Genomic DNA, 57,045 nt, shown 5'->3' on the forward strand with positions numbered 1-57,045 from the left:
ACCCGAAGCGAAGTGATCTACCCATGGCCAGGTTGAAGCGCAGGTAAGACTGCGTGGAGGACCGAACCCACTTCAGTTGAAAATGGAGGGGATGAGCTGTGGGTAGGGGTGAAAGGCCAATCAAACTTCGTGATAGCTGGTTCTCCCCGAAATGCATATAGGTGCAGCGTCGCGTGTTTCTTACCGGAGGTAGAGCTACTGGATGGTCTAGGGGGCCTACAAGCTTACCGAAATCAGCCAAACTCCGAATGCCGGTAAGTGAGAGCGCGGCAGTGAGACTGTGGGCGATAAGGTTCATGGTCGAGAGGGAAACAACCCAGAACACCAGCTAAGGCCCCTAAGCGTGTGCTAAGTGGGAAAGGATGTGGAGTCGCATAGACAACCAGGAGGTTGGCTTAGAAGCAGCCACCCTTTAAAGAGTGCGTAATAGCTCACTGGTCAAGTGATTCTGCGCCGACAATGTAGCGGGGCTCAAGCACACCGCCGAAGCTGTGTCATTCATGCAATAGCCTGTCGGTTACCTACGGGTGGCCGGCCAGGTGTGTGGATGGGTAGGGGAGCGTCGTGTGCCGGAGGAAGCGGCGGGGGAACCCAGCCGTGGACGGCACACGAGTGAGAATGCAGGCATGAGTAGCGAAAGAAGAGTGAGAAACTCTTCCGCCGAATGACCAAGGGTTCCTGGGCCAGGCTAATCCGCCCAGGGTAAGTCGGGACCTAAGGCGAGGCCGACAGGCGTAGTCGATGGACAACGGGTTGATATTCCCGTACCCGCAAAAGAGCGCCAATACCGAGTCCGGTAATGCTAAGCGCCTGATGCTGTGATGACCTTCGGGTCGGATCGGTTGAACGCGTGACCCGAACCGGTAGTAGGTAAGCGATGGGATGACGCAGGAAGGTAGTCGTACCGGTCAGTGGTAATACCGGGGCAAGGACGTAGGGCGTGACATAGGTAAATCCGTGTCACATGTGCCTGAGATCTGACGCATAGCCGATTGGGGCGAATTCGATGATCCTATGCTGCCAAGAAAACTCTCTAGCGAGCTCTTCGCGGCCCGTACCCCAAACCGACACAGGTGGTCAGGTAGAGAATACTAAGGCGATCGAGTGAACCATGGTTAAGGAACTCGGCAAAATACCCCCGTAACTTCGGGAGAAGGGGGGCCAAAGCACGTGACGGCACACGCTGCCGAAAGCGTGAGTTGGCCGCAGAGACTAGCGAGAAGCGACTGTTTACTAAAAACACAGGTCCGTGCGAAGTCGCAAGACGATGTATACGGACTGACGCCTGCCCGGTGCTGGAAGGTTAAGAGGACGGGTCAGCCCCTTTTGGGGGCGAAGCTCAGAATTTAAGCCCCAGTAAACGGCGGTGGTAACTATAACCATCCTAAGGTAGCGAAATTCCTTGTCGGGTAAGTTCCGACCTGCACGAATGGCGTAACGACTTCTCGACTGTCTCAACCATGGACTCGGCGAAATTGCACTACGAGTAAAGATGCTCGTTACGCGCGGCAGGACGGAAAGACCCCGGGACCTTTACTATAGTTTGATATTGGTGTTCGGTTCGGATTGTGTAGGATAGGTGGGAGACTGTGAAGCTCACACGCCAGTGTGGGTGGAGTCAACGTTGAAATACCACTCTGTTCGAATTGGATGTCTAACCTCGGTCCGTAATCCGGATCAGGGACAGTGTCTGATGGGTAGTTTGACTGGGGCGGTCGCCTCCCAAAAAGTAACGGAGGCGCCCAAAGGTTCCCTCAGCCTGGTTGGCAATCAGGTGTTGAGTGCAAGTGCACAAGGGAGCTTGACTGTGAGACAGACATGTCGAGCAGGAGCGAAAGCTGGGACTAGTGATCCGGCACCGGCTAGTGGAAGCGGTGTCGCTCAACGGATAAAAGGTACCCCGGGGATAACAGGCTGATCTTCCCCAAGAGTCCATATCGACGGGATGGTTTGGCACCTCGATGTCGGCTCGTCGCATCCTGGGGCTGGAGTCGGTCCCAAGGGTTGGGCTGTTCGCCCATTAAAGCGGCACGCGAGCTGGGTTTAGAACGTCGTGAGACAGTTCGGTCCCTATCCGCCGCGCGCGCAGGAGATTTGAGAAGGGCTGTCCTTAGTACGAGAGGACCGGGACGGACGAACCTCTGGTGTGCCAGTTGTTCCACCAGGAGCACTGCTGGTTAGCTACGTTCGGAAGGGATAACCGCTGAAAGCATCTAAGCGGGAAGCCTGCTTCAAGATTAGATCTCCCATCCTTAATGGAGTAAGGCCCCCGGCTAGACCACCGGGTTGATAGGCCAGAAGTGGAAGCACGGCAACGTGTGCAGCTGACTGGTACTAATAGGCCGAGGACTTCACCACAACACACACTTCAACCCCATCACACCCGGCAACGGGACGTGACAGGGAACAAGCGCTACGCGTCCACTGTTCGGTTCCCGAGATACGGACCACCCCCGCAACCACCCCCCAACACAGGGGTGCGTCAGCGGCGGGTGAAACCCACATATCTCCATAACGTTACGGCGACCATAGCGAGAGGGAAACGCCCGGACCCATCCCGAACCCGGAAGCTAAGCCTCTCAGCGCCGATGGTACTGCACGGGCCACTGTGTGGGAGAGTAGGACGTCGCCGGACACAACTCACAGACGAGGACCAGACCCCGGCCCACCAGCCGCAGGGACTGGTCCTCGTCTCACATACACCAACAAAATGCCCGATAATTCGAAGGCTTAAACGCTTCGAATTGTCGGGCATTTTCTGTTCGGGGGAATCTGAAACGCAGGGGGATTGACAGCTCCCGGGCAGCATCTGCCACAAGGGTGAATTGCCGGTCATTTGTATTCGTCGATAAAGCGACGGATCAATAGGCCGGATGCTGGTTTGGGCGTAAAGAGCGTCGATTTTCTCGGCATGCGCAGACCGCTGGCCGCGACTTGAGTCACCGCAGATACCGGGGTCGGCCTAAGTAGTACCGCGGTCCCGCCAACGGCCTGTGCCGCCCGGATCGCGTCCTCGACGCTGTGTTCGTAACCGACCGTCTCGACATTGTCTTCCAGCTTCCAGATTCCTTCGACCAGGCCGCGGTGCAGCACGACCACATCTAATGCGGTCAGCTCAGCCGGCTCGTCAATCGCGTTCACAACATCCGGGGCGAGATCAGTCACCAACGCGTAGGTCTGGCCATCGGTGAGCACGATGGCGAAGGCCGCCTCTCGTTCGGCGCCCTCAAGTGCCGTCTGGGCGCTGTCGAACTCGGTGACGCGAGCCTGGGTGCCGATGTCGGCCACAGCTTCGGCGAACCCACGGGTTCGAAGTACACGATGTATCGCGTGCACCTGGGGGCCATATTCGGACGCGTCCACCAGCAGGGTGAGGCCACGGTCCCACGGTCCGGAACCCGATTCGGAGGTACGAAGCTGCTGCATTCGGCGGTAGGTCGCGTAACGGTGGTGCCCGTCCGCTATGAGGGCTCGCCGGGGCCGCAGGTCGTCGGCGATGGCGGAAAGCTCGGCCGAGGCCGTGATGCCCCAGAGCCGATGGGTGATCCCGTCGCTGGTGGTCGCGGTGGCCAGCACTGAGTCGTCGTCGACTCCGGCCACAGCTCGTGATGCCGCCCCGCCGCCGTCGTAGACGAGGTAGATCGGCTCGAGATTCGCGTTGGTCGCCTCCATCAGGGCGAGACGATCGGCCACCGGACCGGCCATGGTGTTCTCGTGGGGCAGGACCACGCCCAGTTCGGGGTCGCGCAGTTCGAGTGCACCGACGAGGCCGCGAGTGGTCTCACCGGTCTGCGATCGCATCTCGTAGACGTAGAGCGTGGGTGTCACATCCACGGCACTGAGCCCGTCGTTGACCAGGTGGTTGAGCAGCTGTGCCGCCCGCTGATATGGATCGTCGCCTTCAGCCGCCTCCGGAAGGATCAGGCTCACCGCGTTCTCGGAGTCGCCCTCGACCAACCGGGCGCGCTCGCTGGCCGAGATCACGTCATAGGGCGGGCAGAGACGGGAGGCCAGGGCGGGGCCATCGGCGATCGGGCGGGTGGCCCGGAACGGATGCAGTACCAGGGTCGAGGGCTCAGAGGTCACATCAGCTGATGCTAGTCACGATTGACGCCGGCGCCGGGCACTAGCGTAGTAGCGGTCTATCCAGCCCGGGCTCCCAGCCGCCAACCCTGGTTCTGCGCCCCTGATCGATCGAGGTACAGATGCCCGACCAGTCCCGTCCGCGTTCGTCAGGCAAGCCACTCGCCCAGCAGTATGACGTGGCGCTCCTCGACCTGGACGGGGTCGTCTACGTGGGTCCGCACGCCGTCGCCGGAGCCGTCGCGGCATTGGCCCAGGCCCGGGACGTTGGGATGCGACTGGCATTCGTCACCAACAACGCGGCCCGGACGGCCTCCACGGTGGCCGACCATCTCAGCGACCTCGGGGTGCCGGCGGTCGCCTCCGACGTCACGACCTCGTCCCAGGCCGCGGCACACTACCTCGCCGAACGGCTCCCGACCGGTGCGAAGGTGCTGGCCGTGGGCGCTGAGGGACTCACGGCGGCGCTGCTGGAGCGTGGGCTGAGGCCTGTGCAGAGTGCTGACGAGAATCCCGAGGCCGTGGTTCAGGGGTACTCGCCGGATACGAACTGGGAAATGCTGGCCGAGGCGACAGTCGCGGTCCTCGGCGGCGCACTCTGGGTGGCCACCAACCTTGACGCGACACTCCCCTCGCCGCGCGGTCCGCTGCCCGGCAACGGTTCGCTCGTCGCCGCCGTGGCGACGGCGACCGGTCAGCGACCGGTCGCCACTGGCAAGCCTGATCCGACGATGCATCGCGAGACGTTGGAGCGCTCCGGCGCCAACCATCCACTCGTGGTCGGTGACCGCCTCGACACCGATATCGCCGGTGCGGTCGCCGTGGGCTGCGCCAGCCTGCTCGTCCTCAGCGGAGTGACCACTCCGAAATCGCTTTTGAAAGCATCACCCGACGAACGCCCGGACTATCTGGGCCTCGACGTGTCGGCGCTCCTCGCCGCGCACCCGCCGGTGGTCCGGGACGGTACCGAATACAGCTGCGGTTCGTGGCGGGCCGGCGGCAGCTGGACGGGTTTCACGCTACGTAGAGTTGATGACGATGCGCCCGCGACGACCGAGTTCATCGACGACGGACTGGACCCGCTGCGTGCCCTGTGCGCCTGCGTCTGGTCGGTGAATCTCCCGACTGACTCGCCCCTCGAGATCACGGCCGTCGCACCAGAGGCAGACCGGGTATTGCGTGACTTCGGGTTACTCAGAACAGCGACCGAAGTTTGAGCAGGTCGAAGACACTGGCGTCCACCTTCAGGCGCCCGGTCGCCCACGCGGCGGCAAAGTTCAAGTCGCCTGCGGTGAGTTTCAACAGGTCGTCGCTGTTCAGGGCCAGCTTGATCTGGGCCGAGTCGTGTTGACGCGGTCCGAGCGTTACCTGATGAACGTCATGCAGACCGCCGTCGCGCAACGCACCGGCGAAAGTGACATCGAGGTCCTTGATCCGCGCGCTCACCGTCCGGTCAAGGACGACCTTCTTCCGATGGCTCTCGTCCATGCCACCGAGAAGCTGTGCCAATTCGGCGAAAGCTGCTTCACACTCTTCAATGCTGGCCATGAATCTTGAACGTTCCTTTCGTTTACCAATCGACACACTAGCGCCCGATGCGATCCCTCCGGGGCGGCGACGGTACCGTCAGAGCGAGAATCATCTCGTGAGGAGCAGAGTGTGAGCGCACCGCAATTCCCGTCGGCGCCGACGCCCGGCCCGGTCGCTCCAGTACCCGGCCCGGTCGGTCCGAGACCGGGGCCAACGGTGCAAGGTGGTACACCGAGCGCGGGCTCGCCATCCGGAGCCGTCGAAGCGGCCGGAGGGACCCCGAGCCCGACCCCGAGCGTGGCGGCCGCCGTTGAGTTGCTGCAGGGCATCGAAGCGCGCCCGGTGACCGAGCACGTCGAGATCTTCGCCGACGTGCATGCGAGGCTGCAGCGGGCCTTGACCGAGATCGACAACCCGGATCGGTAGGTAGCCGGTGGCGGCACGACGACTGCTGCGCCTGGACGCCGAACTGGTCCGGCGGGGCCTCGCCCGCAGCCGTGACCAGGCGTGCGAACTGATCACGGCCGGGCGGGTCGAGGTACGTGGGGTCGTGGCCACCAAAGCCGCGACCGCGATCGACAACGACACGCCGCTGCGAGTCCTCGCCGACGAGGCCGACCCATCCTTCGCCTCCCGGGGGGCCTACAAACTCGTCGGTGCGTTACGTGACTTCGGTATCGAGGCGCGCGGTCGGCGTTGTCTGGATGCCGGAGCGTCCACTGGCGGGTTCACCGACGTCCTATTGCGTGACGGGGCCGCGAGCGTAGCCGCGGTCGACGTCGGCTACGGGCAGTTGGCCTGGGCGCTGCGAACGGACGAGCGGGTAACCGTCTACGACCGGACGAATGTCCGCGCGCTCACTCCAGAGGAGATCGGCGGACCAGCCTCGCTGACTGTCGCCGACCTCTCCTTCATCTCCCTGCGACTGGTTCTTCCGGCGCTCATCAACTGCACCGAACCCGATGGCGACCTGGTGCCCATGGTGAAGCCGCAGTTCGAGGTCGGCCGTGAGCGGCTGGGGCGCGGGGGTGTGGTTCGCGACCCGGTTTTGCACACCGACGCGGTATTCGGTGTCGCGCAGGCGGCAGCCGATCTAGGCTGGGGCGTCGCCGGTGTGACCCGAAGTTCATTGCCGGGGCCGTCAGGCAATATTGAGTTCTTTCTATGGTTACGTCGGTCTGCGAACATCGCGGGGGTACCTGTCGATCGTGCCTCGATCGAGGCGGCGGTGACACAGTTGCAAGCGCAGCCGGAGAAGAGTGTGGGCACCGAGCCGGTGTCGGGGGGAGCAGTGGGGGATTCGTGACTCGGTCGGCAGTGGTCGTGGCGCACACCGGACGCAAGGAGATCCGGAGCATGGCGACGTCTGTCGTCTCCAAGCTCACCGACGCAGGCTTCGAAGTCCGCATGCTGGCCGCCGAGGCGGCCGACTGCGAAGTCACCGACGAGGTCACCATCGTGGATGGTCCGCACGCCGCAGCGGGCGCGGAGATCCTGTTGACCTTCGGAGGGGACGGCACTTTCCTGCGCGCGTCGGAGCTGGCCCGGCCGGCCGCCGTTCCGATGATCGGTGTGAACTTCGGGCATGTCGGCTTCCTGGCCGAGGCCGAGCCGGATGAGTTCGACGAGACGGTCGCCTCCATCGTGGCCCGTCGCTACAGCGTCGAGGAGCGAACGACGGTAGACGTCGAGGTGAGTTCCGGCGGGATGCTCATCGCGGAGCAGTGGGCCTTGAACGAGGCGTCGGTGGAGAAGGCCAGCCGGGAACGCATCCTGGAGGCCGCGGTCTCCGTCGACGAACGGCCGCTGCTGCGATTCGGCTGCGACGGCGTTCTCTGTGCGACACCGACCGGTTCCACGGCCTACGCCTTCTCAGCCGGCGGCCCGATCGTCTGGCCCAACGTCGATGCCTTTCTGGTCGTCCCGAACGCGGCACACGCGGTCTTCTCCCGGCCGATCATCGTCGCACCGCACAGCGTCGTCGACGTGGAGCTGATCTCGCCGGAGCTACCGGCCGTACTGAGCTGCGACGGTCGGCGTTCGGTGGCGCTGCCGCCTCAGGCGCGGATCCGGTTCCGGCGCGGAAAGCAGTCAGTACTGATCGCACGGGCGCACGAGTGGAACTTCGGCGAACGGCTGGTCACCAAGTTCCAGTTGCCGGTCCGCGGCTTCCGGGGCATGTGAGCCAGGGTGCTGGAAGAGATCCGAATCAGCTCGCTCGGCGTCATCCAGGACGCGGTTCTTCCGCTCACTCCCGGACTGACCGTGGTCACGGGCGAGACCGGTGCCGGGAAGACGATGGTGGTCACGGGGCTCTCACTGCTCTTCGGCGGACGGGCTGACCCCGCTCGAGTGCGCACTGGGGCCACCGAGGCCAGCGTCGACGGGCGGGTGCTGCTGGAGCGGTCGCGTCCGCGAATGGCGGAGGTCGCGGCGCGGGTGGCCGACGCCGGTGGCGCGGTCGAGATTGAAGAGCCTCCCGGCGACGGGGCCGATGTTTTACTGCTGCGCCGGATCGTGAACGGAAACGGGCGCTCCCGGGCCTATGTCGGCGGTGCGCCGGCCCCGGCGTCGGTGCTGGCCGAACTGGGCGAATCGCTGCTGGTGATGCACGGCCAGTCCGACCAGCTCCGGCTCACCCGCCCGGCCGAGCAGCGCGCCGTCCTCGATCGCTTCGCCGGCGTGGAACTGGAGGAGTACGCAGTCGCCTTCACCGAATGGCGCGACGCCGATCGTGTTCTGCAGGAGCGCACCTCTCGGGCCCGTGAGATGCAGCGGGAGGCTGAGTTGCTCGCCCACGGAGTAGCCGAAATTGATGCCGCCGAGCTGATTCCCGGCGAAGATGTGGAACTGAACGAGGCGGCGAAGCGGCTCTCGCATGCTGACGCGCTGCGGCTGGCCGCCCTCGGTGCTCACACCGCCCTGCGTGGCGGCGACGAGTCGACCGGTGACGCGCCGACCGATGTCGCCTCGCTGCTGGACTCGGTTGTTCGTCAGCTCGGCGCGGTGGTGGGCGCCGATCGAGAGCTCGACGAGCTGGCCAGCCGGGCTCGTGACCTCTCCGCGGTGGCCGACGATCTCGCTCACGAACTCTCCGCCTACGTCGATCGAATCGACGCCGATCCAGAGCAGCTCGCCCAGATCGAGACCCGCCGAGCAGTCATCGCCGCGCTGATCCGCCGCTACGGCGATGACCTCGATGCGGTGCTCTCCTGGGCCGAGGATGCTCGGAAGCAGCTCACCGATCTCGACGTCTCCGACGAGGCGATGGCGGCGCTCGCGGAGAAGCGGGATCGCTCTGCCCAGAGGGCGGCGAAGCTGGCCGGCACCATTTCCACGACCCGTCGCGTGGCCGCCGAACGTCTGGCCGCAGCCGTCACCGACGAACTGCACGGCCTCGCGATGGCCTCCGCTCAGTTGGAGATCACCGTCCAATCGAGGCCGGCCGCCAGCTCCGACCTGGTGCTGGTGGTCGACGGGGTCGGCTGCGCGGCGTCGATCGACGGTGTGGACGACGTCCAGATCCTGCTTCGCCCGCACCCGGACGCGCCGTCGGTCCCCCTTCAACGAGGTGCCTCGGGGGGCGAGCTCTCCCGCGTGATGCTGGCTCTCGAGGTGTGCCTGGCCGGGGCTGATCCAGTTGCCACGATGGTCTTCGATGAGGTCGACTCCGGCGTGGGTGGCCGGGCCGCGGTCGAGGTCGGGCGTCGCCTGGCCCGCCTGGCCCGTACCCACCAGGTGATCGTCGTCACTCACCTGCCTCAGGTGGCGGCCTTCGGGCAGAACCATGTCGTCGTCGACAAGGCGGCCACCGAGTCCGTCACGGCGAGCGACCTACGGGTGGTTCGGGGAGAGGATCGAGTCGTCGAACTCGCGCGGATGCTGGGCGGACGAGACACCGACGCGGCGCGAATTCACGCAACGGAGATGATCGCCGAGGCCGATGCCGAATCGTCTCCGCCGCCCCGTCGGCGTAAGGCCGCGGGCCAGCGCCGAACCTGAGAAGACGCCGAGAGCAGCCAAGAATCGCGGCCCTCCCGCGTGGCGAATCAGGCTCCGCACAGCAGCCGGTGGCACCATGGGGAATCATGAAGCTGGCCAACGTGCGGAGACCAAAGTCCGACAACTTGCCCGGCGTCAGTGGAGTGGGGCGACTCGACCGGCGTACAAATCGTCTGGCCGGGCGCCTGCACCCCGGTGACATCGCGATCATCGACCACGTTGACCTCGATCGCGTCGCCGCTGAGTCGTTGGTGACGGCGAAGGTGGCCGGCGTGGTGAATGCCCAACCCAGCATCTCTGGCCGCTACCCGAACCTGGGCCCGCAGTTGCTCGTGCAGAACGGCATCGCGCTGCTCGACAACGTCGGCAGCGAGGTGTTCGGAGCTGTCAACGAAGGCTCCCGGGTGCGGATCGAGGGCGACGAACTCTACGTCGGGGACCGACTTGTCGCGCGTGGCTCGGCGCAGACCGTCGAGACGATCGACGAGCAGATGGCGGAGGCGAAGCTCGGCCTCTCCACGCAGCTAGAGGCCTTCGCCGCCAACACCGGCGAGTACATGAAACTGGAGGGCGACCTGCTGCTGGAGGGCGTCGGCGTACCCCCCGTTGCCACCAAGTTCGAGGGTCGGCACGTGATCCTCGTGGTCCGTGGCTATGAGTACAAGGCAGATCTTGCTTCGCTGAAGAATTACATCCGCGAGTACCGCCCGTTGCTCGTCGGCGTCGACGGCGGAGCGGACGTGCTCGTTGACGCCGGCTATCGGGTCGACCTCATCATCGGCGACATGGACGCGGTGTCGGAGAACGCGTTGCGTACCGCCAAAGAGGTCGTCGTCCATGCCTACCCGGACGGGCGCGCTCCGGGGCTCGCCCGAGTGCAGGACATGGGCGTAGACGTCGTCACTTTTCCGGCCGCCGGTACAAGCGAGGATATTGCCTTGCTGCTGGCCGATGTGAACAAGGCGGCCGTCATCGTCACCGTCGGTACCCACGTCACCCTGGCCGAGTTCCTGGACCGAGGCCGCGTCGGTATGGCATCGAGCTTCCTGACCCGTCTTCGGGTTGGCGGGAAACTGGTTGACGCGCGGTCGGTGAGCCAGCTCTACCGCAGCCGTATCTCCGCGGCCGCGCTTCTCGTACTAGTGCTGGCGGCGCTGGTTGCAATCGGCGTGGCGCTGGCCGTCTCGGACAGCAGTCACACCTATCTGGACCCGCTGAGCCGTGAGTGGCACAGATTCATCAACCGAATTCAGGACTTCTTCTAGTGATCAACTTTCGTTTCCATCTCATCTCGCTCGTCGCGATCTTCCTGGCTCTCGCCCTGGGGATCGTGGTCGGCACGACGGCTCTGAACGGGCCGATCACCACCGACCTACGGACCCAGGTGAACTCGGTGAAGGCCGATCGCGCCTCGCTGGCCGAGCAGGTGAAGACGCTGCAGGGTCAGGTCAGCGATACCGACAAGTTCGCCAGCCTCTTCGCCGCCCAGGTGGTGGCCAAGACCCTGACCGATCAGAAGGTGCTGATTCTCGGCCTGCCGGGTGCGCGGACGGACATCAAGGATGCGGTGGCCAAGGGAGTCACAGCGGCCGGCGGCACCGTCACCGGACAGCTTCAACTCACCCCGGACTACAGCGACCCTAAGCGGGCGAACGACCTTCAGGCCCTGGTCACGAGTGGCATCCAACCGACCGGGGCCACGCTGCCGCCGTCGGCCGACCCGGGTGTGGTGAGCGGCGCGATGCTCTCCTACGTACTGCTTGGAAAAGGGCAACCGACCGATCTACAGCAGGTGCTCACCGGCTACGCATCGCTGCACATGCTGCGCGACGAGAGCAGTTCAGCGGTTGCCCCGGCCCCGCTCATCGCGGTGGTGGCATCGGGAAACCTGGCCGGGCAGAACGACGTCGCCCAGACGCAGCTGGATCTGATCGATCAGCTCCGCCAGGCTGGTGCCCACGAGGTGGTCGTCGGTGACTCGCCGACGGCCAAGCCGGGCGGGATCATCGCCCGTATCCGGGCTGACGACACCATCAAGAGTGGCGTCTCGACGGTCGACAACGGCGACACGTCACTCGGTGAGGTGTCGGCGACGCTTGCCCTGTCCGGAGCCGCCAAATCACAGGTCGGTCACTACGGAACAGGTCCGGGCGTCGACGGTCTCTTCCCCCAGGGGTGAGCGCGTAGTCCGAGCGGCCTGGCAGAAATGTGGCGCGCCTTTGCGAGCTGCACACATCGAGACCTCTGGCGTGTTAACGTGGACTCCCGTGGATCGGCGCTAACTTTTCTAGTCCAGTGGTTAGCTGCGCTGGCGAGTTAACACCGAATCGCATGTCGTATCGGACGCGAACACGGGAGTGATCTTGGCGCACACGCCGCAACCCACGAAGCATCTCTTCGTCACCGGAGGCGTCGCATCGTCGCTGGGTAAGGGACTCACGGCCAGTAGCCTGGGCAGCCTTCTGAAGTCGCGCGGCCTGCGGGTCACCATGCAGAAGCTGGACCCCTATCTGAACGTGGACCCGGGAACGATGAACCCGTTCCAGCACGGCGAGGTCTTCGTCACTGAGGACGGCGCCGAGACCGACCTCGACATCGGACACTACGAGCGCTTTCTAGACACCGATCTGGTTGGCTCGGCCAACGTCACTACCGGTCAGGTCTACTCGACGGTCATCGCGCGTGAACGGCGCGGGGAGTACCTCGGCGACACGGTTCAGGTCATTCCGCACATCACGAACGAGATCAAGGCGAGGATCCGGGCGATGTCGGTTCCCGACGCCGAGGGCCTCACCCCGCATGTGGTCATCACCGAGATCGGTGGCACCGTGGGTGATATCGAGTCGCTGCCCTTCCTCGAGGCCGCCCGCCAGGTCAGACACGACGTCGGACGGGAGAATTGCTTCTTCCTCCATGTCTCGCTGATCCCGTATCTCGCGCCGTCGGGGGAGTTGAAGACGAAGCCGACCCAGCATTCGGTGGCCGCCCTGCGCAGCATCGGCATCACCCCGGACGCCGTGGTCTGCCGCAGTGATCGCGAACTTCCCGACGGGATGAAGAACAAGATCTCGCTGATGTGCGACGTCGACGCCGAGGCGGTCATCTCCTGCCCGGATGCCCCGAGCATCTACGAGATCCCACGAGTGCTGCACACCGAGGGACTGGACGCCTACGTCGTGCGCCGGCTCGGATTGCCCTTCCGCGACGTCAACTGGGCGGTCTGGGGCGATCTGCTCGACCGGGTCTACAACCCGCGGCACGAGGTGACAGTGGCCCTGGTCGGTAAGTACATCGACCTCCCGGATGCCTACCTCTCGGTCACCGAGGCGCTGCGAGCCGGCGGATTCACTCGCAAAACAAAGGTGAAAATCAAATGGGTGGCCTCTGACTCCTGCGAGACACCGGCTGGCGCCGCGGCCGAACTGGGTGGCGCCGACGCCGTGGTGATACCCGGTGGCTTCGGTATCCGCGGTATCGAGGGAAAGCTCGGAGCCATCAAATTCGCCCGTGAACGGGGAATCCCGACACTCGGGCTCTGTCTGGGTCTGCAGTGCATGGTCATCGAGACTGCGCGCAACCTAGCCGGTATAGCCGGCGCCAACTCGGCGGAGTTCGACCCGGCGACGACCGACGCCGTCATAGCGACCATGGCGGATCAGGTCGACATCGTCGCCGGAAATGCCGATCTCGGTGGCACGATGCGACTGGGCAGCTACCCGGCGACCCTGCAGTCCGGTTCAGTGGTGGCCGAGACCTACGGCACGACCCAGGTCACCGAGCGGCACCGGCACCGCTACGAGGTGAGCAACGAGTACCGCGACCGACTCACGGCGGCCGGTCTGGTCATCTCTGGAACCTCGCCCGACGGGCGCCTGGTGGAGTTCGTCGAGCTACCCCGAGACGTTCACCCGTATTTCGTCGCGACTCAGGCCCACCCCGAGTTGAAGTCGCGCCCCACTCGGGCTCACCCACTCTTCCGCGGGCTCATCGATGCGGCGCTGGAGTACAACGCCGCCGACCAGCTGCCGGTCGAGCTGCCCGAGGACTCCGATCTTCCGACGATCACCCTGGACGTTCACGAGTCGGCGCCGGAGGCCGAGGAGGGCGCCGCTGCCTCGTTCGCTCCCGGCTCAGCCGTGCGGGCATGACCGAAGAGCCGACTACCCCGTCGGAGTACGAGGTACTGAACTCGACGCCGATCTTCACCGGACGCGTCATCTCCCTGCGGACCGACGAGGTCCGGATGAGCGATGGAACGGTCGCGACCCGGGAGGTCGTCGGACATCCGGGTGCGGTGGCGATTCTGGCCCTGGATGAACAGGAGCGGGTGGTGTTGGTGAATCAGTACCGGCACCCCGTCCGAAGTTACCTCGACGAGTTGCCGGCCGGCCTGCTCGACGTCGACGGCGAGCCGCCCCTGGTCGGTGCGCAGCGCGAACTCTTCGAGGAGGCAGCCCTTCGGGCCGGAGATTGGGACGTCCTCGTCGACCTGTATGCCTCGCCCGGGATGACGGATGAATGGGTGCGCGTCTACCTGGCCCGCGACCTGGTCGAGGTTGGCGAAGACGAACGGTTTGTCGCCGAGCATGAAGAGATCACCATGACCGTGCGCCGGGTTCCGCTCGACCAGGCGATCTCGATGGTGCTCGCCGGCGAGGTGACGAACGCGTCGGCCGTCGCCGGAATCCTCGCGGCTGGTGCGGCCCGCGCTTCTGGTTGGTCACAGCTGCGGCCGGCCGACAGTGCGACTCCGGTCGGCACAATGCCTGACAGTGCGACTTCGGCCAACTCGCTGCGGACCTGACGTTGGCCGACGTCGCACCCGCCGTTGTGGTCCGCAGCTTCACCGACCACCTAGCTGTCGAGCGGGGGTCGGCCGCGAACACACTCTCCTCCTACCGCCGGGATCTCGCCCGATACCTCGCGTACCTCGACCTGACCGGCATCTCATCCTTTGCCGCGATTGATTCGGCCACCGTTAGCGGCTTCCTCACCTACCTGCGAACTGGGGACGAAGAGCATCAGGCGCTCTCGCCCGCATCGGCGGCCCGGGCGATCGTGGCGGTGCGCGGCCTGCACCGCTTCGCAGTCCGCGACGGGATAGTCGTCCATGATGTGGCGCACGAGGTTCGACCACCGGTATCGCCTCGACGGCTGCCGAAGGCGATCAGCATCGATGACGTCGCCCGTCTGCTTGAGGCGGCCGGCATCGACGACACACCCCTGGCGCTTCGCGACCGCGCACTGTTGGAGTTGCTGTACTCGACCGGCGCTCGCATCTCGGAGGCGGTCGGGCTCGTGGTGGATGAGCTGGATCTGGCCGATCGCACCGTCCTGCTCAGTGGGAAGGGCGGCAAGCAGCGCCGGGTGCCGCTCGGCTCGTACGCGGCCGATGCCGTGCAGGCCTACCTCGTTCGGGCCCGGCCGACGCTCGCCGCTAAGGGGCGCGGAACCCACGTCGTATTTCTGAACGCCCGAGGTGGAGCGCTCTCCCGGCAATCGGCGTGGACGGTGCTGCGCAGTGCAGCGGATAAGGCGGGCCTGACTGCCGAGATCTCGCCCCACACGATGCGTCACTCGTTCGCCACCCATCTCATGGAGGGGGGAGCCGATGTGCGAGTTGTCCAGGAATTATTGGGACATTCTTCGGTGACAACCACCCAGATCTACACCCTGGTCACGGTCGACCGGCTCCGCGAGGTCTACGCCTCAGCCCACCCGCGAGCATTGGGCTGAACTCGTCAATGAGGTAGCCTCGCTGACGTAAGTAGAGATCAGCAGCTAGGGAGTTTTAGTAACCAATGGCTAAGTCGACAAACAGCGACTCCGAGTCTGCTACCGAACTCTTCAGTGTCGACAAGTCCAGTCCCGCGGTGAGCGCCGTCAAGTCGGTGGATCCTGCGGCGGCCCGGGTGAAGCGGCCTCTCATCGAGCCGAAGCCGTTGGATCGACATGGCCCGGCGCGCGTCATCGCCCTCTGCAATCAGAAGGGTGGCGTCGGCAAGACCACGTCGACGATCAACCTCGGTGCTGCCCTGGCCGAGTTCGGTCGCCGGGTGCTGCTCGTTGATTTCGATCCGCAGGGTGCCCTGTCGGTCGGACTCGGCGTCCAGCCGCATCAGCTGGAGCGAACTGCCTACAACCTGCTCATGGAGCGGGATGTCAGCATCGACGATGTCGTGCTAAAGACGAGTGTCTCCGGTCTTGACATGCTCCCGAGCAACATCGACCTCTCCGCCGCCGAGGTTCAGCTGGTGGGGGAGGTGGCCCGTGAACAGGCGCTGGCCCGAGCTTTGAACCCGGTGCTCGACGACTACGACTTCGTCCTCATCGATTGCCAGCCGTCGCTCGGTCTGCTGACCGTCAACGCGCTCACACTTGCCGAAGGCGTCATCATTCCCCTCGAATGCGAATTCTTCAGTCTCCGCGGGGTCGCGCTTCTCATCGACACGATCGAGAAGGTGCGTGAACGCCTGAACCCGAAGCTGAAGCTGGAAGGCATCCTGGCCACCATGTACGACGGCCGGACCCTGCACAGTCGCGAGGTGTACGCGCGCGTCCTCGAAGCCTTCGGTGACAAGGTCTTCGATACGGTCATCGCCCGGACGGTCCGCTTCCCGGAGACCACCGTGGCCGGCGAGCCGATCACGACGTGGGCCAGTTCGTCGGCTGGAGCGCTGGCCTACCGCAATCTTGCTCGCGAGGTTCTCGCACGATGAACAACGACACCACCGAATCGAAAGGCCGCGACATGAGTCTTCAGCGCAGCAATGTCCGGACGAGGGCGGAGTCTCGACCGGAGCTTCCCTCACCGACCGCCTCCCGGTTCATTCACGGCGCTACTCGATGAGCCGCCGTACCAGCCTCCCCGGTGCCGCCGAGCTCTTCCGGACCACGGCGGCGCCGCTCACCGCCGAACCGGCGGAGCCAGCTGCGAGTGAGCCGGCCCAGGTCGACACCGCGCACCCGACGGCGGCGCAGCCCGGCGCCGTGCTGGCCGAACCTCGCCAGCTGAACTCTGTCTCGGCCATCGACATTGAGGCCGAGACGCTGGCCGAGCCGGCGCCGGTCGTCCGCGATGTCGAGCCCGCCGCGTTCGCCGCTGCCCCCCGGCGCCCGGCTGCTGCTCCTGCTGCGCGCGCCACCGCGGTGCGAAACACCCGCCGAATTCGCGCCGTCGCGGATCGAGCTCCCTCGGGGAGGGAGCGGCACGAAGAGAAGATCACCGTGTATTGCTCGCCGGAGGAGCTGCTCGACCTTGAGTCGGCGCGGCTGCATTTGCGGGCCGAACACGGACTTGCGGTTGACCGTGGCCGAATCGTGCGAGAGGCACTGGCCGTCGTCCTGGCCGACCTCGAGGCAAAGGGTGAGTCGTCGATCCTGGTACGACGACTGCGCGAGGCGTGAGTTCGACGGAGCCAACAACGCAGTTGCCGCAGCCGCCCGAAGGGACGGCGCATTCCGAAACCAGTGACTCGGCTCCGGATTCGGCACCCCGCGGCGATTCGAATGCTGACCAGTCGAACGCCGATCAGCCGACCGGGCGCTCGCCGCTTCCCGACGGCGCCCAGCTCGCCCCGCCGGCATTGTTGCTGGCCCGCCCCGACGCATTCTCGGTCAGCCTGGACAATTTTGAAGGCCCGTTCGACCTCCTCCTGAGCCTTATCGCCAAGCGGCAGATGGATGTAACCGAAGTTGCCCTGTCGCAGGTGACCGACGACTTCATCGCGTATCTGAGCGCGTCGGAGGAGTGGGACCTGGGTCAAGCTACCCAGTTCCTCGTGGTCGCCGCGACCCTGCTCGACTTGAAGACCGCCCGTCTGCTGCCGTCGGCCGAGGTCGAGGACGAGGAAGATCTGGCGCTGCTCGAGGCACGGGATCTGCTGTTCGCCCGGTTGTTGCAGTACCGGGCCTACAAGCTGGCGGCCGCATACTTCGCCGAGCTCGACCGAGCGCAGGCGCTGCGGCACCCGCGTTCGGTCGAGCTCGACACCGAGTTCTCACAACTTCTGCCAGAGGTGGAGATCGGCGTCTCGGCCGATCGCTTCGCGATTCTGGCCGCCCGGGCCATGGCGCCGCGGCCGGTTCCAGTGGTCGGGATCGATCACATCCATTCGGTGCGGGTGAGCGTCCACGAACACATGCAGATCATTCGTGAGCGGATACGGCAGGCCGGTTCGGCTACCTTTCGGGCGCTCGTGGCTGACTGCGGCTCGACGCTTGAGGTGGTGGCCCGATTCCTCGGCCTGCTGGAGCTCTACCGTGAAGGGAGCGTCGCGTTCGATCAGGCCGCAGCGTTGGCTGAGCTTCGGGTTCGATGGGTGAACTCGGCCGCCGCGCAGAGTGACCGTGAGGCCGCAGCTGCCGAGGAGCCGGCGGCTGCTCCGCCAGTCGCGGCAGATAGTGGATTTGTCGATTCAACGATGTCAACAGATGACGAGACTGAGCGTTCGGTCGATGAGGAGTACGGATGAGCCACCCCGACGCAGCACCCCATGAGCTGGCTGACTTGGGGGATCCTCATGCGGCACCGGAGGGTGGAGACATGAGCGCGCCGGTGGATGCTGCGCCGATCGCTCCAGAGGCAGACGCACCGGTGGCATCCGCCGGCGAGCCGTTCGAACCCGCATCGGCCGACGCATTCCAGCAGGGCGATCTGGGGGAGGGCGATCTGGCGGTGGCGGGTTCGTCCGAGCGGGAGGACAGGACGGAGATCGATGGACTTCCGCGTCCTGACCTGGACGATCCACAGGTTCTCGTCGCCGCGATCGAGGCGATTCTCTTCGTGGTGGAGGCGCCGGTGACCGGCGCGCAGCTGGCTGTGGCCCTGCAACGTCCGACCTCCGAGGTGGACGACGCGCTGGCCCGGCTCGCCGGTCAGCTGGATGAGCGGGGGAGCGGGCTCGAGCTTCGAAGTGTCGCCGGTGGTCACCGCCTCTTTACCCGTCCGATACTGAGCTCGGTGGTTGAGGCGTTTCTGCTCGAGGGGCAGCGAAGCAAACTCAGCCAGGCAGCGCTGGAGACGCTGGCCGTCGTGGCCTACCGCCAGCCGGTCACGCGAGCACGTATCTCGGCGATCCGCGGGGTGAACGTTGACGGAGTGGTTCGGACTCTGGTCACCCGCGGGCTGATCGTCGAAGCGGGGAGCGACCCGGATACCGGCGGGGGTGTCTACCGGACCACCGAAGTCTTCCTCGAGCGGCTCGGCCTCGACTCAATATCCGAGCTTCCGTCTCTTGCTCCACTGCTACCTGAGTTAGATATGCTCGAAACCGATGAACTGTAAACTTGAGATTGAGACGTAATGTCACCAGCTGAACTGCCGGACGGGATTCGCCTCCAGAAGGTGCTATCGGCCGCCGGTCTTGGCTCCCGACGCAAGTGCGAGGAACTCATCGCCGACGGCCGGGTCAGTGTCGACGGCGTAGTCGTCGAGGAGATGGGGCGACGGGTCGATCCGCTCGTGGCCGTGATTCACGTCGACGGAGCCCGGGTGAATGTCCGCCAGGATCTGGTGTACCTCGCGCTGAACAAGCCTCTCGGCGTGCTGAGTGCCATGTCCGACGATCGTGGCCGCCCGACGGTGGGCGACCTGTTGACTGGTCAGCCGGAGTCGGTGTTTCATGTCGGTCGATTGGATGCGGACACGGAGGGGCTGTTACTGCTGACGAACGACGGCGAACTGGGGCATCGCCTCATGCACCCCTCCTTCGGTGTCGTGAAGACGTACGTAGCCGAAGTTGATGGAGCGGTTCGCAAGGATCTCGGGCGGCGGTTACGGGCCGGTGTTGAACTCGAGGATGGCCCAGTGAAGGTTGACGGATTCCGGCTCATCCAGACGTCAGGTGAGCTCTCGCTCGTGGAGGTCTCTCTGCATGAAGGTCGCAATCGGATCGTGCGCAGAATGCTCGATGAGGTCGGCCACCCGGTTCGCAGTTTGGTGCGCACTGCGATCGGGCCGGTGCGCCTAGGCGGCCAACGAAGCGGCTCAATCCGAACCCTTAGCCGCACCGAACTCGCGGAGCTTCACGCTCTTGTCGACAAACAGATAGACCTGTAAAGAGCTAAAACGGTAGGTCGCGTGAACGGCATATTGTTTTATCGGCTGTTACGCACGCGAGTGAGTTGCTGATGGATCTCTCTCTATGTCGATATAGCTACGTGTGGATGCTGGCCGGCCACTTGGCGTCCTGAAACCCCGAGTCACTATGTCGACTTGTGCGTTCGACCCCTCGGATTGAGGCATCCGCTCGAGGTGCCCTGCTCCGGGTGATTACGCCCGCGTTTAAACGCTAAGTCGATAAAACGTTGGGGCTACCAGCGGCTGGAGAAGCGGAGGCGGCGCGCGCTGGCTGGGATGGGCTGTCGGGAGAATCGCGTCGACCGTACGCCGCCTGCGCTAATTGTCGACTTATCACCGTCGCTGCCACGTTGCGGGGTCGTGCCGCGCGGCAGTCCCCGGCAGCATGCCTATAACGTGAGTCGACATAGAGGTAAAGCGGGTTAGCCGCAGAGCGGTACAACCTGATACAGCTATATCGTTGAGTGGTGGAGCATCTTGATCGGTTAAGCCATAAAAGGGTGAATCGGTGATACGTCAAGGGGATTAGTCGTTGCAGCGACATAGACTGAAAGCGATAGGCCTCGAAATCGTTGTGTCGGTACATCTGTGTATCGATCTCGAGTGATAGAAGTAGATCGAGGATTTGGTGTCGCTCCCGCAGGCCGCGACGTGCCCCAAGCTGGCAATAGGCCGGCAAATCGTCGGCGGTCGTCCCGGCTCGCAGGTCTGGCCGAAGGGTCGTGCACAGGGTGAAGCGGTGGACCAGTTGGATTTCAACCGGAGGTAGAACGCAGGATGGTTTCGGGTGTACAGGGCGAGGGCGTATTCGTCGTCGAGACGGGGCGTAAGCCCGACGATGAGCCCGATCAAGCCGGCGGCGAATCGGACGGGCAGGCGGAACAGGCCGGGCAGGCCGGTTCTGTGGCGCCCCCAAGCGTGCGCGCGGTGCGTGGAGCGAATCAGATCGACTCTGACGATCGCGACGCGATTCTGGCCGGCACCGCTGACCTGGTTACCGAGGTTATGCAGCGAAATGCGCTCAGCGCTGACGACATCATCAGCATCATCTTCACGGCTACGCCGGACCTGACGGCCGAGTTTCCGGCCTACGCGGCTCGCCAGCTCGGGTTGACCGACGTTCCGTTGCTCTGCTCCACCGAGATCTCAGTCCCGGGCGCCATGCCGCGGGTTCTGCGTCTGCTGGCGCATGTTGAGACACGGCGTACGAGAGCTGAGATCAGGCATGTCTACCTCGGGGGAGCCGCCGCGTTACGGACCGACCTTCCGCAGTAGGGGTGGCTTGGCCGGCGTTTGGACGCAGTCTCCTGGTCCCAGATCGGTTATTTCTCAACTGCTGAGTTAGCCATCGGTAGGCTCAGAGCTTCACGTTTAACCTGATAGTTAGTCTGAACCACTGTATTCGTAGTTGACTGTCGGGCGTATCGGCCTCAGGCCCGTCGGCCGTATCCTCGGTAGTTGGACCGCCGGTCCCCGCTGGATCACAACCGATTGAAGGATTTGAGAACGTGAGTTCGACCGAGGCCCCGGTGAGCATGGGCATTCCGAAATCGGCGGCCCGCTCGCCACAGACGGCCGGGGATCACCAACTACTTGAACGCGGGGCGGCCGCTGGCTCGCAGAGCGCGGACGACCGTGAAGGCGTCAATTCCTCCTACCTTCCGGTGATCGCCCTGGACGGACCCTCCGGGACGGGCAAGTCGACCGTGGCGCAGGCTCTGGCCCGCCGACTCGGCCTCCGTTACCTGGACACCGGCGCGATGTACCGTGCCGCCACTGTCGCGGTGCTCGACGCCGGCGTCGAACTCGATGATGCGGTGGCGGTAGCCACGGCGGTCGCTGGAAGCGACATCCAGGTCAGCACCGACCTTGCTGACCGCAACACCTACCTGGGGTCCCGCGCCGTCTCGCAAGAGATTCGCGGCGAAGCGGTGACGTTAGCCGTCAGCAAGGTGTCGGCTGTGCCGGCCGTGCGCGCGCAGCTGGTAGCGGCACAGCGCGACCTCATCGGTTCCGGTGGAATCGTGGTCGAGGGACGGGATATCGGTTCGGTCGTGTGGCCGCAGGCGGCCCCCAAGATTTATCTCACCGCCGATGAAGAGGTGAGGGCTCAGCGCCGCTCTCGCCAGTTGGCCAAGGGAGATCCGATCGAGGCTGTTCGACGCGACCTTGAGCGGCGAGACGCCTTCGACAGCTCGCGCCGAACGAGCCCGCTGACCCGCACCGATGACGCCGTCGAAGTTGACACGACGTATCTATCCATCGATGAGGTAGTTAATGTCCTTGTCGACTTATGTGTAAATGATCGACCGATTCTCTCCGGACCCGGCCGGCGCGGCTAGCCGCTGCTACGGCACAGTCGCGCGGGATTGATCGGCACGGTGGGCGTGATTGACCGGCCAGCGGCCGAATCGTGGGACAGTAGTACAGCCGCTGCGTACTCCCGCGCCCGAGCCGGCGACCAGCAGGATTCGGTCTGAGTCCACAGAATCAACGATGGAGCAGTACAAGTGAGCGAGTTTGGCAGCGAGTCCGGCAGCGACTCCGGCAGCAAGTCCGGAAGCGAGACCGAGGAGACCGCGGCGGTTCCGGTGGTTGCCGTAGTCGGTCGACCAAACGTCGGCAAGTCGACATTGGTCAACCGGATCCTGGGCCGTCGGGAGGCGGTTGTGCAGGACATCGCCGGTGTAACTCGTGATCGCATCCCGTATGACGCGATGTGGGGTGGTCGTCGCTTCACTCTGGTCGACACCGGCGGGTGGGAGCCCGACGCCCGTGGATTACAGGCCCAGGTTTCAGCCCAGGCCGAACGAGCCGTAGTTACCGCCGACCTCGTCCTCTTCGTGGTCGACGCCCGCACTGGAGCCACCGAGACCGACATGGTGGTGGCCCGGACGCTGCGCCGGTCTCAGCGCCCGGTCATCCTCGTCGCCACGAAGGTCGACGACGAGCGGGCCGAGCCCGACACCGCTGAGTTGTGGTCGCTCGGCCTCGGTGAACCGCACCCGGTCAGTGGATTGCACGGGCGGGGCAGTGGAGATCTGCTCGACGAGATCCTGAGCAAGCTTCCAGATGCCCCGATGGAGACCGAAGAGGAGGGTGGCCCGCGCCGGGTCGCGCTCGTCGGTCGTCCCAACGTTGGCAAATCCAGTCTGCTCAACAAGATCACCGGCGAAGAGCGTTCCGTCGTCGACTCTGTGGCGGGGACGACAATTGATCCGGTCGACAGCCTAGTTGAACTCGATTCAGAGATATGGAAATTTGTCGACACGGCTGGTCTTCGCAAGCGGGTGAAGCAGGCGACCGGAATGGAGTTCTACGCGAGCCTGCGCACGGCGAGCGCGATCGAGGCGGCCGAGGTCGCAGTCGTACTCCTCGACGCCTCCGAGACCATCAGCGAACAGGATCAACGCGTCATCACCAGCGTTCTCGAAGCTGGCCGCGCGCTGGTGATCGCATTCAACAAGTGGGACCTGGTCGACGAGGATCGACGCGAGACGCTGGAACGCGAGATCTCGCGCGACTTGTCGAGGCTGCAGTGGGCGCCCAGGGTGAATGTGTCGGCGAAGACGGGACGCGCCGTCGAGAAGCTGGCGATCGCGCTGCGCACCAGTCTGGATTCGTGGGACCGTCGAATCTCGACCGGCCGGTTGAACGCTTGGCTGACTGAGGTCGTCCAGCAGACGCCTCCGCCGGCCCGCGGCGGGAAGGCCCCCCGCGTCCTCTTCGCCACCCAGGCTGACGTTCGGCCGCCGCGTTTCGTGCTCTTCAGCACCGGATTCCTAGAGGCCGGCTACCGCCGATTCATCGAACGTCGGCTACGTGAGGACTTCGACTTCACCGGCACGCCCATCGAGATTTCGGTGCGCGTCCGGGAGAAGCGCGGACCCAAGCGCTGACGTTCCGCGGCTCGCGCGCATCCGGCGAGTCTAGATTCACCGCGTTCGACGCTCGCGTGTTCCGGCTAAACGCGGCGACGGACTCCGCCCAGCCGGGCCGGGAGACGGAAGTTGGCAATCACCACCGCGTAACTACGATAAAGTTGCTCGCGGTTGTGCTGGGTACGGCGTCGTAGCGATGATCCGTTCAGTCACACCGGGACGTGGCGCAGCTTGGTAGCGCACCTGACTGGGGGTCAGGGGGTCGTGGGTTCGAATCCCGCCGTCCCGACATATGTATCGCTGGAGTTGATCGCGGTAAGCGCGGCACCGTCCGGTGATGCCCGTGGATCTGATTGGAGGGCGCGTGACGACACCCGGGTCGGCGCAGGCCGACCGGATCGCAACCGTCCCGAATGCGCTGAGCGTGCTGCGACTGCTCGGCGTCCCGCTCTTCCTCTGGTTACTGCTAGGTCCGCAGGCTGACCTCCTGGCGATCGTCGTGCTGATGGTCAGCGGCTTCACCGACTGGGCGGACGGCTGGCTGGCGCGCCGCCTCAATCAGCAGAGCAGCCTCGGCACGCTGCTGGACCCGGCCGCCGATCGTCTCTACATCCTGGCCACGCTCTTCGGATTCTCGGTCCGAGACATCATTCCGTGGTGGCTGGCGGCGGTGATCGTCGGCCGCGACCTCATCCTGGCCGCTGTCCTAGCCCTTCTGCGCCGCTACGGCTATGCGCCGCTGCCGGTGCATTACCTCGGCAAGGCCGCGACCTTCAACCTGCTCTACGCGTTCCCGCTGCTGCTGATCGGAGACGGCGACGGCACGCTCAGCGCCGTGGTCCGCCCGATCGCCTGGGCCTTCACCATCTGGGGCACGGTGCTATATCTATGGTCGGGTGGGCTCTACGTGCTGCAGGCGCTGCGACTCATCATGGCGGCTCGTGGCACCGCGCGGCTGGTGCAGAACCCATGACTACGCCTACGACCGGCCGAGGGTACCGAGACAGCTCCGGCACTCCCAGCCTGCTGCTGGATCTCATCAACAACACGGCCGACCCTGGTTATGCCGCCGCCGCAGCCCGGCGTGGCGAATCGAACCACAGCTGGTACGAGCAACCGCTGGCCGCGCTCGGTGCGGCGCTCGTCGGGCTCATCCTCGTCATCGCCTACCTGCACGCGCATCGCGCGGCACCGCAGACGGCCAAACTGCACGCCGAACTGGTCAAGCGCGTGCGGGCCGCGCAGCTCATGAACGACTCCCTCCAGCACGATCTGCTCGGCGATCAAGCGAAGCTGAACGCGCTGCGCGACAAGTCGCTGCCGGCTGCCGGGCAGCTGCGTTCAACCCTGCAGAGTGATCAACTGGCCGCCGGCGCACTGACGACCTTTGGAACCGGAATGCAGGTTCAGCTGGCGGTCACGGCTGCACCCACGGCAACTCAGGCCGCCCGGGTCGGGGTCACCACGGTCACCGACACCTCGCCGCTGTCGGACAAGGACATCCGCAGCGTCGTGAACGAACTCTGGCATGACGGTGCGGAGGCGATCTCGGTCAACGACATCCGCCTCACTCCGACGTCGGCGATTCGCTTCGCCGGCCAGGCCGTGCTGGTCGACTTCCAGCCCATAACCTCCCCGTACGTGATCCGGGCGATAGGAGATTCAGACGTGCTTGTGACGAACTTCGCCGACAGCGAGGTGGCCAGTCGCTACCACACACTGGCGGCGCTCGGCGGCATCACGTTCGATTGGTCGCAGCAGAACCACCTTGAACTCCCGGCCGGCTCGGCGGCCAAACCCAACTACGCCGCGCCGGTTACGCCAGGCGCGGCGGCCAACGGGTCGCCGAAACCCACGCCGTCGCCGCAACCCACGGTCTCGCCGAAACCCACACCCGCGCCGACATCCAGTTCGCCGACCGGGGGGCCACGATGATTCCGGCGATCGCGCTCGTCATCGGCATCATCGCCGGACTCGTCCTGCAGCCGACTGTTCCGCACGCGCTCGAGCCCTACCTGCCAATCGCAGTGGTGGCCGCCCTCGATGCGGTCTTCGGAGGCCTACGGGCCCGGTTGGATCACATCTTCGACGCGAAGGTCTTCATCGTCTCGTTCATTTCGAACGTTCTGGTTGCGGCGGTGATTGTGTTCATCGGCGACAAGCTCGGAGTCGGCGGAGCGCTCTCCACCGCAGTGGTCGTCGTGCTGGGCATCCGGATCTTCGGCAACGCAGCAGCGATTCGGCGGCATCTCTTCCATGCCTGACCGATCCGGCTCGGACGGGCCAGCTGAAGCGCCGGATCCAGCCGGCGATGCCGCGCCGGCGGGGGAGCCGATCGAGGCGCCGGCGGAGGGAAAGCGACGCACCTCGCACCGACGGGCTGGAGCGCTGATCGGGGTGCTCGCCGCACTACTCGGCTTTGCGATCGTGGTGCAGGTCCGCTCCAACTCCTCGCAGGACAGCCTCTCCAACGCCCGTGACGACGATCTCGTCGGCATCATCGCCAATCAGAACGAGCTGGCGGAGCGGCGTCGGGACCAGATCTCGGACCTGCAGCGGGTACAGCAGCAGCTACAGGCCAGCGGCAACGTCGACGGCGTCGCCCAGCAACAGGCCGAACAGGAGACGCAGGCGCTCGGCGTGCTCCTCGGAACGGTCCCGGCCACGGGTCCCGGCATCACCGCGACGATCACCGATCCGCAGGGAAACCTGAAGGCCGAGGATCTGCTCGATGTGATCGAGGAGCTGCGCGGCGCGGGGGCGGAGGCGATTCAGTTCGGGCCGGTTCGAGTGGGAACGTCGACGAACTTCGTCGATACCGAAGCCGGAGTCAGCATCGACGGAACGACCATCAAGCCGCCCTACGTAGTGCGGGCCATCGGCGACCCCAAGACCATGGACACCGCGCTGAACATCCCGGGCGGGGTCGCCGCCACTGTCCGGGTTGCCGGTGGCGACCTCACGGTGATCGAGCAGCCCAGTCTCACCATCACCGCGGTACGGGCGCTGCCGTCGCCCAAGTACGCAGCGCCCACTCCCCATTAACTGCCGCGGCGGCCACCTCCTAGGATCGAACCCGTCGGTCGCCGCGTGGACAGACGGGTCTAGACCCTCTGCCTGCACGTCCGATCCGAGCACGTCCCCGTGAGCCAGCCTCCCTGAGTTAAGGACCTCCAGCGATGAGTGAAGTACCTGACGACCTGCGCTACACCGCCGAGCACGAATGGGTCCGCATCGACGGCTCGATCGCGCGCGTCGGTATCACCGACTTCGCGCAGGAGGCGCTGGGCGACGTCGTCTATGTGACCCTCCCAGAGGTCGGCACTGCTGTGGAGCGCGGTGCGGCCTTCGGTGAGATCGAATCGACCAAGAGCGTGTCGGACCTCTTCGCACCCGTCGATGGTTCGGTCGTCACCCGTAACGATCTACTTGACGGTCGTCCGGAGCTCATCAACTCCGATCCCTACGGCGACGGCTGGATCGTCGAGATCGAGATCGCCGATCCCGCGCAGGCGAATGCACTGCTCGACCCGGCCGCCTACGGCGAACTCAGCCAGTAGCTGAAGATAGTGCAGATTGTGTAGAAATATTCGACACAATCCTAAAACCTCCAGCTGACATTGACCCTCGGGTCGATGCGGAACTAGGCTCGACAGCATTCGGTGAGTTGGCGAGCTGGACCACGTTCAGCTCGCCTCTTCATACGGGTTGCCATACGACTCTCCGGATCAGCCGGGACGGAGTAGTCGTGGCGGCGGCGTGTGGCAGCAGGACCTGAGCAGCACAGCTTTTCCCCCGTTCAACAACGTCCATCAGAAGGGCACCAAGAGTGTTCTGCACCGTATGTGGTTCGGAGAATCCGCCTGGAAGTCGCTTCTGCGCCAACTGTGGTGCCCCGATCGGAGACGAACGCCTGCCCGCTGCACCGGACTCGACCGGCATCATCACCACGGTAACCACGGCCACCGACGGCGACGCTGATTTCTCACCCGATGCGCACCAGGGTGCAATCGACGCGCTCAGTCCAGGTTCGGCCTTACTCGTGGTGAAGCGCGGTCCGAATGCGGGCAGCCGATTCCTGCTCGACCAGGACGTCACATCGGCTGGACGTCACCCTGACAGTGACATTTTCCTCGACGACGTGACCGTCTCCCGTCGCCATGCGGAGTTTCGACGTGAGGGGAGTGGGTTCAGCGTGCACGACGTCGGTTCACTCAACGGCACCTACGTCAATCGGGAGCGCATCGATGTCACCCCGCTCGCCGGGGGTGACGAGGTTCAGATCGGCAAGTTCCGGCTCGTGTACCTCACCGCGTCGCGATCCGTCGCCGCCGGAGCGGGCGAGTGACCGCCCCTGAGGTCGCGGCCCGCGGCTCGCTCACGATCGGTGAGGTTCTCACCGCCCTCCGTCCCGACTTCCCGGACATCACGATCAGCAAGATCCGGTTCCTGGAGACCGAGGGTCTGGTGGCGCCGCATCGCACACCGTCCGGGTACCGCAAGTTCTCCTCCACCGACATCGCCCGGCTGAAGTACGTGCTCAGCCAGCAGCGCGACCACTACCTGCCGCTGCGGGTCATCAAGGACCAGTTGGACGCGATCGATCGGGGCTTGGTCCCGCCTGGTGCCGGCGGGCTACCCCGGGTGCCGCACCTGGCGATCGCCGACAATGCGCCGACGGCCGACCACTTCCGACCGGTGCTTCCGACACTTCGTCTGTCGCGCGAGGAGCTGATCAACGCCGCCGGTCTCACCTCCGAGCAGTTGCGCGAGCTGGAGCAGTTCAACCTGGTGACACCCAAGAGCGGCGGGTTCTACGACGAGGACGCGCTGGCTATCGGTCAGGTCGTCTCGCAGCTGGCGCGGTACGGGCTGGAGGGGCGCCACCTGCGCGCCTTCCGGACGGCGGCCGAGCGGGAGGTCGGGCTCTTCTCCCAGGTCGTGGGGCCGATGAGCCGCCAGCGCAGCGCCGAGGCCAAAGCCCGAGCTGAGGAGACGGTGCGTGAACTTGCCGCGCTCTCCGTGCGGCTGCACGCGACGCTCGTCCAGATCGGTCTGCGTGAAGTCACCGGTACCGCGACCTGAGTCGAGGTGGCGGCCATTGATCTCTGCCGGTGCGCCGAACTTCCCGCGAGCCGAGATGGACGTCGGCGTGTAGCGTCGAGTTGTAGCAGAAGTGGTACATAGAGGCAGTAGAAGACAGGCAACCGAGAGGGCCGACGTGCATCCGTTGCGGGTAGTGGGAGTGCGAGTTGAACTCCCCACGAACCAGCCTGTCGTGCTGCTGCGTGAAGAGGACGGCGTGCGTTATCTGCCGATCTGGATCGGGGCCGTGGAGGCGTCGGCCATCGCGTTCCAGCAGCAGGGTGTGCAGACGGTACGGCCGCTGACCCACGACCTGCTGCGTGATGTCATCACCGCGCTCGGTGTGCGACTCGAGTCGGTCCACATCACCGAGATGCGCGATGACATCTTCTATGCGGAGTTGAGCTTCAGTGATGGGATCAAGGTCAGTGCGCGTCCGTCGGATGCGATAGCGCTGGCCCTGCGTTGTGAAGTCGCGATTCTCGGTACCGACTCGGTGCTGGACGCGGCGGGGATCGAGATCCCCGATGAACAGGACGATGAAGTCGAACGTTTCCGGGAGTTCCTGGACAGCGTCTCGCCCGAGGATTTCGCAGCGGACGGGTGACGTTCAGTTCCGATTGGAACTCTCAACCTCAACATGAACGTTACTAATTTTCGAGATTGCCAGCGCGTCGCGTTGACCAGGCTAGCCACCAGTCATACGGTCAACGAAGAAGTTGACACAGACGCAGTCTTCGAGCATTCCGCGCAGGCACACCGTGCTGCGAAGCGCTAACGGGGTAACGCAGAAGGTAGGCATGATGGCCGAGCACATCGGACCGGTAGATGGATCGCAGCGCCCCGAACAGGGCGCGCTCTTCGACGACCCGATGGCCAGGTCGGACGACGAGGTCGGCTACCGCGGACCCACCGCCTGCTCCGCCGCTGGCATCACCTATCGCCAGCTCGACTACTGGGCCCGCACCGACCTCGTGGTGCCCACGGTCCGCTCGGCTACCGGGTCCGGCAGCCAGCGTCTCTATGGCTTCAAGGACATCCTGGTGTTGAAGGTCGTCAAGCGACTGCTCGACACCGGAGTCTCACTGCAGAACATCCGCCTCGCGGTCGAGCACCTGCGGGCGCGCGGAGTGGACGACCTGGCCCGCATCACTCTGCTCTCCGACGGCGTCACGGTCTATGAGTGCACCTCCTCGGAGGAGGTCGTCGACCTGCTGCGCGGAGGCCAGGGCGTCTTCGGAATCGCCGTCAGTGGCGCACTTCGCGAACTGGTCGGCTCGTTGGCTGAGCTTCCCTCCGAGCGGGCCGTCTCGGCCGATCGCGTCCCGTCGGTTGACGCCGAATCGCTGGCCGCCGATGAGCTGTCCCGCCGCCGCCAGAAGCGTGCCGCCACCGCTTGAGCGGAGATTGCTCGCGGTCCGGTAGCCTGGTCTCACTGGCCGTATCAGTCGGGCGGGAGAGTTCGTCGACGATTCGTCTGCATGCAGATGCAACGAACGCCGGACGGCGCCGAAGGGGCAACATCCCCGGAACCTCTCAGGCACCCGAACCGCGCGACTGAGGCCACTCTGAAGGGCTGGATCAAATCGTCGCCGGTTTGCGGTGGTCGATCCGATTCGCCTGACAGACGGGGAGTTGAGTCGCCGTCCGGCGAGTCGCCCCGTCGTCAGAAGCGAGCGAGTAGTTGACCAGTTCTGCCAACCAGTTGAGCCTTTTCGCGCTTGAGGGCAATGACGAGTTCGTCGCCCGCCACATCGGAGTGAGCCGCCCCGCCGATCGCGACCGGATGCTGAGTGCCATCGGGCACGACTCGCTCGATTCGCTGCTGGCGCAGGCGATCCCCGGCACGATCCGTGAGCACGAGGCGCTGAAGCTGCCGGCCGCGAGTTCGGAGGCGGAGGTGGCCAGCGAACTGCGTGACCTGGCCGGACGCAATCGGGAACTCACCTCGATGATCGGACTCGGGTACTACGACACGATCACTCCGGCGGTGATTCGTCGCAATGTTCTGGAGAGCCCGGCGTGGTACACGGCCTACACGCCATATCAGCCGGAGATCAGTCAGGGGCGGCTGGAGACTCTCCTCAATTTCCAGACGATGATCGAGGACCTTACCGCGCTGCCGGTGGCCGGAGCGTCGCTGCTGGACGAAGGCACCGCAGCGGCTGAGGCGATGACTCTGATGCACCGCGCCACCCGGGGCAGCAAGAACACCATCGTCGTTGATTCGCAGATTCTGCCGCAGACACTGGCCGTCCTGCGTACCCGGGCCGAACCGATCGGGCTGAAGGTCGTCCTCGACGATCTTGAGGACGCGGACAGCCTGCTGAGCTCACTCGACTGTGCCGAGGACATCTTCGGCGTGCTGGTTCAGTACCCGGGAGCGAGTGGTCGAGTGCGCGAGCTGGCGCCGATCGTCACCGCGGCACATCAGCTCGGTGCGCTGGTCACGGTCGCCGCTGATCTGCTCGCGCTGACCCTGCTGACGCCACCGGGCGATGCGGGGGCGGACATCGCGGTCGGCAGCGCACAGCGATTCGGCGTGCCGATGGGCTTCGGCGGTCCGCACGCGGGTTACATGTCGACCCGGGCCGGGCTGGAGCGACAGATGCCGGGTCGCCTCGTCGGCGTCTCGGTCGACGCCGACGGAAAGCCCGCCTATCGACTGGCCCTGCAGACCCGCGAGCAGCACATCCGTCGTGAGAAGGCGACGAGCAACATCTGCACCGCTCAGGTGCTGCTGGCCAACATGGCCGGACTCTATGCGGCTTACCACGGGCCGGAGGGCCTTCGGGAGATCGCTCAGCGCACGCACCGTTTCGCTACGATCCTCGCGGCTGGGCTGCGCGAGGGTCAGCTCGCCGTCGCCGATGGGGCCTTCTTCGATACCGTGACGGTGGCTGTGCCAGGCGCGGCCGTGCAGGTCGTGGCCGCGGCACTGGCCGACGGCATCAACCTGCGCCAGGTCGACGCCGACACGGTAGCCATCTCCACCGACGAGAAGACCCACCGCTCGCACCTGGTCGCCGTCTGGAACGCCTTCGGGTTGAAGCTGAGCTACGGCGACGTGGAGCGCCTCGACGCCGCCGCGGCCGGTGAAGTGGAGTTCACGGCGCCGCTGGCCCGCACCTCGCCGTTCCTCACGCATCCGGTCTTCTCGGCCTACCACTCCGAGACCGCCATGCTGCGCTACCTGCGCCGGCTCTCCGATCGCGACTACGCGCTGGACCGGGGGATGATTCCGCTCGGCTCCTGCACCATGAAGCTCAACGCGACGACTGAACTGGAGCCGATCAGCCTCGGTGGCTTCGCGAACCTCCACCCGTTCGCGCCGGTGGGTCAGTTCGATGGTTACCAGCGGATGTTCGACGATCTGCAGCGCTGGCTCGTCGAGATCACCGGTTACGACGCCGTCTCGCTTCAGCCGAATGCGGGCTCGCAGGGTGAGCTCGCCGGTCTACTTGCCATCCGTGGATACCACCTGGCGAATGGCGACTCGCACCGCGACGTGTGCCTGATTCCGGCCAGCGCGCACGGCACCAACGCGGCGAGCGCGGTGATGGCCGGGATGCGGGTGGTCGTGGTCAAGACCGGCGGTGACGAGGGCGAGATCGACTTGACCGACCTCACCGCGAAGGCCGAGCAGTATGCCGATTCGCTGGCCGCGGTGATGGTCACCTACCCCTCGACTCACGGCGTCTTCGAAGAGCACATCGGTACCGTCTGCGAGATCGTCCATTCCCACGGCGGTCAGGTCTACGTCGACGGTGCGAACCTCAACGCCATGGTCGGGCTCGCCCGCCCGGGCAAGTTCGGGGCCGACGTCTCGCACCTCAACCTGCACAAGACCTTCTGCATTCCGCACGGTGGCGGCGGACCGGGTGTGGGGCCCATCGGAGTGCGGGCCCACCTGGCCCCGCACCTGCCCAATCACCCGCTCCAGGCCGGTGCCGGGCCCGACTCCGGCTGCGGCGCCATCTCGGCCGCTCCGTGGGGGTCGGCGGCGATCCTGCCGATCACCTGGGCTTACATCCGGATGATGGGTCCGGCCGGACTCACTGAGGCGACCGGAGCGGCGATCCTCTCCGCCAACTACATCGCGACCCGTCTGAACGAACATTTCCCTGTTCTTTACAGCGGATCACACGGCCTCGTCGCACATGAGTGCATTCTCGATCTGCGGGAGATCACGAAGACGACCGGCGTCACCGTCGACGATGTGGCCAAGCGACTCATCGACTATGGGTTCCACGCTCCGACGATGTCCTTCCCGGTTCCGGGAACCCTCATGGTCGAGCCGACCGAGTCCGAGGACCTGGTCGAGATCGATCGCTTCATCGAGGCAATGATCGCGATCAAGGGCGAGATCGACCTGATCGGATCGGGGGAGTGGAGCGGAGCCGACAACCCGCTTCGCAATGCACCGCACACCGCGGCCTGCCTCACGCAGGAGTGGAGCCACCCGTACTCGCGGGAGATCGCAGTATTTCCTGGTGGGGTAGATCCTTCGGCGAAGTACTGGCCGCCGGTGCGTCGTATCGACGGTGCCTTCGGCGACCGGAACCTGGTCTGCTCCTGCCCGCCGATCGAGGAGTACGTCTAACCGCTTCGGCCGGCCGGCCTTGGGGTGTTGCCGCTAACTGGCGCGGTGCTCTGCGCAGTGCAGTAGTTCAGCCCGGCGGGCGGCAACACTGCTGCCGTCCGGTAGGAGTTCGCCGGTGTCCTCGAAGAGCACGACACCGTTGCAGAGCAGACTCCAGCCCTGCTCCGGGTGTGCGACAAGCACGTGGGCCGCGTCGCGTGACACCGCGTCGGCCGAAGGGCAGACCGGGGTGTGTGTGCAACTGCCCGAGAGGTGGGCGGCTGGTGCCGAAACTGTCATGGTGCACTTCCCTGCAATCGCTTCCAGTGTTCTATGCCACAAGTGTGCACTTTGTTTAGCCATTGTTCCACTTAAGACGCGACTTTCTTCCCGTGTCGCGACGCAGTTGTTATATACACGCGCCGCCTGGTTGTAGCCGGTGAGCTACCACTGGTGATTAGGTACGTCCGAGCTTGTCCTGGGCATCCCGCAGGGCACCGCCGCGTGGCACCCAATCCGCCAATATTGCTGGGAAATCTGCCGCAAGTGCGGCTGCCACGACATCGGCGTCGTCGTCGACGAAGGCCGCAACCTCACGTGGTTGCAGTCGACGCAGCACGTCCAACTTCAACTGTGGCGCCGGCCGAAAATCGTATTCGGTCCGCATATACAACTCGTCAGCCGGCAGGTCGTGAGCGATCAACCAATCGAGCGTTACTCTGCGTAACCAGTCGGGTCGGCCGGTGAGCCAGACGATGTCGTGCCGGCCGGCCAAGTCGGTCACCAGTGCCCGCCCCTCCTCCAGGAGTGGATCGAGGTGGGCGCCTCGGAAGAATCCGGGCCAGTTCTTCGATCGCCCCTCCAGGAAATGCACGCGATGGCGAACATCGGCTACGACTCCGTCGATGTCGAAGACTGCGATCGTCATAGCACCCACCATAGGGGCAGGACCGACCGAGTTCGGCATCGCTTCCAGCCGGGGCAGCTGACCTCCATTCGCCTTCGGCGAAGGCCGGCCCCATGGATCGACCGAATGCCCTAGAATTACGTATTCGTGCGCTTCCTTGATGCAGTTCCGCCGTATGAGCTGACCTATGACGACGTCTTCATGGTCCCGGCGATGTCCGATATCGCGTCCCGATTCGACGTAGACCTCACCTCCGACGACGGCAGCGGGGCCACCATCCCGCTCGTCGTGGCCAACATGACGGCGGTGGCCGGTCGTCGCATGGCAGAGACGGTCGCGCGCCGGGGCGGTCTCACCGTTCTCCCGCAGGACATTCCCACGCCGGTCGTCGCCGACGTGATCAGCTGGGTCAAGAGCCGTGACCTGGTCGTCGACACCGCGGTCACCCTTGAGGCGACGGCGCCGGTGAGCGATGCCCTCGCGCTGCTGGACAAGCGGGCCCACGGCGCCGTGCTGGTGGTCGAGCAGGGGCGTCCGGTCGGAGTTCTCACCGCACCGGACTGCGCCGGCGCCGACCGCTTCACCCAGCTCAGCGAGGTGATGTCGAGGCCGGCCTTCACGCTGCCGGTCTCCACCCCCCCGGAGAAGGCATTCGCACTCCTGGACGAGGCCCACCGGCGCCTCGCGGCCATGGTCGACGACAATGGGCTCCTGGTCGGAATCCTGACCCGAACCGCCGCGCTGCGCTCCACGATCTATCAGCCGGCGGTGGATGCATCCGGACGGCTACGAGTCGCCGCGGCCATCGGGGTCAACGGCGACGTCGCCGCCAAGGCGGCCGATCTCATCGCGGCCGGCGCGGACGTCCTGGTCATTGACACAGCGCACGGCCACCAGCAGCGGATGCTCGACGCGCTCGCCGCGGTGCGGGCGCTCTCGCCGACCGTGCCGATCGTGGCCGGCAACGTCGTCTCCGCGCAGGGGGTGCGTGACCTGGTGGCCGCCGGCGCGGACATCGTCAAGGTGGGCGTCGGGCCAGGTGCGATGTGCACGACCCGGATGATGACCGGGGTCGGACGGCCGCAGTTCTCGGCCGTCCTCGAGTGTTCCGCCGCCGCGGCCGAACTCGGCAAGCACGTCTGGGCCGATGGGGGAGTGCGCCACCCGCGTGACGTGGCGTTGGCGCTCGCGGCCGGGGCATCATCGGTGATGGTCGGCTCATGGTTCGCCGGCACCTTCGAATCACCCGGCGATCTGCACACTGCCCCGGATGGACGTCTGTACAAGGAGAGCTTCGGGATGGCTTCGGCTCGGGCCGTGGCCAATCGCACGAGCGGTGACGGCGCATTCGACCGAGCCCGCAAGGCGCTCTTCGAAGAGGGCATCTCCAGTGGCCGGATGTTCCTGGATCCGACTCGTCCCGGCGTGGAGGATCTCATCGACTCGATCGTGGCCGGTGTGCGCTCGGCCTGCACCTACGCCGGGGCCGCCGACCTGCGGCAGTTCGCCGAGCGGGCCGTCATCGGTGTGCAGAGCGCGTCGGGTTACGCAGAGGGGCGCCCGCTTTACAGCAGTTGGTAGCCTAATCTCTCTAGCCGGGGGGATGCAGATGCTGGTACCGATGTCGCCGACCGACTCGGTGTTCCTCTTCGCCGAGTCGCGGGATCAACCGATGCACGTCGGCGGCCTGCAGGTCTTTCACCCAGCTGACGGCATGGAGCGCGACGACGTTCTCGACACCTTCCAACAGATGCTCAGTTCGAACGAAACGTCTCCGATGTTCGGCAAGCGGGTACGCCGCTCGATCCGTACCGGATGGCTGTGGGCCTGGGAGGAGGATGAGCGATTCGATATCGAGCATCACGTCCGGCACAACGCGCTACCCCGACCGGGTCGCGTGCTGGATCTCTTTGCCCTCTGCTCCCGTCTGCACGGCAGCCTGCTCGACCGGCACCGCCCGCTCTGGGAGACACACCTCATCGAGGGACTGCACGATGGACGCTTCGCGGTCTACACGAAGGTGCACCACAGTCTGACCGACGGTGTTTCGGCGATCCGGCTCATGCAGTCCAGCCTCTCCGACGACCCGGAGTTTCGAGGAGGCGTGCCGCCGTGGCGGGCCGGTGTCGAGTCGATGTCGCCCCGACGCAGTGAGGTCGTGGCGCCGGCGAGCCGAGGCCCGGTCGAGTTGAGCTCCGACACCCTGCGCACCGCGCTGAGAACCGCGGGCGAGGCGGCCGCGCTGCCGCTCGTGCTGGCCAGGTCGGTGAATCGGGGCCTGCATGCGCAGAGTGGCCCGCTGGCCTTCACCGCACCCAAGATGATGTTCAACGTCCCGATCACCGGTGCCCGCCGCTTCGCCGCCCAGTCCTGGGCGATCGAACGCTTCCAACTCGTCGCGAAGCGGTCGGACTGCAGCCTCAACGACGTCGTGCTGGCGATGTGTTCCGGGGCGCTGCGGCGTTACCTGCTCAGTCTCCAGATGCTTCCGCAAGCGCCGTTGATCGCGATGGTTCCGGTCTCGCTACGCGACGAGTCGACGGCACCCACCGGCGGCAACTCCGTCGGCGCGGTGATGTGCAACCTGGCCACTCAGCTCGATGACCCCGGGCAGCGGCTGTCGGCCATCACCCAGTCGATGCGCAATGGCAAGCAGGCGCTGGCCTCGATGACTCAACTTCAGATCCTGGCGATGACCGCACTGGCCGTGAGCCCCTTGGGGATCGACCCGCTGCTTCGCCTCACCGGCGTGGTGCGGCCACCGTTCAACCTGATCATCTCCAATGTCCCCGGCCCACGTTCTGAGCTGTACTGGAATGGGTCGAGAATGTCAGGGCTTTATCCGCTCTCGATCCCGGTGGACGGTCAGGCGTTGAACATCAGCTGCGTAAGTCACGCCGAGCAATTGTCCTTCGGTCTCACCGGCTGCCGGCGCACCGTGCCTCACCTGCAGCGTCTGCTGTCGCACCTCGACGACGAGCTGGTGGCCCTGGAACTGGCTACCGCGTAAGCCTATTCGGGTAAGCCAATTCGGCCCGCGTAAGCCTATTCGGCCGTCTGGGGGGCGAGTGCGGCGGTGATGATCTCGGCCGTCTGCGGATCCTGCGCGGCGCTGGCGCCGGCCATGGCGATGAGCTGGCCGATGAGCCAGTCCTCCAGGCCCTCCCGCTGCAGCCCGTTCCCGCAGAGCCAGGCGAGGGTGGTGTATTCGACCATCCGCACCCAGTTCTCCAGCGTCAGCAGGAAGATTCTCGTCGGCGAGGTGACTTGGACCCGGCGCAGGATCTCGGCTACCGAAGCCGCTCGAAGCTGCTCGATGATGGTGTCGGTGCCGGTGCTGGCCTGCACGCTGGTGTTACGGAGCAGGGCCACATAGTTGGCCGAGAAGGACTCGGCGAAGTCGAGGAATGCGCTGAGCGACCGGTGCATCTGCTCCAGCAGCGTGAGGTCGTGCGGGACATCAGAGAATTCCAGGATCAACCCGTCGACGATCTGCTGCGTTGTGGCGGTGAAGATCTCCCGCGGCCCGGCGAAATACCGGTAGAAGAGTGCCCGGGACACACCCGCCGCGTCGGTGATGTCGTCGACCGCGACCTGATCGAAGGGGCGTTCGGCGAAGAGTGTCGCGGCGACCTCGATGAGATGCTGCCGCCGTTGCTCGGGCGCCATGCGCCGAGGCAGTGAGCCCGGCTGGCCGGGGGTAGGCATTGATACAGCGGTCATAGGTCTATAACAATACGTCGGTCGCTGCGCGATACGCACAGCATCATCGAGTCGTGTCGCCGCTGCGGAGAGAGGAAGCGGTCGCGGTGGTCCACCTCACCCGCCAACACACTCACCTGGCAGGTGCCGCAGTACCCCTGCTGGCAGGAGTAGGCCACGCCGGGAAGTGCGGCCCGCACGGCGGCGAGGGCAGTCTGATCGGCCCCGACCAGGATCGTTCGCCGCGATTGGTGAAGCTCAATTTCGAATGGGACGCCGCCGGCGACCGGCAGTGGCGAGAATCGTTCGAAGTGCAGGGCTTTGATCCGCGGCGCCGGCATGATGGCCCGCATTCCGGCGATCATGCCGGGCGGCCCGCAGCAGTACATGGCCGCCCCCTCCGGTGCCAGTTCGAGCAGCCGCTGCGGGGTCGGAATCCCCGATTCGTCGTCGGCCAGCAGCGTCACCGATCCCGTTCCCGATGCGGTCAATGCGCTGACCTCGTCGATGAACGGCATCGAGGCCCGGGACCTACCGGCAAAGACGAGCGACCACTGCGCACCCGATGCGGCGGCGGCGGTGACCATCGGCAGAATCGGCGTGATTCCGATGCCACCGGCGAGGAAGAAATATCGCTCGGACGTGAGGAAGGGAAAGGCGTTGCGCGGCTCGCCGATGCTCAGCCTCGCGCCGACTGACAGCTCATGCAGCTCTACCGAGCCGCCGCCCCCGTCGACGATCCGGCGAACGCCGATTCGGTAGGTCGAACCGGCCCGGTCGCCGCAGAGTGAGTATTGCCGTTGCCGGCCAGATGGCAGGTAGACATCGATGTGTGCACCGGGCAACCACCCGGGGAGCGGGCGGCCGTCGGCGGGAGCGAAGGTGAAGCTGCGGACACCTTCGGCCCGGTCGGCGATCTCGGCTACGGTGACAGCCCGGCGCCGGCTCACCGGCTGCGGCGGTCGACGACCCGCTCCAGCCCGAAGCGAGTTTCGAGCCAGGCGCGTGACGGCGCGGTCAGCCAGCCGCCACACCAGGTCGGTGGGCTGATGCGGATGGGAGCTGCTCAAGTTAGTCCGCCGCCGCTTAGTCTGCCGCCGACAAGGCGGCCGGTGAGGTGGCCAGGTAGGCCACCGCCTGGCTCGTCGAGCATTCCTGCGAAGGGTGGTAGTCACGCCGGAAATAGCTGCGGTACGAGCGGAGGAACTCCGTCGGGCCGGGAAGCAGGTTGAGCCGCCCAGCCCGGGTCCAATCACGCCAACGGGCGCGCGTCCCGGTGCCGGCGAGCATCGGATCACTGGCCATCAGCTGCCGAATGCCCCGTGACCAGAGCCAGACCAGCGCCGGCAGGATTGTCACGTGGGAGCGCACCCGTCGGGCGTACCGTCCATCCACATGCATGTACAGGTCGAAGGCGACGCTGCGATGCTCGACCTCCTCGGCCCCGTGCCAACGCAGCAGATCGAGCATCGTCGGGTCGGCGCCGGCTCGATCGAGCCCGTGTGAATTGAGGATCCAGTCGCCGAGAACGGCGGTGAGGTGCTCGATGGAGGCGATCAGCGAGAGCCGCTCGACGAGCCACTCCTCAGCCGCCGCTCCGGTCAGCTCGCGGTTACCCAACCGCTGTTCGAAGAACCACTCGATCTCGCCGACGTAGCGCGTCGTATCCAGCCCCTGCACCCTGAGATGGTCCTGTGCCCCCTGGTGCGCCGAGGCATGTGTCGACTCCTGTCCAATGAAACCAAGGACGTCCTCACGCAGCCGATCGTCGCGGATCAACGGAAGGGCCTGCGTGAAGACCTCGACGAACCAGCGCTCACCGGCTGGCAGCAGCATGTGCATCACATTGGCCCAGTGCGTGACGAAGGGTTCGTCCGGGACGTAGTGCAGGGGCAGGTTGGTCCAGTCGAAGGCGACATTGCGCGCCCGCAGGGTGACGTCGACCAGCTCGCCGTCCGGGTGGGTACTCACGACAAACCTCGCTTTCAGAGCTTGTTCAGGTCGACGGTGGCGATGGCCCGGGCCAGGCCGGGTGTGAATCTCGACATGGCCAGAAATGCCTTGGATTCACTGGTGATCGTCGCGACGGGGCGGTTGGCCGCAGTGGCGTCCACGATGTGCTTCGCCGCCCGCTCGGGAGAGTAGTTGCGGCGCCCGTAGGACTTGACCGCGTGTCTGCGCAGCACCTCCTGGGCCGCCGGGTCGACCCCGACATGCTCGGTCGAACGCGAGATGTCGGAGTTGATGAATCCGGGGCAGATCGCTACGGCGCCGATATTGTCGCGGGCCAGTTCCGCCCGTAGGCATTGGGTGAGCATGAGCACGGCGGCCTTCGTGGTGGCATAGGCGGGGTAGGTGCGGGATGGGGCGTAGGCCGCCGCCGAGGCGATGTTGACGATGCGGCCGCCCTCTCCACGGGCCACCATCTGGGCGGCGAAGAGCCGCGAGCCGTGGATGACGCCCCACAGATTTATGTCGATGATGCGATCCCAGTCTGCGACAGTGGTGGCCAGGAACGGACCGGCCATCCCGATGCCGGCGTTGTTCACAACGATGTCCGGCGTGCCGTGGTCAGCCTGTACTTGCTTGGCGAAGGCCGTGAAGGCGTCGCCATCGGCCACGTCAAGGTGATAGCTCGTCGCCACCACCCCGTGCGCCCGCAGTTCGGTGGCGGTCCGCGTCGCTGCGTCGAGGTTGATATCGGCGACGATCACGTCCGCACCCCGGCGGGCGAACTCAATCGCGGTGGCCCGCCCGATACCGGCTCCGGACCCGGTGATCACAGCCAACTGCCCGGCGAACGGCTTGCCGATCCGGTCGCCACGGACGCGGGTCGCGGCGACCCTTGCCGCGACGAGACCGCGGGGCGTGGGTGCGGCATTCTCGACGTCGTCGATGAGTTCGATGGCGGCCTGCGCAACCACCTCCGGACGGCTGCTGACCACCCAGTGCCCACCGACGAGGACCCGGACGTGCAGGTTCGTCGCCCACGGCGCCGGAGCCTGCGTCTGCAGCTCGACGCCGACGTAGGAGTCACCGGCGGGAGCGAGCACTTGAACGGGCACCTGGGTGCTCTGCGGCTGCGGAGCCCGGAATCGGCGCACCATGTTCGCCCGGTAGAGCTTCAGGCCGTACAGCTTGTCGGTCAGGGTGCCGGTCGGGCCGACCGACGCCCCGGATCCGGAGAGGACGCGATCCAGCAGCCCGCTGCGCCAGAGCAGTTCGGGCAGCAGCGGAGTGATGAATACGCCGATATAGGCCGAGTGGGCCAGTTGCCTGAGCAGCGCGCGGATGGCCTTCGGATTCGGTCGCGCCTGGCGTCGCATCCACTGGCCGGCGTAGTCGAGGTTCGGGCCGGAGACAGAGGTGTAGGAGGCGATTCGCCCGTCCAGACGCGCATCGGTGACGCCATGCCAACCTTGAATGGAGCCCCAATCGTGCGCGATCAGATGTACGGGCCGCTGCGGGCTCGCCGCGTCGATGACTCGTGCGAGGTCATCGACGAGTTGGTCGATCACGTAGGCCGAGGTCTCATCGGGCCGGTCGGAGGCGCCGGCGCCACGCACGTCGTAGGTGACGACGTGATATCGGGGGCGCAGGATCGCCACCAGCCCGTCCCATACCGCGCTGGTGTCCGGGTAGCCGTGAATAAGCACGACCGTGGGATTGTCGGGCTCGCCGTATTCGCGCACCGATAGGGTGATGCCGTCGCTGGTCGGGACGCGAGTCGTGTCTGCCATCTCCTGACTATTTACGTTGTTAGACGATCTGTCAACAGGACTGAAAGTTCAATTCGGGCATCTAGGCTGAAGCCATGCCGATGAATACCTGGACCGCCGTGGATGACGTCTTTGCCGCCTCGCTACTCGAGCCGGACCCGATTCTGGAAGGGGCCCTACGGGCCAGCGACGCCGCCGGGCTTCCGGCGATCAGCGTCTCGGCGGCCCAGGGAAAGTACCTGTACTTGCAGGCACTCTCGCTGCGGGCGACGAGGATCCTGGAGGTCGGAACGTTGGGCGGCTACAGCGCGATCTGGATGGCGCGAGCTCTCGGTGACGAAGGCCGGCTGACGACCCTCGAGGCCGAACCCCGGCACGCCGAGGTGGCCCGGGCCAACATCGCCGCGGCCGGACTGCAGGACCGCGTCGAAGTCATCGTCGGCCGCGCTATCGAGACGCTACCCACGCTGGAAGACCGCGCCCCCTTCGACCTCGTCTTCATCGACGCCGACAAGCCGAGCAATGCCGACTACTTCGATTGGGCAGTGCGCTTGGGGCACCCCGGCACTGTCATCATCGTCGACAACGTCGTCCGGGACGGCGCCATCGCCGATCCCACCAATGCCGAGGCCAGCGTCGAGGGAGTCCGCCGGCTGAACAAGGCCGTTGAGGCGCAGCCCCGGGTCAGCGCGACGGTCGTGCAGACCGTCGGCGCCAAGGGCTATGACGGGTTCATGTATTGCGTGGTCGTTAGCTAGGGTCTGTATCTGCCGAGGCGCCCAACGGGGAGTCGGGGAAGAGGAGACCGCAATGGCCAAGCTGCATCGATACGCCTTCACCCACGAGATCGACGCCTCGCCGCAGAAGGTGTGGGACCTGGTGGCCGACCACGAAGGGATGTCGGCATGGTCTCCGGTGCGCAGCGTGACGCTTGAGAAAGAAGGCGCACCGGACCGAAACGGTGTCGGCGCGATCCGCGTGCTGCGCCTGGCCGGCCCACCGCTGCGGGAGCAGATCACCGCCTTCGAACCGACTCATCATCTGGCGTACCGGATGCTCTCCGGCGCGCCGGTCACCGACTACACCGGCGAGATCAACGTGACACCCTCCGGGGCCGGCAGCAGGCTCGTCTGGAGTGTGCAGTTCCGTCCCAAGCTGCCCGGCGCCCAGTTCGTCGTCGCCGTGGTCATCCGAGAGGGAGCCAAGGCGCTGGCCAAGCGGGCCGCCCGCTCGTAGCCAACTCGCGCCGGCCAGATGATGCCGTCGAGCCTGACCTGCCGCGGGACCGCTGCCGTCGGCGACTCTGCTCGCTAGGCTCAGCAGGTGTGAGCGCCCCGCAGAGTTCCGGTTCGCCGGCGACCGGACGCGACCGCCCGATGCGGGTGATCGGCGGTTCGATCCATCGCCTGTATACAGATGCGACGAAGCTGGACCGCACCCAGTCCGATCCGGTAGTCGCCGGGCGTAACGCCATCGGCCTGGTGATTCCGCTGGCCATCGGCGGCCTGATCGGCCATCCGGGGCTCGGAGTGCAGTCGGCTATCGGTGCCCTGCAGACGGCCTTCGCCGACCGCCCCGGCCCGTACCGCCTGCGGATGGCCCGGATGCTGATCTCGGCACTGGTGGCCGGGGTCACGGCGGGGTTGGCCGCCGGATTCGGGCACAGTCTGGCCCTGTCAGCACTGCTGCTCGCCGTCTGTGCGTTCTCCGCCGGTCTGCTGGTGATGTTCGGCCCCAGCGCCGCCCAGGTCGGGGTAGCGGCAACCGGCTGCGCGCTGATCCTCGGCCACATTCCCGAACGCCCGCTCGGCGCGCTCGACACCGGTCTGCTCGTCTTCGCCGGCGGCGTCGTCCAGATGCTGCTCGCGATCACCGCGTGGCCGCTTCGGCGGCACGGTCCGGAGCGCCGGGCACTGGCCGGTCTGTACGAGGAGCTGGCCGATCTGGCGGCGAGGCCCATCGACTCCAGCGTCAGCCCGCCGCTCGGGGAGACCATCGCCCAGACCAGGGCCGTCCTCACCGGGGCCGGGCGTGACCATGGGCCGAGCGTCGAGGCTTACCGGGTGCTGCTCGACGAAGCGGTGCGAGCCCGGCAGGACATTCTCGCGCTGTCGGCCTATGCCGATCGGCTCACCGCAGAGGAGTGTCAGGCCAGCGCCGCCGCTCTGTATGCCGCGCTGTCGGCGACCGCTACGGTGCTCACTCGTATTGCCGACGCACTGGCCGCCGGCCGCACGCCCGGAGAGCGGGAGTATCGGGAAACATTGGAGGTTGCCACCAGAATCGGGGAAGGGGCACCGCTCGGCGCGTCGCTGACCGAGCGCGCGGCCGCTGATCGCCGGGCGAGCCTGGTGTCGCAGCTGCGCGCGATGGTGCAGACCGCCCGTACCGGTGCCGGCGAGGGGAGTACCGATGAGGACGTCGAGTCGCCCAAGGGCGTCCGTCGACTGCGGGATCCCATCGCCGTGCTGCGGGCCAACCTCGATGTGCGCTCGCCCGCGCTTCGTTACGCGGTGCGTCTGGGGGTATTGGTGCCGCTCACCGACATATTGACCCGGGTCGGCGGATTCGACCGAGGCTACTGGATTTCATTGACGATCCTGGTGGTGCTTCGTCCGGATTTCGGGGCTACCTTCCAGCGCTCACTGCAGCGAGTGATCGGCACTCTCATCGGGTTGCTGCTGGCTTCGATAATCGTGCACTACCTACTCGGCGACGGCGTGGCACCGCTGGTTGTGCTGGTTGGTCTCTGCTTCTTCGGAATGCGGTTGGCCGGTCCGAACAACATGGGGCTCTCCTCCGTCTGCCTCTCGGCACTTGTGGTTGCGCTGCTGTCGATCGCCGGTATTCCGGCCCATACGACCGTCCTCGACCGGGCGGTGGCGACCGTGATCGGTGGCGCGATCGCCCTGCTCGCCTCGCTGCTGTTTCCGACCTGGGAACGTTCGCAGGTGCCCGACCGGCTCGCCGAACTCATGGGTGCCTACCGGGAGTACCTGCAGACGATGGTCGATCCACGAGCCACTGCGGCCCAGCGTTCGGCCGTACGTAGTCGATCGCGTCTCGCTCGCTCCAACGCTGAGGCATCGCTGGACCGGGCTCGATCAGAACCGGTTGATTCACAGGGGGTTCGCGAGGTCGGCGGTGCGGTGCTGGCCAATTCGCATCGTCTGGTCCATGCCCTGACGGCCATCGACGCAACCCGCCGGGCCCGCGACGCCTACCGCGAGATCCCGGAGTTTCGGGCGTTGGTCGACGCGGTCGTGGAGCAGTTGCACCTACTGCAGGGTGCGCTGCAGGGCGAGGAGATCCGAGAGCAGACGACCCTCCGCCGCCTCCAGGTCGAGTTGGCGACGAAGTACGGCGATACCTTGACGAACGCGGCGGACGACCCTGCATCCGAATACGACTCCGAATATGCCTATGGGGCAACGGTGATCGAGGCGACCGATCGCCTCGTCGACAGCATCGACACGATCACGGCGGTGCTGCACGACGCTGGCGAGAACCTGCGACTCACGGCCGCCGGCTAGCGCGCCCGGCCAGTGACTGTGCCCCCGAGGCTTGCCTGCATCTAGTCGATCAGCCAGACGTCGACGAGGTCGCCGACGTCGAGCGCGACGACCTCGGCCGGTATGTCGATGAGGCAGTTGGAGGCGGCGAGCCACCGCAGGAAGTGTGAGGCCGGTGGGCCGATCGTCTCCACTGCCGTGTCCCCGTCGCCGACCACACCGCGACGGAACTGCCGGCGGCCGGATGGTGAGGTGAGCGAGGCAGCCAACGGCATCCGCACCAGCGGTCGGTGGGACGGCGAATATCCCATGGCACTGCGCAGCGCCGGCCGCAGGAACACCTCGAAGGAGACGAGTGCACTCACCGGATTTCCTGGGAGGGTGACCGTCGAGATTCCCGCATAGATGCCGGCCCCCTGCGGCATTCCCGGCTGCATCGCCACCTTCACGAAGTCCACGCCGCGATCGGCGAGAGCATCCTTCACGACTTCGTAGGCCCCGGCGCTCACCCCGCCCGAGGTCAGGATCAGGTCAGTCTGGTCCAGGTGCGGTTGCAGGGCGGCCAGAAGATCGTCGACGTCGTCAGCAACAAAATGCACCTCTTCGGCCTCCGCCCCACAGGCTCTGACTGCAGTGGCCAGCATGATGGTGTTGGATTCGTGGATCTGCCCGGGCAGCAGCGACTGCCCTGGCGCGACCAACTCGCTTCCGGTAGAGAGAACCAGGACGCGCACGGGCGCCCAGACCGTCGCCGACGGCTCACCGAGCGCGGCCAGCAGTCCCAGGTGAGCCGCCCCGAGCACGGTGCCGGCGGTCAGCACGGTCTCTCCCACGGTCACGTCCTCGCCGGCCCGGCGGATCGCCGTGCCGACGGTGCGGGTCTCGTGGATGACCACCTGAGTGAGACCGCCGTCGGTCGCCTCGACCTGAACGATGGTGTCCGCGCCGACCGGAACCGGAGCCCCGGTCATGATGCGATGGGCGGTACCGACCGCGAGCTCCGGCGTGTCCACCCGCCCGGCGGGAATGTCGGCGCCCACCGGGAGCGTGACCGGAGCCTGTCGGGTGGCGGAGGCGACCTCGGTCCCGCGTACGGCGTACCCGTCCATCGCGGAATTGTCGAAGGCCGGCAGCGGGCGCTTGGCCACCACATCCGCCGCGAGCACCCGCCCGGCGGCCGCTGGCAACGGAAGGGAGACCGATCGGGTGCGCGGGATCAACGCGGCGATCAGGGCTTGGTGTTCGCTGACGGTCCGCATCCTGCAATAGTGCCTGACCACCGCCGTCGGCTCGCATAGGAACCCGTGCTTCGATGGGGTCATGAGCGAGTGCTTGAAGACGCAAGTAACTTATGTCGATGGTCATGGCGGCGACCAGGTCGAGGCCTACCTGGCCCGCCCGGATGGAGAGACGCGACGGGGCGGCGTGGTGGTGATCCACCACATGCCCGGCTACGACCGGGCGAGTAAGGAGATCGTCCGTCGCTTCGCCGAGTTGGGCTACGACGCGATCTGCCCCAACCTCTACTGGCGGGAGGCGCCCGGAGCGGCGCCAGATGACGCGGCGGCGACGGCGCGGGCCCAGGGCGGCGTTCCGGACGAGCGCCTCCTCGGCGATGTCGCCGGGGCGGCGGCGCTACTGCGTGGGCTGGAGACGAGCAATGGCAAGGTCGGCGTCATCGGCTACTGCTCCGGCGGGCGGCAGAGCGTATTGGCCGCCTGCAATCTGGACCTGGACGCGGCGGTGGACTGCTATGGCGCCTTCGTCACGGGAACGCCTCCGGAGACCTCCCTGCTGCGGGGGAACCTCGTCACGCAGCTGCCGAACCTACGGGCTCCACTGCTCGGGCTCTTCGGCAACGAGGATTCCTACCCGAGTCCCGAGCAGGTGAACGAGTTGGACGAGATCCTGACGGCCAACGGCAAGCCGCACGAGTTCCACCGCTACGACGATGCCGGGCACGCCTTCTTCGCCGTTGACCGCCCCTCCTACCGGGTGGCGGCGGCCAACGACGGCTGGGAGCGAATCGAGGCGTTCTTCGCCACGCACCTCGCCGCCGCGAGTGAAGGTTCCTGAGATGTGCACCTACGCAACGATGAGTGCGAAGGTCGACGGCAGCGCCAAGGGTCCCGGGGGCCGGTGGTTTCACGTCAGCGACGCCACCGTCTACTTCGACCACCCGGTGCACGCCATGGCCGAACACACCCTGAACATCGACTTCGCCGCACCCGCGGGCGCGCCGGCGAGCCGGCTCGCCCTCGAGTTGACCGCCGCCTCGGCGCGGGAGCTGATGCAGGCAATCGCGGCGGCCCTGGAGTCGGCACCGGCGGAACTCACCGCCTGAGCGCCGACCGCCACCGCTGGAGCTGATCCGTCTGCCAAGCTGAACCGGTGGACCCCGACCGCCTGCTCAACTTCTCCATGCCGAAGCGGGCCTGGTACGTCTGTGCCGGCATCCTTGCCATCGCCGCCGTCGTCATCTCGATCAGGATCCTGAACGCCCCGGACTCCGAGCCGATCACCCTCGTCAACGATGGCGGGCAGGCGGTGAACGTGAGCGGGTGCTACCCGGGCGACGGGCTGTCGCTGAGCCCGGGCCAGGCGGCCCCGCCGCTGTCGGTTACGAATCGCACCTACTGTGCGATCTACGTCGATCATGGGCATACCTATGTCGGCTGCATCGTGCTCGACCGCCAGCACACCAGCGGGCGCGAGCTGCGAATCGGCGAGGTCACGGCGCATGACGTGGCCGAAACGGACTGTGTCACCACTGGGGCGAGCTAGGTGGTGGAAAGTAGGGTCGAGATTTGTGGCCGGTGGAATCTCCGGTCTCATGAGGAGCGAGATGTCAGGCAGTGAAGTGAACGAGCCCGGCTCAGCCGGCTCGGTCGAGACCGACCAACTGGCGCCCGACGCGCACGCCGAGGTACCGGAGTCGAAGACCGTCAGCGGCTCACTCTTCGAGCCGCTGCCCGAACTCGAGTCACCGGCGGTCGTCGAGTCGCGCTTCGGTGTGCCCGGGCCGGAGCTCTCGCATGACTCTGCCTTCTACCGTGGCCTCTGGGGCGCGGTCGGTGTGCTCCTGGCCATCGGCGCGGCCCTCGCGCTGCGCGAGGTCACCTCGGTACTGGAGCTTGTTCTGATATCGGGATTTCTCGCCATCGGGCTCAACCCGATCGTGGAACTGCTCATCGGCATCGGGCTCAAGCGAGCCTGGGCGGTGCTGGTGGTGGCCCTCTCCGGACTGGCGATCGTGACGGTGATCGTGGCCGTGCTGGTGAGCGTGCTCGATAATCAGGTCACCACTTTCGTGCGTGACGCCCCGCATCTGCTGCACGATCTGTTGCAGCACAAGACAATCGCCAACCTCAACGACCGATACCACTTCATCACCGACCTCCAGGCTAAGTTGAAGGATCCTGAACTCGGCTCACGGGTGCTGAAACAGGTCTTCAGCACCGGACTCGGCGCGCTTCAGGCCGCGGCCAGCACCCTGGTTGTCTTCGTGCTCACGCTGTACTTCCTGGCCGCGCTGCCGCAGCTGAAGAATGCGGCCTATTCACTCGCGCCGGCCTCGCGGCGGACCCGAGTCGGGCAGTTGGGTGATGAGATTCTGCGGCGTACCGGTCGGTTCGTCGTCGGTGCGTTCCTGGTCGCCCTGCTCGCCGGGTCCGTGACCTTCATCTTCCTGCTGGTGGTCGGGCTCGGTCAGTACGCGCTGCCCCTCGCGCTCTTCGTCGCACTGCTGGACCTGGTACCGCTGGTCGGGTCGATCACCGGTGCGGTCGTGGTGACCCTGGTCTGCTTGGCGACCTCGCTCGACATCGGAATCGCCGCGGCCATCTTCTACCTGATCTACGAACCGCTCGAGGGGTATGTGATCTATCCGCGGGTGATGCGCTCGTCGGTCGACGTTCCGGAGTACGTGACCGTGATCGCGGTGCTGGCCGGCGGCGCCGTCGGCGGTGTCATCGGAGCACTCCTGGCCCTGCCGATCGCCGCGGCGATGCTGCTGCTGACCAACGAGGTGTGGATCCGCCGGCAGGACGCCAAGTAGCCGGCCGGGGGGAGTCTCAGGCCGCCGCTGCCGTCGTCGCGCGGAGGATCAGCATCGGTGCGGTGATGACCTCGACCGCCTCGTGGGTCACCTCGGCGGATCGCTCGATGGCGATCTCCAGTGCCCGGTAGGCCAGCGTCCGCGCGTCCTGCGCGATGGTGGAGAGCGACAGGGTGGCCGAGCGGGCGACGCCGGTGTTGTCGTAGCCGATGACGGAGAGGTCCTGCGGCGTCCGTACTGATCGGGTGCGGAATTCAGCGATGAGGCCGGCGGCGCAGTGATCGTTGAAGGCGAAGACGGCCGTGGGAAGGTCTGTGCTCAGCAGGCGATCGGCGGCTCGGGCGCCCGCGTCCTCGGTGAGTCCGCCGGGAACCAGCGCCACTTCCTGCAGCAGCCCGGCCGTCTCCATCGCTCGGCGGTAGCCCCGCCGGCGCTCGGTCGCTCCGGGAGCCCGCTGTCCCTCTACGTGGGTTATACGCCGGTGCCCGAGGGCAACGAGGTGCGCGACGGCGAGCTCCGCGCCGACGGCGTCGTCGGTGCGCACGACATCGATCGTGCTGCTTCGTAGCGCCCGGCCGATGACCACCACCGGGAGCCTCCCCGCCACCGCTTCGAGCGCGGCCCTGGGCAGGAACGGTCCGACGAGGATCAGCGCCTCGCACCGAAAGTCGAGCAGCGACTGGATCGCCTGCTCCTCACTCCGCCCGGCCGCCACCGGGCTCAGGGCGAGCTGGTAGTCGGTCCCCGCCGCCGCCTGGTAGAGCCGTTCGACGACTTCCGCGTGGAATTCATTGTGCAATCCGAATACCACACCGACGGTTCGACTGCGGTTGCGGCCGAGCAATTGGGCGCGCTGGTCCGGACGGTAGGAGAGCTCGGAGGCCGCTTGCATGACCCGCCGGCGGTTCTCCTCGCTGGCTCCCGGCACGCCACGGAAGACGATCGACACCAGGGCGCGGGAGACGCCGGCCCGTTGCGCCACGTCGGCCATCGTTACGGCGGCCGATCGGTTCTGCGATCGCATCCTCGGACTCCTCTCGACTTGCGCTGAGTATAGAGCGCTCTAGGTGAGTCTCCTTGACGAGACACGCCGACGGCGGGCATGCTAGAGCGCTCTAGGGTATGAGAGGTGGAGCAATGACGACAAGTGAAGCGATCGCCCGTCCGGTTCGGGTCGGTCTGGTTGGGGCCGGTCGGATCGGCAATTCGCATGCAGAGGTGCTGGCGCGACGGGTGCCCGGTGCGCAATTGGTCGCGGTGGCCGATCCGAGGGGCGACGCGGCGCAGCGGCTGGCCGGTGAGTTCGGTGCGCGAGCGCTCTCGCCGGCGGAGCTCTTCGACGATCCCGAGGTCGAGGCGGTGGTGATCGCCGCCTCGGTCGATGCCCACGTCACGCTCACCGAAGCGGCGACTGCGGCCGGCAAGGCCGTCTTCTGCGAGAAGCCGATGGGACTGACCCTGGCTGAGATCGATCGATCGATCTCAGTCGCCCACGCCGCCGGCGTCGCCCTGCAGGTTGGCTTCAACCGTCGCTTCAGCCGCGACTTCGCCGAGGCCCACCGACTGATCGCCGATGGCGCGATCGGTACACCGCAGTTGCTGCGTTCGCTGACCCGCGATCCGGGGTTGGCCAACCCGGCGGGGGTGCCACCGTGGACGGTGTTCCTGCAGACCCTCATCCACGACTTCGACACGCTGCTCTGGCTCAACCAGCCAGCCAGACCGGTAAGCATTTACGCGGTGGCCGACGCTCTCGTCGCGCCGGAGTACAAGGCGGCCGGACTGCTGGATACGGCGGTCGTGGTCATCACCTTCGACAACGGTGCGATCGCGACGGCTGAGGCGAACTTCTCCGCCAGCTACGGCTATGACGTGCGGGCCGAGGTCTTCGGGTCAGGCGGGATGATCACGGCCGGCGACGGACGCCGTAGCGCCACGGTGCTGTACGACCGCGCCGGCCAGCACGTCGAGACCGCCCGCAGCGACGTCGAACTCTTCATCGACGGCTACACCGCGGAGTTTGTCGAGTTCGTCGACGCGGTGCGCGAGAAGCGCTCGCCGTCGGTCACCGGTGTCGACGCCCGCCGGGCTCTGGAGGTCGCCCTGGGCTGTATTGAATCGGTGCAGACCGGGGCGCCGGTGCGATTGACGGAGCAGACCCGATGACCTCCTCCGACTACGGGTTCATGTTGGCCGTCTGTGCCGAGATGGTCTTCCTGGAGAAACCGATCATCGAACGGGCCGGCATCATTCACGACCTAGGCTTCGCGGTCGAGATATGGGACTGGACGTCGAAGGACCTCGACGCGCTGGCCGCGACCGGTGCTGAGTTCACCTCGATGACCGGCTACGTCGAGGGCGAGCTGATCGACCCGGATGGCGCCGACCTGCTGCTGCGTACCGCTGAGCGGTCCATCACCGCCGCCCGACGGTTGGGAAACCCGAACCTGAATCTGCACGGGACCGGATTGGACGGTCGCGGCCTGCCCGTACGGCGGACGGAGGTGGTGACCGGTTCGATGTGGCTCGCCGCCGAACAGACCCTGCGGCGCATCAGCGACTTGGGTGAGCGGGAGGGAGTCGTCTTCACCCTCGAGAATCTCAACACGTTGGTTGACCACCCCGGAACGCCGTTCGCACGAGCTGCTGACACCCTGGCGCTGGTGCGAGGCGTCAATTCCCCCCACCTGCGGATGAACCTCGATCTTTACCACGCGCAGATCGGGGAGGGGAACCTGATCGAGCTGATCAACGAAAGCATCGACTGGACCGGTGAGATACAGGTCGCTGATGTCCCGGGGCGCTGTGAACCGGGGACCGGGGAGATCAATTACCCCGCAGTCGCCCGCGCTCTGCATGCGGCCGGCTACCGCGGCACGGTCGGGATGGAGGCGTGGGTCTCCGGCGCGTCGGGCGATAGCCAATCCGCGCTGGAGGCTTTCCGCGCCGCCTTCACCGCGCCGACCGCTCGCTAGCCCGACGCCAAGAGCGCAGAAAGCAAAACTCGCGGTCCCCAGTTTCCTGGGGGCCGCGAGCCGCTGTCTGTCTCAACCAAACGTGTCCGAGGGGGGACTTGAACCCCCACGCCCGATAAAGGGCACTAGCACCTCAAGCTAGCGCGTCTGCCATTCCGCCACCCGGACGAGCGATTTGTGAGTCTAGCTCATACCGAAGGTGGGTTCGCGCACTGACCAGCCAGGCGAGGCAGAAGAACGCTTTCGACTTGCCGGTTTAGAGAAGGCGTGTAAAGGGAACCTTAAACAGGTGGATGCGTGATTTACACTGTCTTCACCTCAACCTGAGAAGATCCAGGTGACGCGGCTTCGCGGAAGCGCAAGCGCTGAGCTAGCATATGTTCTACGTAAGGTAATGGGACGACCGCCGACCACCGACAGCCAGGGGATTTTCGAGCATGCAGGACGCTGAGCACCGTCGCCAGCAGTCGCGGCGAGTACCCGCGCGCGCTGTCCCGACCGGTCACGCTCACGTAACCGGCAGCGACCCGTCCGCTGTCGAAACGCTAGACACGCTTGAGGCGCGCCGTCGCCATCGCTCTGGTCGGCGACTGTCGGCCGTCGGTGCCGCCGCAGTGCTGGCCATCCTGGCCAGCCTCATGTTCCCGGTCGCGGCCGGTGCTTCGCCGAGTTCCGCCACCTCGTCCAAGACCACCGGCAAGGTCACGGCCAAGGCCGCCGACTCGTCGCAGATCTGCTTTCTCTTCTGGTGCTTCGACTGGCCGTTCGGCGGTTCGACGGCCAAGCCGACGCCGACCCCGACTCCGGCACCGGTGAAGCACCCAACTCCCGCTCCGACGCCCAAGCCGGTCAAATCTCCGAGTCCAGGCAAGGCCACCCCGACTCCGGTCGTGAAGCCGACCGTGTCGCCGAAGCCGCCGGTGGGTCCTGCGGTCGCCGCCAATCCGGTGACCACCCCGAAGCCGAAGCCGGTCCCGGCGCCGTCGCCTAAGCCGGCCCACCCCGCCGGGGCTGCTGCCGGAACCGGCGGCGCCGTCGCCAGCGGGGCTGGAGAGGCGGCAGGGGGGTCCGGCAGTGGGTCAACCACCAGCGTTCAACCCACACTGCAGTCCATTGCTGCTAGTGATACAAATCTCACTCGGCGTACACCACCCCAGACGTCCGGTGCGAACCAGCCGGCTCAGGCAGCGGTTCCCGGCGACTCGTCGAAGAGCGGTCAACCGCCCAATGGCGATCCCGAGGCGGTCGTGCTGGCCAATGTGGGTAAGGAGCCGGCTCCGGTCGGGTACTCCGCCATTCTGGCCGCGCTGATCGTCGGCTTTGCCGTCGGTGTCGCCGTGGTGGTCTTCATCGCCGGTCGCCGCCGCGGCCAGCGCGAAGCCTGACCCACCCGCCCGCCCGTGCCGGGTGTGCACGCTGTCAGCCCGAACTGGTAGTAAAGGCGTATGAATAGCGCTGCGCAGACAACCGCGGAGGACGAGGTCGCCGACCTTCTCAGCGATCTGATTGCGATCAACACCTCGAACCCGACCCACCCTGAGCGTCCCGCCGCGGAGTGGGTCGCTGAGAAGCTAGCCGAAGTTGGTATCGAGTCTCAGATTCTCGAGGCGGCGCCCGGACGGGCCTCGACGATCGCCCGGATCAGCGGCGAAGACAGCAGCCGGGCACCGCTGCTCATTCACGGTCACCTCGACGTGGTGCCGGCCGAGGCCAGCGAGTGGTCAGTCGATCCCTTCGCCGGTGAGATCCGTGACGGGTATGTCTGGGGACGCGGCGCCGTCGATATGAAGGACATGGACGCGATGACGCTGGCCGTGGTGCGGGAATGGGCTCGCACTGGCCGCCGCCCGCCACGCGACATAGTCCTTGCCTTCGTCAGCGACGAGGAGGCCGGAGGCACTCAAGGTGCCCACTGGCTCGTCGACAACCACCCTGGTCTCTTCGCCGACTGCTCGGAGGCGATCAGTGAGGTCGGTGGGTTCAGCGTGACGATGAACAACGACCTCCGCCTCTACCTGATTCAAACTGCCGAAAAGGGCCTTGGCTGGCTGCGACTGCGGGCCCAGGGGCGGCCCGGGCACGGCTCGATGATTCACGACGACAACACGGTTACGAAGCTCGCGGCCGCGGTGTCACGTATCGGTGCCCATGAATTCCCGATCACCGTCACCGACACCCTGCGACGCTTTCTGGAGGACGTCGCCAAGCTGACCGGCCTGCCGATCGACCCGGACGACCCGCAAGCGGCGTTGCCGCACCTCGGTGGGATGGCCCGCATGATTGGGGCAACGCTGCGGAACACCGCGAATCCGACGATGCTCTCCGCCGGGTACAAGGCGAACGTCATCCCCTCCACTGCCGAGGCGACGATCGACACACGATTCCTGCCCGGGTTCGAGGACGAGCTGATGGCCAAGATCGACGAACTCGCCGGCCCTGGAATCGAGCGCGAGTTCATCCATCGAGACATAGCGGTGGAGACCTCGTTCGACGGCGCGGTGGTCGACGCGATGGCCGCCGCGCTGCGTGCGGAGGATCCAGCCGCGCAGGCCGTGCCGTACCTGATGAGCGGCGGCACCGATGCGAAATCCTTCTCGACGCTGGGAATCCGTTGCTTCGGCTTCGCACCCCTGCGACTGCCGCCCGACTTGGATTTCAGCGCTCTGTTCCATGGAATCGACGAACGTGTCCCGGTGGACGGACTACAGTTCGGCGTCCGCGTCCTGGACCGGTTCCTCTCCAATAGCTGATCGCGATGCTCTTCGCGTCGGTGGCCACCGCCTCTCTCCAGCTCGCCGGTGAACCAGGGCGGCTGAAGAAGACCGCGCTGCTGGCCGAACTTCTGCGCGGGCTCGAGCCAACTGAGATCGAACCGGCGGTGGCCTGGTTGTCGGGCGAGTTGCTGCAAGGCCAGATCGGCGTCGGATGGGCGGCCCTACGGACGATCCCAGCGGCCGGCGACGAACCGGTGTTGGCGATCGGCGACGTGCAACAGGCCCTCGACTCGATTGCGACGATCTCCGGGGCCGGGTCCAGGGCCGCGCGCGCCGCCGAGCTGACCAGACTCTTCGGTGCGGCGACTGCCCACGAGCAGAACTTTCTGCGGCGGCTTATCGGAGGTGAACTGCGTCAGGGTGCGCTGGGCGCGCTGATGCTCGACGCCGTGGCCGCCGCGGCCGAAGTTCCCATCACAGCGGTGCGACGCGCCGCAATGCTCCACGGGGATACCCCGGCCATCGCCCGCCTGGCCCTGCTCGGCGGCGTCACGGAGGTCGGGGCGGTGGGGCTGGAGGTCGGTCGAGCAGTCGCCCCGATGCTGGCCAAACCTGGCGGCTCGATCGTCGATGCGATTGCCCGTCTCGGCCTGGCCGGATGGGAACAGAAGCTCGATGGGGCGCGCATCCAGGTCCACCGCGATGGCGAGAATGTCCTTATTTTTACCAGGTCACTGGACGAGATAACCGATCGGCTTCCGGAGATCGTGGAGCTGGCGCGGCGACTCGGGGCGACCCGCTTCGTCCTCGACGGCGAGGTTCTGCTGCTGCGTCCCGATGGGCGCCCGCACCCATTTCAGGTGACGGCGGCACGCTTTGCCAGCGGCAACTCCGCGGAGGCGGAGGCAGCGGCCACACTCACCCCGTTCTTCTTCGACCTGCTGCACCTGGACGGGGTGGATCTCATCGACGAGCCGGCCGCCACCCGGATCGAGGCCTTGGAAGGGTTGGTCCCTGCGCAGTATCGTCCCCGCCGGGTCGTCACCGCCGACGCTGAGGTGGCGAGCGCATTCTTCGAAGACGTCGTCGCCTCCGGGCACGAGGGCGTCGTGGCTAAGTCGCTTAGCGCTAGCTACGAGGCCGGTCGTCGAGGCGACTCATGGTTGAAGATCAAGCCGGTGCACACCCTCGACCTGGTCGTTCTCGCCGTGGAATGGGGATCGGGTCGCCGCACCGGGCTGCTCTCCAACATCCACCTCGGTGCCCGCGCCGCGGACGGTGGGTTCGTGATGCTGGGCAAGACATTCAAGGGAATGACCGACGCGATGCTGCAGTGGCAGACCGAACGGTTTCGGGAACTGGCGGCCACGCCGCTGGAGCAACGGGTGGTGGCGCTTCGGCCCGAGCAGGTGGTCGAGGTGGCCATCGACGGAGTGCAGCGTTCCACCCGCTATCCGGGTGGGGTGGCGCTGCGGTTTGCCCGCGTTCTTCGCTACCGCGACGACAAGCCGGTAAGCGAGATCGACACCGTCGAGTCCGTCCAGGCGATGCTGGGGTAGCCGGTCGGCTGGGTCCGCGCGGGCAAGCCTCGTCGATGCCGCAGCGCTAGTTGATCAGTCCTGGTAGCGGGAGCAGATCCGGGGCCGGGCGGCGCTTTCGGCGCAGCCAGACCCGGCGGCTGCCATCGCCATAACGAAGTACCCGGGCCAGTTCCCAACCGCCGTACTCGGCGTGCAGGGAGAGCTGCACGGCCGCCGAAACCCGGGTCACGTCGGCGGGCAGACGCAGCGGCGCGTACTCCCAATCGGGGTCCGCGTCGCTTGATTGTGCCGACGAGCTTGCTCTCATCGACTCCATTGAACCTGGAAGGCGCGGGGATTTCCAGCCACCTCACCGATCGGTGGCACCGACGCTGGCGATCAGCTCCTGCTGAAGCCGCGTTCGCCGGGGGATGGCACCAACGCGCCGGACCGCGCTGGCCAGGGCACCCCCGACACCGTGCACCACGGAGAGGTGTCGCTGGGCTCGGGTCAACGCGGTGTAGACCAGCGGCCGGGAGAGCATGCGTCCCGCCTCCGGAGGGAGCACGACGACGACGGCCGGGAACTCCGATCCCTGGGCTCGGTGCACGGTGATCGCCCACCCGTGCACCAGGTCGGCCAGTGCTTTGCCCTTGATCTTCGCCGGACCGGAGGCGAAGTCGACGGTGACCACC

Annotated in this window: 54 protein-coding genes, 2 tRNA genes, 2 rRNA genes and 1 riboswitch (2 of these 59 cut by a window edge); of the genes, 45 read left to right on the forward strand and 13 right to left on the reverse strand. The window is 66.0% G+C overall.

Features of this window, described 5'->3' with window-relative positions:
* Positions 1 to 2,358, forward strand: a 23S ribosomal RNA gene (locus tag CPH63_RS14905) (it extends 768 nt beyond the left edge of the window).
* A 160-nt stretch (positions 2,359 to 2,518) separates the two neighbouring features.
* Positions 2,519 to 2,635: ribosomal RNA gene (rrf, locus tag CPH63_RS14910) — 5S ribosomal RNA — on the forward strand.
* 197 nt (positions 2,636 to 2,832) lie between these two features.
* On the opposite strand, the gene CPH63_RS14915 is transcribed toward rrf, so the two are convergent.
* The gene (locus CPH63_RS14915) at positions 2,833 to 4,086 is read right to left on the reverse strand and encodes a DUF1015 family protein (protein ID WP_096303659.1); all 1,254 of its coding nucleotides are present in this window, start codon (positions 4,084 to 4,086) and stop codon (positions 2,833 to 2,835) included.
* Between the two features lie 119 nt (positions 4,087 to 4,205).
* Here CPH63_RS14915 and CPH63_RS14920 point away from each other — a divergent pair, with 119 nt between their 5' ends.
* Positions 4,206 to 5,300 (forward strand): HAD-IIA family hydrolase, encoded by a 1,095-nt coding sequence (locus tag CPH63_RS14920; RefSeq protein WP_096303660.1) that lies wholly within the window; start codon positions 4,206 to 4,208, stop codon positions 5,298 to 5,300.
* On the opposite strand, the gene CPH63_RS14925 is transcribed toward CPH63_RS14920, so the two are convergent.
* Positions 5,278 to 5,667: an SCP2 sterol-binding domain-containing protein gene (locus CPH63_RS14925; RefSeq protein WP_206745559.1), complete on the reverse strand. Its 390-nt coding sequence runs from the start codon at positions 5,665 to 5,667 to the stop codon at positions 5,278 to 5,280. The two genes, CPH63_RS14920 and CPH63_RS14925, sit on opposite strands and share 23 nt — an antisense overlap.
* Before the next feature lie 75 nt (positions 5,668 to 5,742).
* Here CPH63_RS14925 and CPH63_RS22360 point away from each other — a divergent pair, with 75 nt between their 5' ends.
* The 28 genes from CPH63_RS22360 (at position 5,743) to gcvP (ending at position 33,265) form a co-directional block, all read left to right on the forward strand.
* Entirely contained in the window at positions 5,743 to 6,039 is a 297-nt protein-coding gene (locus CPH63_RS22360; protein ID WP_157749577.1) for a hypothetical protein, read from the forward strand.
* 7 nt (positions 6,040 to 6,046) lie between these two features.
* A complete protein-coding gene (locus CPH63_RS14930; RefSeq protein ID WP_096303662.1) occupies positions 6,047 to 6,919 on the forward strand; it encodes a TlyA family RNA methyltransferase in 873 nt (290 codons plus the stop codon).
* Positions 6,916 to 7,797, forward strand: coding sequence for an NAD kinase (locus tag CPH63_RS14935; protein ID WP_096303663.1), 882 nt, complete (start codon positions 6,916 to 6,918; stop codon positions 7,795 to 7,797). Before CPH63_RS14930 ends, CPH63_RS14935 begins: the two co-directional genes overlap by 4 nt.
* A 6-nt stretch (positions 7,798 to 7,803) precedes the next feature.
* Positions 7,804 to 9,615: a DNA repair protein RecN gene (gene recN, locus CPH63_RS14940; RefSeq protein ID WP_096303664.1), complete on the forward strand. Its 1,812-nt coding sequence runs from the start codon at positions 7,804 to 7,806 to the stop codon at positions 9,613 to 9,615.
* An 86-nt stretch (positions 9,616 to 9,701) separates the two neighbouring features.
* On the forward strand, positions 9,702 to 10,880 hold the full coding sequence (steA, locus tag CPH63_RS14945; RefSeq protein WP_096303665.1) for a putative cytokinetic ring protein SteA: 1,179 nt from the start codon (positions 9,702 to 9,704) through the stop codon (positions 10,878 to 10,880).
* Positions 10,880 to 11,794, forward strand: coding sequence for a copper transporter (locus tag CPH63_RS14950; protein WP_157749578.1), 915 nt, complete (start codon positions 10,880 to 10,882; stop codon positions 11,792 to 11,794). Before steA ends, CPH63_RS14950 begins: the two co-directional genes overlap by 1 nt.
* 184 nt (positions 11,795 to 11,978) lie before the next feature.
* Complete coding sequence (locus CPH63_RS14955; protein WP_096305176.1) at positions 11,979 to 13,763, forward strand: CTP synthase; 1,785 nt, start codon at positions 11,979 to 11,981, stop codon at positions 13,761 to 13,763.
* Entirely contained in the window at positions 13,760 to 14,419 is a 660-nt protein-coding gene (locus tag CPH63_RS14960) for an NUDIX hydrolase (protein ID WP_096303667.1), read from the forward strand. Before CPH63_RS14955 ends, CPH63_RS14960 begins: the two co-directional genes overlap by 4 nt.
* Before the next feature lie 26 nt (positions 14,420 to 14,445).
* Positions 14,446 to 15,351, forward strand: coding sequence for a site-specific tyrosine recombinase XerD (gene xerD / locus CPH63_RS14965; protein ID WP_096305177.1), 906 nt, complete (start codon positions 14,446 to 14,448; stop codon positions 15,349 to 15,351).
* Between the two features lie 65 nt (positions 15,352 to 15,416).
* The gene (locus tag CPH63_RS14970) at positions 15,417 to 16,334 is read left to right on the forward strand and encodes a ParA family protein (RefSeq protein ID WP_096303668.1); all 918 of its coding nucleotides are present in this window, start codon (positions 15,417 to 15,419) and stop codon (positions 16,332 to 16,334) included.
* 127 nt (positions 16,335 to 16,461) lie between these two features.
* Positions 16,462 to 17,022 (forward strand): hypothetical protein, encoded by a 561-nt coding sequence (locus tag CPH63_RS14975; RefSeq protein ID WP_096303669.1) that lies wholly within the window; start codon positions 16,462 to 16,464, stop codon positions 17,020 to 17,022.
* The gene (locus CPH63_RS14980) at positions 17,019 to 18,089 is read left to right on the forward strand and encodes a ScpA family protein (protein ID WP_241895671.1); all 1,071 of its coding nucleotides are present in this window, start codon (positions 17,019 to 17,021) and stop codon (positions 18,087 to 18,089) included. The genes CPH63_RS14975 and CPH63_RS14980 overlap by 4 nt, the downstream gene beginning before the upstream one ends.
* Positions 18,086 to 18,901: an SMC-Scp complex subunit ScpB gene (scpB, locus tag CPH63_RS14985; RefSeq protein ID WP_096303670.1), complete on the forward strand. Its 816-nt coding sequence runs from the start codon at positions 18,086 to 18,088 to the stop codon at positions 18,899 to 18,901. Before CPH63_RS14980 ends, scpB begins: the two co-directional genes overlap by 4 nt.
* Positions 18,902 to 18,919: 18 nt before the next feature.
* Positions 18,920 to 19,675: a pseudouridine synthase gene (locus CPH63_RS14990; RefSeq protein ID WP_096303671.1), complete on the forward strand. Its 756-nt coding sequence runs from the start codon at positions 18,920 to 18,922 to the stop codon at positions 19,673 to 19,675.
* Positions 19,676 to 20,599: 924 nt separating this feature from the next.
* Positions 20,600 to 20,971: a chorismate mutase gene (gene aroH, locus CPH63_RS14995; protein WP_371364978.1), complete on the forward strand. Its 372-nt coding sequence runs from the start codon at positions 20,600 to 20,602 to the stop codon at positions 20,969 to 20,971.
* A gap of 233 nt (positions 20,972 to 21,204) precedes the next feature.
* Positions 21,205 to 22,038, forward strand: a complete 834-nt coding sequence (gene cmk / locus CPH63_RS15000) for a (d)CMP kinase (protein WP_206745560.1) — start codon at positions 21,205 to 21,207, stop codon at positions 22,036 to 22,038.
* Positions 22,039 to 22,206: 168 nt separating this feature from the next.
* A complete protein-coding gene (gene der, locus CPH63_RS15005; protein ID WP_197704366.1) occupies positions 22,207 to 23,595 on the forward strand; it encodes a ribosome biogenesis GTPase Der in 1,389 nt (462 codons plus the stop codon).
* Between the two features lie 197 nt (positions 23,596 to 23,792).
* Positions 23,793 to 23,866 (forward strand) — tRNA-Pro (locus CPH63_RS15010).
* 48 nt (positions 23,867 to 23,914) lie between these two features.
* On the forward strand, positions 23,915 to 24,550 hold the full coding sequence (locus tag CPH63_RS15015) for a CDP-alcohol phosphatidyltransferase family protein (RefSeq protein WP_096303674.1): 636 nt from the start codon (positions 23,915 to 23,917) through the stop codon (positions 24,548 to 24,550).
* On the forward strand, positions 24,547 to 25,512 hold the full coding sequence (locus tag CPH63_RS15020) for a DUF881 domain-containing protein (protein WP_157749579.1): 966 nt from the start codon (positions 24,547 to 24,549) through the stop codon (positions 25,510 to 25,512). The genes CPH63_RS15015 and CPH63_RS15020 overlap by 4 nt, the downstream gene beginning before the upstream one ends.
* On the forward strand, positions 25,509 to 25,841 hold the full coding sequence (locus tag CPH63_RS15025; protein WP_096303676.1) for a small basic family protein: 333 nt from the start codon (positions 25,509 to 25,511) through the stop codon (positions 25,839 to 25,841). Before CPH63_RS15020 ends, CPH63_RS15025 begins: the two co-directional genes overlap by 4 nt.
* On the forward strand, positions 25,834 to 26,622 hold the full coding sequence (locus CPH63_RS15030) for a DUF881 domain-containing protein (protein ID WP_096303677.1): 789 nt from the start codon (positions 25,834 to 25,836) through the stop codon (positions 26,620 to 26,622). Before CPH63_RS15025 ends, CPH63_RS15030 begins: the two co-directional genes overlap by 8 nt.
* A 134-nt stretch (positions 26,623 to 26,756) precedes the next feature.
* Positions 26,757 to 27,137 (forward strand): glycine cleavage system protein GcvH, encoded by a 381-nt coding sequence (gene gcvH / locus CPH63_RS15035; protein WP_096303678.1) that lies wholly within the window; start codon positions 26,757 to 26,759, stop codon positions 27,135 to 27,137.
* Positions 27,138 to 27,406: 269 nt separating this feature from the next.
* Positions 27,407 to 27,925: an FHA domain-containing protein gene (locus CPH63_RS15040; protein WP_096303679.1), complete on the forward strand. Its 519-nt coding sequence runs from the start codon at positions 27,407 to 27,409 to the stop codon at positions 27,923 to 27,925.
* Positions 27,922 to 28,662 (forward strand): MerR family transcriptional regulator, encoded by a 741-nt coding sequence (locus CPH63_RS15045; protein WP_096303680.1) that lies wholly within the window; start codon positions 27,922 to 27,924, stop codon positions 28,660 to 28,662. The genes CPH63_RS15040 and CPH63_RS15045 overlap by 4 nt, the downstream gene beginning before the upstream one ends.
* A 136-nt stretch (positions 28,663 to 28,798) precedes the next feature.
* Entirely contained in the window at positions 28,799 to 29,269 is a 471-nt protein-coding gene (locus CPH63_RS15050; RefSeq protein ID WP_096303681.1) for a bifunctional nuclease family protein, read from the forward strand.
* A gap of 193 nt (positions 29,270 to 29,462) precedes the next feature.
* Positions 29,463 to 30,062, forward strand: coding sequence for a MerR family transcriptional regulator (locus CPH63_RS15055; protein ID WP_096303682.1), 600 nt, complete (start codon positions 29,463 to 29,465; stop codon positions 30,060 to 30,062).
* A 43-nt stretch (positions 30,063 to 30,105) separates the two neighbouring features.
* Positions 30,106 to 30,224: riboswitch (glycine riboswitch) on the forward strand.
* Positions 30,225 to 30,346: 122 nt separating this feature from the next.
* Positions 30,347 to 33,265, forward strand: coding sequence for an aminomethyl-transferring glycine dehydrogenase (gcvP, locus tag CPH63_RS15060; RefSeq protein WP_096303683.1), 2,919 nt, complete (start codon positions 30,347 to 30,349; stop codon positions 33,263 to 33,265).
* Positions 33,266 to 33,298: 33 nt separating this feature from the next.
* Here the strand turns inward: gcvP and CPH63_RS15065 are convergent, their stop codons facing one another.
* Together CPH63_RS15065 and CPH63_RS15070 are read right to left on the reverse strand one after the other, a co-directional pair.
* Entirely contained in the window at positions 33,299 to 33,544 is a 246-nt protein-coding gene (locus CPH63_RS15065; RefSeq protein ID WP_096303684.1) for a DUF5999 family protein, read from the reverse strand.
* 157 nt (positions 33,545 to 33,701) lie between these two features.
* A complete protein-coding gene (locus CPH63_RS15070; RefSeq protein ID WP_197704367.1) occupies positions 33,702 to 34,172 on the reverse strand; it encodes a hypothetical protein in 471 nt (156 codons plus the stop codon).
* Between the two features lie 126 nt (positions 34,173 to 34,298).
* On the opposite strand from CPH63_RS15070, the gene CPH63_RS15075 reads away from it, so the two are divergent.
* Positions 34,299 to 35,732 (forward strand): GuaB1 family IMP dehydrogenase-related protein, encoded by a 1,434-nt coding sequence (locus CPH63_RS15075; protein WP_096303686.1) that lies wholly within the window; start codon positions 34,299 to 34,301, stop codon positions 35,730 to 35,732.
* A gap of 28 nt (positions 35,733 to 35,760) precedes the next feature.
* Positions 35,761 to 37,161, forward strand: coding sequence for a wax ester/triacylglycerol synthase family O-acyltransferase (locus CPH63_RS15080; protein ID WP_096305180.1), 1,401 nt, complete (start codon positions 35,761 to 35,763; stop codon positions 37,159 to 37,161).
* Between the two features lie 35 nt (positions 37,162 to 37,196).
* Here the strand turns inward: CPH63_RS15080 and CPH63_RS15085 are convergent, their stop codons facing one another.
* The 4 genes from CPH63_RS15085 to CPH63_RS15100 are packed head-to-tail and all read right to left on the reverse strand — an operon-like array spanning position 37,197 to position 41,593.
* Positions 37,197 to 37,820 carry a TetR/AcrR family transcriptional regulator gene (locus CPH63_RS15085; RefSeq protein ID WP_157749580.1) on the reverse strand — a complete coding sequence of 208 codons (624 nt, stop codon included), beginning with the start codon at positions 37,818 to 37,820 and terminating at the stop codon, positions 37,197 to 37,199.
* Between the two features lie 50 nt (positions 37,821 to 37,870).
* Positions 37,871 to 38,923 carry a PDR/VanB family oxidoreductase gene (locus tag CPH63_RS15090; RefSeq protein WP_157749581.1) on the reverse strand — a complete coding sequence of 351 codons (1,053 nt, stop codon included), beginning with the start codon at positions 38,921 to 38,923 and terminating at the stop codon, positions 37,871 to 37,873.
* A gap of 16 nt (positions 38,924 to 38,939) precedes the next feature.
* Entirely contained in the window at positions 38,940 to 39,824 is an 885-nt protein-coding gene (locus CPH63_RS15095; RefSeq protein WP_096303689.1) for a metal-dependent hydrolase, read from the reverse strand.
* Between the two features lie 14 nt (positions 39,825 to 39,838).
* Positions 39,839 to 41,593 (reverse strand): SDR family oxidoreductase, encoded by a 1,755-nt coding sequence (locus tag CPH63_RS15100; RefSeq protein WP_096303690.1) that lies wholly within the window; start codon positions 41,591 to 41,593, stop codon positions 39,839 to 39,841.
* A gap of 74 nt (positions 41,594 to 41,667) precedes the next feature.
* On the opposite strand from CPH63_RS15100, the gene CPH63_RS15105 reads away from it, so the two are divergent.
* The 3 genes from CPH63_RS15105 to CPH63_RS15115 all read left to right on the forward strand — a co-directional run bounded on the left by CPH63_RS15105 (position 41,668) and on the right by CPH63_RS15115 (position 45,105).
* Positions 41,668 to 42,330, forward strand: a complete 663-nt coding sequence (locus tag CPH63_RS15105; protein ID WP_096303691.1) for an O-methyltransferase — start codon at positions 41,668 to 41,670, stop codon at positions 42,328 to 42,330.
* A 52-nt stretch (positions 42,331 to 42,382) separates the two neighbouring features.
* Complete coding sequence (locus CPH63_RS15110) at positions 42,383 to 42,808, forward strand: SRPBCC family protein (RefSeq protein WP_157749582.1); 426 nt, start codon at positions 42,383 to 42,385, stop codon at positions 42,806 to 42,808.
* Positions 42,809 to 42,897: 89 nt separating this feature from the next.
* Positions 42,898 to 45,105, forward strand: coding sequence for an FUSC family protein (locus CPH63_RS15115; RefSeq protein ID WP_096303693.1), 2,208 nt, complete (start codon positions 42,898 to 42,900; stop codon positions 45,103 to 45,105).
* 41 nt (positions 45,106 to 45,146) lie between these two features.
* Here the strand turns inward: CPH63_RS15115 and glp are convergent, their stop codons facing one another.
* Positions 45,147 to 46,343, reverse strand: coding sequence for a gephyrin-like molybdotransferase Glp (gene glp, locus CPH63_RS15120; RefSeq protein ID WP_096303694.1), 1,197 nt, complete (start codon positions 46,341 to 46,343; stop codon positions 45,147 to 45,149).
* A gap of 61 nt (positions 46,344 to 46,404) precedes the next feature.
* On the opposite strand from glp, the gene CPH63_RS15125 reads away from it, so the two are divergent.
* The 4 genes from CPH63_RS15125 to CPH63_RS15140 all read left to right on the forward strand — a co-directional run bounded on the left by CPH63_RS15125 (position 46,405) and on the right by CPH63_RS15140 (position 49,141).
* A complete protein-coding gene (locus CPH63_RS15125) occupies positions 46,405 to 47,160 on the forward strand; it encodes a dienelactone hydrolase family protein (protein WP_096303695.1) in 756 nt (251 codons plus the stop codon).
* A gap of 1 nt (position 47,161) precedes the next feature.
* Positions 47,162 to 47,428 (forward strand): DUF6295 family protein, encoded by a 267-nt coding sequence (locus CPH63_RS15130; protein WP_172892221.1) that lies wholly within the window; start codon positions 47,162 to 47,164, stop codon positions 47,426 to 47,428.
* A gap of 47 nt (positions 47,429 to 47,475) precedes the next feature.
* On the forward strand, positions 47,476 to 47,868 hold the full coding sequence (locus CPH63_RS22365; protein ID WP_157749583.1) for a hypothetical protein: 393 nt from the start codon (positions 47,476 to 47,478) through the stop codon (positions 47,866 to 47,868).
* 61 nt (positions 47,869 to 47,929) lie between these two features.
* The gene (locus CPH63_RS15140) at positions 47,930 to 49,141 is read left to right on the forward strand and encodes an AI-2E family transporter (RefSeq protein ID WP_157749584.1); all 1,212 of its coding nucleotides are present in this window, start codon (positions 47,930 to 47,932) and stop codon (positions 49,139 to 49,141) included.
* A 16-nt stretch (positions 49,142 to 49,157) separates the two neighbouring features.
* On the opposite strand, the gene CPH63_RS15145 is transcribed toward CPH63_RS15140, so the two are convergent.
* Entirely contained in the window at positions 49,158 to 50,165 is a 1,008-nt protein-coding gene (locus CPH63_RS15145; protein ID WP_096303698.1) for a LacI family DNA-binding transcriptional regulator, read from the reverse strand.
* Between the two features lie 113 nt (positions 50,166 to 50,278).
* Here CPH63_RS15145 and CPH63_RS15150 point away from each other — a divergent pair, with 113 nt between their 5' ends.
* Positions 50,279 to 51,307 carry a Gfo/Idh/MocA family oxidoreductase gene (locus tag CPH63_RS15150; protein WP_096303699.1) on the forward strand — a complete coding sequence of 343 codons (1,029 nt, stop codon included), beginning with the start codon at positions 50,279 to 50,281 and terminating at the stop codon, positions 51,305 to 51,307.
* The gene (locus CPH63_RS15155) at positions 51,304 to 52,116 is read left to right on the forward strand and encodes a TIM barrel protein (RefSeq protein ID WP_096303700.1); all 813 of its coding nucleotides are present in this window, start codon (positions 51,304 to 51,306) and stop codon (positions 52,114 to 52,116) included. The genes CPH63_RS15150 and CPH63_RS15155 overlap by 4 nt, the downstream gene beginning before the upstream one ends.
* An 83-nt stretch (positions 52,117 to 52,199) precedes the next feature.
* On the opposite strand, the gene CPH63_RS15160 is transcribed toward CPH63_RS15155, so the two are convergent.
* Positions 52,200 to 52,284, reverse strand: a tRNA-Leu gene (locus tag CPH63_RS15160).
* A gap of 269 nt (positions 52,285 to 52,553) precedes the next feature.
* Here CPH63_RS15160 and CPH63_RS15165 point away from each other — a divergent pair.
* From CPH63_RS15165 to CPH63_RS15175, 3 genes are read left to right on the forward strand one after another with little or no spacing between them, the layout of a single operon-like run.
* Entirely contained in the window at positions 52,554 to 53,501 is a 948-nt protein-coding gene (locus CPH63_RS15165) for a hypothetical protein (protein WP_157749585.1), read from the forward strand.
* A 60-nt stretch (positions 53,502 to 53,561) separates the two neighbouring features.
* Positions 53,562 to 54,866: a M20/M25/M40 family metallo-hydrolase gene (locus tag CPH63_RS15170; protein ID WP_096303702.1), complete on the forward strand. Its 1,305-nt coding sequence runs from the start codon at positions 53,562 to 53,564 to the stop codon at positions 54,864 to 54,866.
* Between the two features lie 5 nt (positions 54,867 to 54,871).
* On the forward strand, positions 54,872 to 56,389 hold the full coding sequence (locus CPH63_RS15175) for an ATP-dependent DNA ligase (protein WP_096303703.1): 1,518 nt from the start codon (positions 54,872 to 54,874) through the stop codon (positions 56,387 to 56,389).
* Between the two features lie 46 nt (positions 56,390 to 56,435).
* Here the strand turns inward: CPH63_RS15175 and CPH63_RS15180 are convergent, their stop codons facing one another.
* Together CPH63_RS15180 and CPH63_RS15185 are read right to left on the reverse strand one after the other, a co-directional pair.
* Positions 56,436 to 56,678, reverse strand: coding sequence for a DUF5703 family protein (locus CPH63_RS15180; RefSeq protein ID WP_096305182.1), 243 nt, complete (start codon positions 56,676 to 56,678; stop codon positions 56,436 to 56,438).
* Positions 56,679 to 56,720: 42 nt separating this feature from the next.
* Positions 56,721 to 57,045: the final stretch of an AAA family ATPase gene (locus CPH63_RS15185; protein ID WP_197704369.1), read on the reverse strand. The gene runs 1,472 nt beyond the window's last position; only the last 325 of its 1,797 coding nucleotides appear in the window; the start codon falls outside the window, past its right edge — the gene reads right to left on this strand; it ends in the stop codon at positions 56,721 to 56,723.

This window comes from Jatrophihabitans sp. GAS493, assembly GCF_900230215.1.
Classification (GTDB): Bacteria; Actinomycetota; Actinomycetes; order Mycobacteriales; family Jatrophihabitantaceae; genus MT45.

What these genes read in the sequence shown, in the direction of transcription:
- CPH63_RS15105 (WP_096303691.1), top strand. Translation starts at nt 41,668, where the DNA reads ATGCCGATGAATACCTGGACCGCCGTGGATGACGTCTTTGCCGCCTCG.
- CPH63_RS15085 (WP_157749580.1), bottom strand. Translation starts at nt 37,820, where the DNA reads ATGGCGCCCGAGCAACGGCGGCAGCATCTCATCGAGGTCGCCGCGACA.
- CPH63_RS15025 (WP_096303676.1), top strand. Translation starts at nt 25,509, where the DNA reads ATGATTCCGGCGATCGCGCTCGTCATCGGCATCATCGCCGGACTCGTC.
- CPH63_RS15110 (WP_157749582.1), top strand. Translation starts at nt 42,383, where the DNA reads ATGGCCAAGCTGCATCGATACGCCTTCACCCACGAGATCGACGCCTCG.
- CPH63_RS14990 (WP_096303671.1), top strand. Translation starts at nt 18,920, where the DNA reads ATGTCACCAGCTGAACTGCCGGACGGGATTCGCCTCCAGAAGGTGCTA.
- CPH63_RS15180 (WP_096305182.1), bottom strand. Translation starts at nt 56,678, where the DNA reads ATGAGAGCAAGCTCGTCGGCACAATCAAGCGACGCGGACCCCGATTGG.
- CPH63_RS15015 (WP_096303674.1), top strand. Translation starts at nt 23,915, where the DNA reads ATGCCCGTGGATCTGATTGGAGGGCGCGTGACGACACCCGGGTCGGCG.
- CPH63_RS15100 (WP_096303690.1), bottom strand. Translation starts at nt 41,593, where the DNA reads ATGGCAGACACGACTCGCGTCCCGACCAGCGACGGCATCACCCTATCG.
- CPH63_RS15165 (WP_157749585.1), top strand. Translation starts at nt 52,554, where the DNA reads ATGCAGGACGCTGAGCACCGTCGCCAGCAGTCGCGGCGAGTACCCGCG.
- CPH63_RS15030 (WP_096303677.1), top strand. Translation starts at nt 25,834, where the DNA reads ATGCCTGACCGATCCGGCTCGGACGGGCCAGCTGAAGCGCCGGATCCA.
- scpB (WP_096303670.1), top strand. Translation starts at nt 18,086, where the DNA reads ATGAGCCACCCCGACGCAGCACCCCATGAGCTGGCTGACTTGGGGGAT.
- CPH63_RS15125 (WP_096303695.1), top strand. Translation starts at nt 46,405, where the DNA reads ATGAGCGAGTGCTTGAAGACGCAAGTAACTTATGTCGATGGTCATGGC.
- CPH63_RS14970 (WP_096303668.1), top strand. Translation starts at nt 15,417, where the DNA reads ATGGCTAAGTCGACAAACAGCGACTCCGAGTCTGCTACCGAACTCTTC.
- glp (WP_096303694.1), bottom strand. Translation starts at nt 46,343, where the DNA reads ATGCGGACCGTCAGCGAACACCAAGCCCTGATCGCCGCGTTGATCCCG.
- CPH63_RS15065 (WP_096303684.1), bottom strand. Translation starts at nt 33,544, where the DNA reads ATGACAGTTTCGGCACCAGCCGCCCACCTCTCGGGCAGTTGCACACAC.
- CPH63_RS15150 (WP_096303699.1), top strand. Translation starts at nt 50,279, where the DNA reads ATGACGACAAGTGAAGCGATCGCCCGTCCGGTTCGGGTCGGTCTGGTT.
- CPH63_RS14920 (WP_096303660.1), top strand. Translation starts at nt 4,206, where the DNA reads ATGCCCGACCAGTCCCGTCCGCGTTCGTCAGGCAAGCCACTCGCCCAG.
- CPH63_RS15080 (WP_096305180.1), top strand. Translation starts at nt 35,761, where the DNA reads ATGCTGGTACCGATGTCGCCGACCGACTCGGTGTTCCTCTTCGCCGAG.
- steA (WP_096303665.1), top strand. Translation starts at nt 9,702, where the DNA reads ATGAAGCTGGCCAACGTGCGGAGACCAAAGTCCGACAACTTGCCCGGC.
- CPH63_RS15130 (WP_172892221.1), top strand. Translation starts at nt 47,162, where the DNA reads ATGTGCACCTACGCAACGATGAGTGCGAAGGTCGACGGCAGCGCCAAG.
- CPH63_RS15140 (WP_157749584.1), top strand. Translation starts at nt 47,930, where the DNA reads ATGTCAGGCAGTGAAGTGAACGAGCCCGGCTCAGCCGGCTCGGTCGAG.
- CPH63_RS15155 (WP_096303700.1), top strand. Translation starts at nt 51,304, where the DNA reads ATGACCTCCTCCGACTACGGGTTCATGTTGGCCGTCTGTGCCGAGATG.
- CPH63_RS15055 (WP_096303682.1), top strand. Translation starts at nt 29,463, where the DNA reads ATGATGGCCGAGCACATCGGACCGGTAGATGGATCGCAGCGCCCCGAA.
- CPH63_RS15020 (WP_157749579.1), top strand. Translation starts at nt 24,547, where the DNA reads ATGACTACGCCTACGACCGGCCGAGGGTACCGAGACAGCTCCGGCACT.
- CPH63_RS15175 (WP_096303703.1), top strand. Translation starts at nt 54,872, where the DNA reads ATGCTCTTCGCGTCGGTGGCCACCGCCTCTCTCCAGCTCGCCGGTGAA.
- CPH63_RS14960 (WP_096303667.1), top strand. Translation starts at nt 13,760, where the DNA reads ATGACCGAAGAGCCGACTACCCCGTCGGAGTACGAGGTACTGAACTCG.
- CPH63_RS15070 (WP_197704367.1), bottom strand. Translation starts at nt 34,172, where the DNA reads ATGACGATCGCAGTCTTCGACATCGACGGAGTCGTAGCCGATGTTCGC.
- CPH63_RS15170 (WP_096303702.1), top strand. Translation starts at nt 53,562, where the DNA reads ATGAATAGCGCTGCGCAGACAACCGCGGAGGACGAGGTCGCCGACCTT.
- CPH63_RS15145 (WP_096303698.1), bottom strand. Translation starts at nt 50,165, where the DNA reads ATGCGATCGCAGAACCGATCGGCCGCCGTAACGATGGCCGACGTGGCG.
- gcvH (WP_096303678.1), top strand. Translation starts at nt 26,757, where the DNA reads ATGAGTGAAGTACCTGACGACCTGCGCTACACCGCCGAGCACGAATGG.
- CPH63_RS14975 (WP_096303669.1), top strand. Translation starts at nt 16,462, where the DNA reads ATGAGCCGCCGTACCAGCCTCCCCGGTGCCGCCGAGCTCTTCCGGACC.